At 44.8% G+C, this 45,779-nt stretch carries 49 protein-coding genes (1 of these 49 cut by a window edge); 14 read left to right on the top strand and 35 right to left on the bottom strand.

Annotation, left to right across the window (positions count from 1 at the left end; translation table 11 throughout):
* Together NR125_RS20460 and NR125_RS20455 are read left to right on the top strand one after the other, a co-directional pair.
* On the top strand, nucleotides 1-220 hold a 220-nt coding region (locus tag NR125_RS20460; protein WP_256816028.1), incomplete at its 5' end, for a hypothetical protein.
* 469 nt (nucleotides 221-689) lie between these two features.
* Entirely contained in the window at nucleotides 690-1,568 is an 879-nt protein-coding gene (locus NR125_RS20455; protein WP_019379358.1) for an aminoglycoside 6-adenylyltransferase, read from the top strand.
* Between the two features lie 26 nt (nucleotides 1,569-1,594).
* Here NR125_RS20455 and NR125_RS20450 read toward each other — a convergent pair whose 3' ends face one another.
* Complete coding sequence (locus tag NR125_RS20450; RefSeq protein WP_019379359.1) at nucleotides 1,595-2,902, bottom strand: uracil/xanthine transporter; 1,308 nt, start codon at nucleotides 2,900-2,902, stop codon at nucleotides 1,595-1,597.
* A 284-nt stretch (nucleotides 2,903-3,186) separates the two neighbouring features.
* A complete protein-coding gene (locus tag NR125_RS20445; RefSeq protein WP_009335102.1) occupies nucleotides 3,187-4,413 on the bottom strand; it encodes a DUF819 family protein in 1,227 nt (408 codons plus the stop codon).
* 206 nt (nucleotides 4,414-4,619) lie between these two features.
* On the opposite strand from NR125_RS20445, the gene NR125_RS20440 reads away from it, so the two are divergent.
* Nucleotides 4,620-5,309, top strand: a complete 690-nt coding sequence (locus tag NR125_RS20440) for an ABC transporter ATP-binding protein (protein WP_071157981.1) — start codon at nucleotides 4,620-4,622, stop codon at nucleotides 5,307-5,309.
* Nucleotides 5,306-6,643 carry an ABC transporter permease gene (locus tag NR125_RS20435; RefSeq protein ID WP_009335104.1) on the top strand — a complete coding sequence of 446 codons (1,338 nt, stop codon included), beginning with the start codon at nucleotides 5,306-5,308 and terminating at the stop codon, nucleotides 6,641-6,643. The genes NR125_RS20440 and NR125_RS20435 overlap by 4 nt, the downstream gene beginning before the upstream one ends.
* A gap of 40 nt (nucleotides 6,644-6,683) precedes the next feature.
* Here NR125_RS20435 and NR125_RS20430 read toward each other — a convergent pair whose 3' ends face one another.
* From NR125_RS20430 to NR125_RS20405, 6 genes are all read right to left on the bottom strand, one after another.
* Nucleotides 6,684-7,136 carry an SRPBCC family protein gene (locus NR125_RS20430; protein WP_009335105.1) on the bottom strand — a complete coding sequence of 151 codons (453 nt, stop codon included), beginning with the start codon at nucleotides 7,134-7,136 and terminating at the stop codon, nucleotides 6,684-6,686.
* Nucleotides 7,105-7,476, bottom strand: coding sequence for a MerR family transcriptional regulator (locus NR125_RS20425; protein WP_256816023.1), 372 nt, complete (start codon nucleotides 7,474-7,476; stop codon nucleotides 7,105-7,107). The genes NR125_RS20430 and NR125_RS20425 overlap by 32 nt, the downstream gene beginning before the upstream one ends.
* A gap of 244 nt (nucleotides 7,477-7,720) precedes the next feature.
* Nucleotides 7,721-8,650 carry an iron-hydroxamate ABC transporter substrate-binding protein gene (locus NR125_RS20420; protein WP_256816022.1) on the bottom strand — a complete coding sequence of 310 codons (930 nt, stop codon included), beginning with the start codon at nucleotides 8,648-8,650 and terminating at the stop codon, nucleotides 7,721-7,723.
* A gap of 198 nt (nucleotides 8,651-8,848) precedes the next feature.
* Nucleotides 8,849-9,130 (bottom strand): alpha/beta hydrolase, encoded by a 282-nt coding sequence (locus tag NR125_RS20415; protein ID WP_009335108.1) that lies wholly within the window; start codon nucleotides 9,128-9,130, stop codon nucleotides 8,849-8,851.
* Nucleotides 9,131-9,181: 51 nt separating this feature from the next.
* Nucleotides 9,182-9,361, bottom strand: coding sequence for an alpha/beta hydrolase (locus tag NR125_RS20410; protein WP_019379368.1), 180 nt, complete (start codon nucleotides 9,359-9,361; stop codon nucleotides 9,182-9,184).
* Nucleotides 9,362-9,653: 292 nt separating this feature from the next.
* Nucleotides 9,654-10,385 (bottom strand): DUF1836 domain-containing protein, encoded by a 732-nt coding sequence (locus NR125_RS20405; RefSeq protein WP_009335111.1) that lies wholly within the window; start codon nucleotides 10,383-10,385, stop codon nucleotides 9,654-9,656.
* A gap of 175 nt (nucleotides 10,386-10,560) precedes the next feature.
* On the opposite strand from NR125_RS20405, the gene htpX reads away from it, so the two are divergent.
* Nucleotides 10,561-11,442: a protease HtpX gene (htpX, locus tag NR125_RS20400; RefSeq protein ID WP_009335112.1), complete on the top strand. Its 882-nt coding sequence runs from the start codon at nucleotides 10,561-10,563 to the stop codon at nucleotides 11,440-11,442.
* Between the two features lie 254 nt (nucleotides 11,443-11,696).
* Nucleotides 11,697-11,930, top strand: a complete 234-nt coding sequence (locus tag NR125_RS20395) for a DUF378 domain-containing protein (protein WP_009335113.1) — start codon at nucleotides 11,697-11,699, stop codon at nucleotides 11,928-11,930.
* 33 nt (nucleotides 11,931-11,963) lie between these two features.
* Here the strand turns inward: NR125_RS20395 and NR125_RS20390 are convergent, their stop codons facing one another.
* The 4 genes from NR125_RS20390 to kynA form a co-directional block, all read right to left on the bottom strand.
* Entirely contained in the window at nucleotides 11,964-12,551 is a 588-nt protein-coding gene (locus NR125_RS20390) for a class I SAM-dependent methyltransferase (protein WP_251174035.1), read from the bottom strand.
* A 73-nt stretch (nucleotides 12,552-12,624) separates the two neighbouring features.
* The gene (locus tag NR125_RS20385) at nucleotides 12,625-13,461 is read right to left on the bottom strand and encodes an STAS domain-containing protein (RefSeq protein ID WP_009335115.1); all 837 of its coding nucleotides are present in this window, start codon (nucleotides 13,459-13,461) and stop codon (nucleotides 12,625-12,627) included.
* 203 nt (nucleotides 13,462-13,664) lie between these two features.
* Complete coding sequence (locus tag NR125_RS20380) at nucleotides 13,665-15,008, bottom strand: sodium-dependent transporter (RefSeq protein ID WP_256816021.1); 1,344 nt, start codon at nucleotides 15,006-15,008, stop codon at nucleotides 13,665-13,667.
* A gap of 80 nt (nucleotides 15,009-15,088) precedes the next feature.
* Complete coding sequence (gene kynA, locus NR125_RS20375; RefSeq protein ID WP_019379372.1) at nucleotides 15,089-15,940, bottom strand: tryptophan 2,3-dioxygenase; 852 nt, start codon at nucleotides 15,938-15,940, stop codon at nucleotides 15,089-15,091.
* 81 nt (nucleotides 15,941-16,021) lie between these two features.
* On the opposite strand from kynA, the gene NR125_RS20370 reads away from it, so the two are divergent.
* Nucleotides 16,022-16,201 (top strand): hypothetical protein, encoded by a 180-nt coding sequence (locus NR125_RS20370; RefSeq protein ID WP_198286725.1) that lies wholly within the window; start codon nucleotides 16,022-16,024, stop codon nucleotides 16,199-16,201.
* A 26-nt stretch (nucleotides 16,202-16,227) separates the two neighbouring features.
* Here NR125_RS20370 and kynB read toward each other — a convergent pair whose 3' ends face one another.
* A complete protein-coding gene (gene kynB, locus NR125_RS20365) occupies nucleotides 16,228-16,857 on the bottom strand; it encodes an arylformamidase (protein ID WP_009335118.1) in 630 nt (209 codons plus the stop codon).
* On the bottom strand, nucleotides 16,854-18,122 hold the full coding sequence (kynU, locus tag NR125_RS20360) for a kynureninase (protein ID WP_256816020.1): 1,269 nt from the start codon (nucleotides 18,120-18,122) through the stop codon (nucleotides 16,854-16,856). Before kynU ends, kynB begins: the two co-directional genes overlap by 4 nt.
* A 117-nt stretch (nucleotides 18,123-18,239) precedes the next feature.
* Between kynU and NR125_RS20355 the strand changes: the two genes are divergently transcribed.
* A complete protein-coding gene (locus NR125_RS20355) occupies nucleotides 18,240-18,857 on the top strand; it encodes a TetR/AcrR family transcriptional regulator (RefSeq protein WP_071157999.1) in 618 nt (205 codons plus the stop codon).
* A gap of 145 nt (nucleotides 18,858-19,002) precedes the next feature.
* On the opposite strand, the gene NR125_RS20350 is transcribed toward NR125_RS20355, so the two are convergent.
* The 6 genes from NR125_RS20350 to NR125_RS20325 all read right to left on the bottom strand — a co-directional run bounded on the left by NR125_RS20350 (nucleotide 19,003) and on the right by NR125_RS20325 (nucleotide 25,954).
* On the bottom strand, nucleotides 19,003-19,701 hold the full coding sequence (locus tag NR125_RS20350) for an ABC transporter ATP-binding protein (RefSeq protein WP_009335121.1): 699 nt from the start codon (nucleotides 19,699-19,701) through the stop codon (nucleotides 19,003-19,005).
* A 14-nt stretch (nucleotides 19,702-19,715) separates the two neighbouring features.
* Complete coding sequence (locus NR125_RS20345; protein ID WP_256816017.1) at nucleotides 19,716-21,176, bottom strand: ABC transporter permease; 1,461 nt, start codon at nucleotides 21,174-21,176, stop codon at nucleotides 19,716-19,718.
* 13 nt (nucleotides 21,177-21,189) lie between these two features.
* Nucleotides 21,190-22,068, bottom strand: coding sequence for a peptidylprolyl isomerase (locus NR125_RS20340; protein ID WP_009335123.1), 879 nt, complete (start codon nucleotides 22,066-22,068; stop codon nucleotides 21,190-21,192).
* Nucleotides 22,069-22,082: 14 nt separating this feature from the next.
* Nucleotides 22,083-23,282 carry a S1C family serine protease gene (locus NR125_RS20335; RefSeq protein WP_256816013.1) on the bottom strand — a complete coding sequence of 400 codons (1,200 nt, stop codon included), beginning with the start codon at nucleotides 23,280-23,282 and terminating at the stop codon, nucleotides 22,083-22,085.
* A gap of 300 nt (nucleotides 23,283-23,582) precedes the next feature.
* Nucleotides 23,583-25,136 (bottom strand): vanadium-dependent haloperoxidase, encoded by a 1,554-nt coding sequence (locus NR125_RS20330; protein ID WP_256816011.1) that lies wholly within the window; start codon nucleotides 25,134-25,136, stop codon nucleotides 23,583-23,585.
* 422 nt (nucleotides 25,137-25,558) lie between these two features.
* Nucleotides 25,559-25,954 (bottom strand): MmcQ/YjbR family DNA-binding protein, encoded by a 396-nt coding sequence (locus tag NR125_RS20325; RefSeq protein WP_256816010.1) that lies wholly within the window; start codon nucleotides 25,952-25,954, stop codon nucleotides 25,559-25,561.
* Between the two features lie 191 nt (nucleotides 25,955-26,145).
* Here NR125_RS20325 and NR125_RS20320 point away from each other — a divergent pair, with 191 nt between their 5' ends.
* The gene (locus NR125_RS20320) at nucleotides 26,146-27,519 is read left to right on the top strand and encodes a PepSY-associated TM helix domain-containing protein (RefSeq protein WP_256816009.1); all 1,374 of its coding nucleotides are present in this window, start codon (nucleotides 26,146-26,148) and stop codon (nucleotides 27,517-27,519) included.
* Nucleotides 27,512-28,006, top strand: a complete 495-nt coding sequence (locus NR125_RS20315; RefSeq protein WP_256816008.1) for a FixH family protein — start codon at nucleotides 27,512-27,514, stop codon at nucleotides 28,004-28,006. The genes NR125_RS20320 and NR125_RS20315 overlap by 8 nt, the downstream gene beginning before the upstream one ends.
* A 35-nt stretch (nucleotides 28,007-28,041) precedes the next feature.
* Here NR125_RS20315 and NR125_RS20310 read toward each other — a convergent pair whose 3' ends face one another.
* From NR125_RS20310 to NR125_RS20300, 3 genes are all read right to left on the bottom strand, one after another.
* Entirely contained in the window at nucleotides 28,042-28,281 is a 240-nt protein-coding gene (locus tag NR125_RS20310; RefSeq protein WP_256816006.1) for a DUF3951 domain-containing protein, read from the bottom strand.
* A 232-nt stretch (nucleotides 28,282-28,513) separates the two neighbouring features.
* Complete coding sequence (locus tag NR125_RS20305; RefSeq protein WP_256816005.1) at nucleotides 28,514-29,635, bottom strand: NADH-dependent flavin oxidoreductase; 1,122 nt, start codon at nucleotides 29,633-29,635, stop codon at nucleotides 28,514-28,516.
* 222 nt (nucleotides 29,636-29,857) lie between these two features.
* Nucleotides 29,858-30,307 (bottom strand): GreA/GreB family elongation factor, encoded by a 450-nt coding sequence (locus NR125_RS20300; RefSeq protein ID WP_009335131.1) that lies wholly within the window; start codon nucleotides 30,305-30,307, stop codon nucleotides 29,858-29,860.
* A 698-nt stretch (nucleotides 30,308-31,005) separates the two neighbouring features.
* Here NR125_RS20300 and NR125_RS20295 point away from each other — a divergent pair.
* On the top strand, nucleotides 31,006-31,155 hold the full coding sequence (locus NR125_RS20295) for a hypothetical protein (protein WP_157380255.1): 150 nt from the start codon (nucleotides 31,006-31,008) through the stop codon (nucleotides 31,153-31,155).
* 106 nt (nucleotides 31,156-31,261) lie between these two features.
* On the opposite strand, the gene NR125_RS20290 is transcribed toward NR125_RS20295, so the two are convergent.
* Together NR125_RS20290 and norA are read right to left on the bottom strand one after the other, a co-directional pair.
* Entirely contained in the window at nucleotides 31,262-31,705 is a 444-nt protein-coding gene (locus tag NR125_RS20290) for an SRPBCC family protein (protein ID WP_019379388.1), read from the bottom strand.
* Between the two features lie 89 nt (nucleotides 31,706-31,794).
* Complete coding sequence (gene norA / locus NR125_RS20285) at nucleotides 31,795-32,982, bottom strand: multidrug efflux MFS transporter NorA (protein WP_251263892.1); 1,188 nt, start codon at nucleotides 32,980-32,982, stop codon at nucleotides 31,795-31,797.
* 99 nt (nucleotides 32,983-33,081) lie between these two features.
* On the opposite strand from norA, the gene NR125_RS20280 reads away from it, so the two are divergent.
* A complete protein-coding gene (locus NR125_RS20280; RefSeq protein ID WP_251263893.1) occupies nucleotides 33,082-33,909 on the top strand; it encodes a MerR family transcriptional regulator in 828 nt (275 codons plus the stop codon).
* A gap of 247 nt (nucleotides 33,910-34,156) precedes the next feature.
* Here the strand turns inward: NR125_RS20280 and NR125_RS20275 are convergent, their stop codons facing one another.
* Nucleotides 34,157-34,357, bottom strand: a complete 201-nt coding sequence (locus NR125_RS20275) for a cold-shock protein (RefSeq protein ID WP_009335135.1) — start codon at nucleotides 34,355-34,357, stop codon at nucleotides 34,157-34,159.
* Nucleotides 34,358-34,930: 573 nt separating this feature from the next.
* Between NR125_RS20275 and NR125_RS20270 the strand changes: the two genes are divergently transcribed.
* Nucleotides 34,931-35,464 carry an MEDS domain-containing protein gene (locus tag NR125_RS20270; protein ID WP_251156657.1) on the top strand — a complete coding sequence of 178 codons (534 nt, stop codon included), beginning with the start codon at nucleotides 34,931-34,933 and terminating at the stop codon, nucleotides 35,462-35,464.
* A gap of 91 nt (nucleotides 35,465-35,555) precedes the next feature.
* On the opposite strand, the gene NR125_RS20265 is transcribed toward NR125_RS20270, so the two are convergent.
* From NR125_RS20265 to NR125_RS20255, 3 genes are read right to left on the bottom strand one after another with little or no spacing between them, the layout of a single operon-like run.
* Nucleotides 35,556-35,924, bottom strand: a complete 369-nt coding sequence (locus NR125_RS20265; RefSeq protein WP_236888057.1) for a GtrA family protein — start codon at nucleotides 35,922-35,924, stop codon at nucleotides 35,556-35,558.
* Nucleotides 35,925-35,946: 22 nt separating this feature from the next.
* Nucleotides 35,947-36,984, bottom strand: a complete 1,038-nt coding sequence (locus tag NR125_RS20260; protein WP_009335139.1) for a glycosyltransferase family 2 protein — start codon at nucleotides 36,982-36,984, stop codon at nucleotides 35,947-35,949.
* Between the two features lie 16 nt (nucleotides 36,985-37,000).
* A complete protein-coding gene (locus NR125_RS20255; protein WP_372675475.1) occupies nucleotides 37,001-38,632 on the bottom strand; it encodes a DUF6044 family protein in 1,632 nt (543 codons plus the stop codon).
* Between the two features lie 171 nt (nucleotides 38,633-38,803).
* Here NR125_RS20255 and galU point away from each other — a divergent pair, with 171 nt between their 5' ends.
* Entirely contained in the window at nucleotides 38,804-39,664 is an 861-nt protein-coding gene (galU, locus tag NR125_RS20250; protein WP_306219871.1) for a UTP--glucose-1-phosphate uridylyltransferase GalU, read from the top strand.
* Here the strand turns inward: galU and galE are convergent.
* The 6 genes from galE to NR125_RS20220 form a co-directional block, all read right to left on the bottom strand.
* Nucleotides 39,659-40,651: a UDP-glucose 4-epimerase GalE gene (gene galE, locus NR125_RS20245; RefSeq protein ID WP_251156656.1), complete on the bottom strand. Its 993-nt coding sequence runs from the start codon at nucleotides 40,649-40,651 to the stop codon at nucleotides 39,659-39,661. The two genes, galU and galE, sit on opposite strands and share 6 nt — an antisense overlap.
* A gap of 589 nt (nucleotides 40,652-41,240) precedes the next feature.
* On the bottom strand, nucleotides 41,241-43,103 hold the full coding sequence (locus NR125_RS20240) for an FtsX-like permease family protein (RefSeq protein WP_256815995.1): 1,863 nt from the start codon (nucleotides 43,101-43,103) through the stop codon (nucleotides 41,241-41,243).
* Entirely contained in the window at nucleotides 43,078-43,842 is a 765-nt protein-coding gene (locus NR125_RS20235; RefSeq protein WP_009335144.1) for an ABC transporter ATP-binding protein, read from the bottom strand. The genes NR125_RS20240 and NR125_RS20235 overlap by 26 nt, the downstream gene beginning before the upstream one ends.
* An 87-nt stretch (nucleotides 43,843-43,929) precedes the next feature.
* Nucleotides 43,930-44,931 (bottom strand): sensor histidine kinase, encoded by a 1,002-nt coding sequence (locus tag NR125_RS20230; RefSeq protein ID WP_009335145.1) that lies wholly within the window; start codon nucleotides 44,929-44,931, stop codon nucleotides 43,930-43,932.
* A 14-nt stretch (nucleotides 44,932-44,945) separates the two neighbouring features.
* Complete coding sequence (locus NR125_RS20225; RefSeq protein WP_256815993.1) at nucleotides 44,946-45,635, bottom strand: response regulator transcription factor; 690 nt, start codon at nucleotides 45,633-45,635, stop codon at nucleotides 44,946-44,948.
* A 74-nt stretch (nucleotides 45,636-45,709) separates the two neighbouring features.
* Nucleotides 45,710-45,779, bottom strand: the 3' end of a protein-coding gene (locus NR125_RS20220; RefSeq protein ID WP_071158027.1) for a hypothetical protein. 398 nt of this gene lie beyond the right edge of the window; the window shows 70 of its 468 coding nt (coding positions 399-468); its start codon lies beyond the right edge, outside the window — the gene reads right to left on this strand; its stop codon occupies nucleotides 45,710-45,712.

The following is a 45,779-nucleotide window of genomic DNA, read 5'->3' as shown; positions in this document are numbered from 1 at the left end:
TTCATGGAGACCATTCTTCTGCCTCTGGCTCCTTTTTCGGCTTCATGAGAGCTTCATGGAGACCATTTTTCTGCCTCTCGTGCCTTTTTCGGCTTCATCGGCGATTCATGGCGACCATTTTTTTGGCTTTGGTGCTTTTTCGGCTTCATCGGCGATCCATGGCGACCATTCTTCTGCTTTTGGTGCCTTTTCGGCTTCACGAAGGCTTCAAATTATTTAATCTCAAGGTATAACGACAAAAAGGGAAATCCATCCATGAGGAATGATCGTTAGTCCATGCTATTAACGACCAAACAAGAGATACACCATGAAATATGGAAGTTAATTCTAATCATTATCGACCAAACAAGAGGTGCCACATGAAATATGGGAGTTAATTCTAATCATTAACGACCAAACAAGAGATGCCACATGAAATATGGGAGTTAATTCTAATCATTAACGACCAAACAAGAGATGCCACATGAAATATGGGAGTTAATTCTAATCATTAACGACCAAATAAGAGATGCAACATGAAATATGGGAGTTATTCCGATTCATTATCGGCCAAATGAGGGATTCAGCAGAAATACTGAAGCCCTTCCCTCCCACTCAGTTGCCCTTTTTCGGGTTTATGATGAAAACAGGAGGAATTCCCCCATAAAGAAAGTATCTTAATAGTATAACCAAACAATCCAGGAGGCCACATGAAATCAAGAACCGAAACCGAGATGATGAATCTGATTTTATCAACAGCCCGGGAAGATGAGCGGGTGCGCGCGGTTATTCTGAATGGCTCGCGCGCGAATCCGAATGTGAGGAAGGATATTTTCCAGGATTACGATATTGTGTACATAGTTAGGGAAATGGAGTCCTTTACCTGTGATCATAGCTGGGTGGATGTATTTGGCGAGCGGGTTATGATGCAGATGCCGGAGGAGAAGGTGCTGCCGCCTGCCGATGGGCACGGACGCTTCCCCTATTTGATGCAGTTTATGGACGGGAACAGGATTGATCTGACTTTGATTCCGGCTGACGAGATGGATGAGCTGCTGGAGCCCGACAGTCTGAGTGTGCTGCTTCTTGATAAGGATGGACTGATTGGGTACCTGCCGCCAGCCAGTGACCGGGATTATCTGATCAAGAAACCGGATGCCCAGGAATTTGCAGATCTCTGCAATGAATTTTGGTGGATCACGATGAATATCAGCAAAGGGCTTTGGCGCAGGGAGCTTACTTATGCGATGTTTATGCATGAGCAGATCAACCGCAATGTGCTAATTACCATGCTCGAATGGAAGGTTGGCATCACAGACGATTTTACAAAGAGCGCAGGCAAAGCCGGCAAGTATCTGCCCGATTTTCTTCCTGACGAGGTATGGGAGCAGTTCGAATCCACCTATTCAGACGCCGATTTTCATCACATATGGGAAGCCCTTTTTACAATGTGCTCCCTTTTCAGAGAAACGGCCGTCGAGGTCGCAGAAAAGCTGGGCTTCGAATACCCGTTTGAAGATGATAAGCGTGTAACTGCTTTTTTAAAGCATGTCCGCATCCTGCCTGCCAATGCATCATCCATCTATTAAAAAAATCCCCTTCACAGGGGATTTTTCTAGTTATTCTTCAATTCCAGCTGTTCGAACGCAGACCAGTTCACCATTTTTTCAAGAAGAATGGAGATCAGGACGCCCATCAAAAGCCCGTTGGATAGGAATGGCTGAATCAAAACCGGCAATTCTGCGAATACCGCGGCCGGTGTATTCATCAAACTGATTCCGATCAGGACGGGTGCGGCTAAACGGAATATTGTGTCTGAGTTGAACACTTTTCCGCTTAAGCTGTTGAAAGCTGTCCCGAATAACTGCAGATATGCTACAAACAGCACGGCGTTCCCGACTGTTACCGGCATGCCCGCCAGCCATGACCCGAGATGCGGAATCAGGCCAATGACCGTCAGGAGCGCGCCGCCGATGAAGAATGGTGTTCTCATCAATATTCTCGTGCTTTGCAGAAATCCGATCGATGAGGTGAATGGCGTATACGGCACGAGACCAAACCCGCTTCCCATCACTGTGAAAACTGCGGTGATAAAAATCGATCCGCGGTATTCGCGTTTCCCGGATTCTTTTTTAAATAAACGGTCACTGGAGCTGATGGAAGCGACTGTGTTGCTCAGGTTCATCAGACTGGCAAAAAAGGCGACGGCCACAATTCCGATTTCGAGGTTAGGCTGTCCCAGCGGAAACAGTGTAAAGCTCACATCTCCGGACGCTGTCCCCTGCATCGCTTGACCGGCAAACAGGAGATCATAGCCTATCCATCCTGCCAGCAATCCTATTAAGATGGAAAAATTGCTGATGACGGCGTTCCCTTTTAATTTTAATAAACTCACAAAAATGACGAGTGCAAAGGAATAAAGGGTGATGGGAACATCAATGGTGCCCTGTTCACTGACCTTCATCATGCCTTTGAAAAAGATGAAAATCAGCTGGAAGGTTAATAGGAACAGGTAAACGGACATCACCATCGGGCTGAATATCGATTTTAGCAGAGAGATGCCGTTGAAGGCTGCTAGAATTAGAGTGACAGCCGAAGCGAGCAGTACGCCTGTCGCAATTCCGCCCCCGATTTCCGTATAGCTCATGCCAAGGGACGATGCCGACAGTCCAAGGTTTAAGATGACTCCCCACAATAAGCCGGAATGGCCTTCCATGAGCGGATACCGATGCCCTTTCCAGCCTTGAAAAATGGTTGCCAGCCCCGTAAAGATAAGCGAGGCTCTCAGCATCATCGCAATCGTTTCTCCCGGCAGCCCGAAGACTGTTCCAATCGAAATTGGGACCATCACTGTATTAGCAAAAATAAAAAATAGCCATTGAACAGAAGAAAATATCGTTACGGTACCAAACCGTTTATCCAAGGTATCAACACCGCTTTCTATTATTTCGTTTCTCTAAAAATAAACCAGCTATTAATATAGTACAAATCGCGAAAAATTTCTTTGGATTTTTCTTGCAGAAGGATGGAATTTGGAAGAAAGCGGAGCTGGAGCCTGGAATATCGGCGGCTGAGCGACATATTGAAAAGCTGACCGATAAAGTGAAATTTTAACCGTTATCCATTAATTGACCGAATACTAGAGATGTTAACGGCCATGCAAAATAGAAAAAACCCGCAAAATCCATTGCGGGCGCTTCTCCATTTTTACATAAACCCCGAAAACCACAGTCCGAGCGCGGTTCCAACGTAGTTGCCGATGATATAGCCCAGCGTTCCGACGACGAGTATGGGTCCGATCAGATCCTTCCAGCCTTTGGCGATGGCCATGGCGGCAGCGGTAGTCGGGCCGCCGACATTGGCATTGCTGGCCAAAAGGATTTCTTCGAGGTCATATTTTAGCAGTTTGCCTGCTGTTAAAGATACAGTCAGGTTCACTACGACGATAATGAACACAAACACCAGCAGCAGCGGGGCATTTTCGATAATCAGCGGAATCGATGCCGGGATGCCGATCACGACAAAGAACAGGTAAATCAGGAATGTGCCGATTTCCTGGCTTCCGTTAATAGACTCGAAGTACCTCGGAAACATGGCCAATACCAGGAACGTCAGAGTGGTCAGCATCAAATACTTGTCTCCAAACAGCCCGTTTACGAGATTGATAAAGAAAGAAACGTCATCCCCGGAAGGAATGGCGGAGTCCAGGAATTCAGCGACTTTAAATGAAACAATCACCAGCAAAAAAGCTGTTCCGACGGATAACGCGATATCCTTTAAGGAGATGTCCTTTCGCTTCCAAAAGCTTTCCGCAAGTGTCTTCCCCTCTTCTCCTATACTGCCGCTTTCCACCTGGTCTACATGCGGCGTTTTAAACCGGCGCCGGAAAAAGCCAATGGCCGGTACCATCATCAGAACGACAAAGTAAATGGCCATCATTAAATTATCGGCGACTACTGCGGCTGATACCATTTCTCCAGGCGTCTCGAACTTTGCTGCCATGGCCGCGAAGTTTACCCCGCCTCCAATATAGGACGCGCTGAGCATCGCGCCTAGTTTATCAAGGACAGGTATATGATCTTTCAGCAAGAAGAAGCTGATGATCACCCCTGCCACTGTCCCGATGGAGCTGATCAGAAAGATAATCAGCAGGCGGCCGCTTTCCTGCCAGATTCTTTTAATCTTCACATGAAAAAGAAGCAATGGGATCGCAAGCGGAATGATAAAAGTCCAGACTGCATCGTATACAGGCGATGCTGTCGGAATAATGCCGGTATTGGATAGAATGATGGCGCCAATCAGGGCAACAATCGCCCCTGAAATTTTTGCTGCCCAGCTGTAACGCTGCTCCAGATAGATGCTTGCCGAGGCCCATACCACAATAATTCCCCATAGTGTTACATAATCATCAGCTTTAATAAGTGTCTGCTCCAATAACATTTCCTCCTTTTTTACAGTGTCACTACTACTCATAGTAGCTCTATCTCTTTTAAAATTCAAAATATTCAAACCGGACGGAATTGATTCAACAAAATTCGGGTGGTGCCTGTCACCAAAAATTATTTTATATTTTTTTGAAGCCGAAAGTGCCCTTTCGTACGTCTAGATTGCAGACACTTTTTTAGAAGGAAGGTTATTGCGTGATAGAAGTTAGAGAATTAAGCCATGCGTTTGAGATTGGCAAAAAAGAAAAGAAGACGGTAATTCCGGTATTGGAGGATGTTTCTTTTTCAGTGGAAAAAGGCGAGATTGTCACGATTGTGGGCAGGAGCGGATCCGGGAAGTCGACGCTCTTGAATATCATCAGCGGTTTTATTAAGCCAAAGCATGGGGAGGTCTGGATACAGGGTGAAAAGGTCAGTGACTATAACGAAGGCAAATTCGCTGATTTCCGCCTGGCGAATCTCGGATTCATATTCCAGAGCTTTCAGCTGATTCCAAGCATGACGGCTTACCAAAATGTCGAGCTCCCTCTCATTCTCAAAGGGATGGCTGAAAAGGAAAGACAGCAGAAGACGGAAGAGACGTTAAAGCGGGTAGGCCTTATCGAATATAAAGATCATTATCCAAGTGAGCTTTCCGGCGGACAGCAGCAGCGCGTCAGCATCGCCCGGGCGCTTGTCGTGAATCCTCCCCTCATTCTGGCAGATGAACCGACAGGCAGCCTGGACAGTGAAACAGAAAACGAGCTGCTGCAGTTCATTCAAGAGCTGAACCGGGATCTGGGCATCACGTTTCTGATTATTACGCACGACGAAAAAGTGGCAGCCATCGGCCATAAGACAATTGAAATCACAGATGGAAGGGTTATGGAGGGTGTATTGGCATGAATTTAAAAGATCAATTCAGATTTGTAAGGCAAAATATGAAAAAGAATAAAACAAGGCTGTTTATGACGATTTTAGCCACAGCGATTGGATGTACCTTTCTGATTGTGCTGGCATCGGTCGGATTCGGGCTTCATAAATCGATCATCCAGGATGTAATGGAAGACAGCCTTGTTACGGAAGTCCAGGTTCACGGCAAGGAAGCGGGCGAAGGAAATTTTCAGGGCATCAAAGATGAAGATATCAAACATTTTCAAGAAATCACCGGGGTAAAAGCAGTTACCCGCAGGCAATCTCTGCAGCAAAGCCCGATCTTTAAAACAGGGGATTATACCTCTCAATCAGAAGCTGTTTCGGCCTATTTCCCGGAAGAAGTGAAAGCAGGATTCGAGCTTTCTGAAGGAAGACTCCCGGAAAAAGGGAATGAAGTGGTGGTTGGCTCCTCCTTTGCGGATGGTCTGTCTCTGGAGCCGAAAGAAGGAGAGAATGCCTTTAATGAGGATGGAACGATAAAAGAAGAATACGCCTACAAGGGTGAGTTAGTCGGAAAGACGATTGAAATGGAAGTTATCAAAATGGAGGATGGCAAGGAAATCAAAAAGTCCATTCCCCTGACCATAACCGGGGTCACGAAAAAGCCTTCTAAAGAATGGATGCAGATCCGCACGGTCTTCATTTCCGAAGATATTTTTAAGGAAGTGGAAGCATTCACCGGTACACCTGCCGGCAGTCCGGAGCAAGTGGAGGGAGCTTCCGAGGATACTGGCCGAATATACGATACTGTCAGCCTTTACGCTAAAGATGTCGAGGCTGTCACAGGCATCAATGACCAATTGAAAGACGGCAATTATATGGTTTATTCCATCGTGAACGAGATGAAGCAGATTAATATGGTTTTTACGATTTTAAAAATCGGTCTTCTCTTCATCGGTACCATTGCTTTGATCATTGCCTCCATCGGCATTTATAATACGATGACGATGGCCGTTACGGAGCGCGCCCCCGATATCGGGATCATGAAAGCGATCGGCGCCCATCCGAAAACGATTAAGCGGATCTTTGTCCTTGAAAGCAGCTATATCGGCCTGCTTGGCGCCCTGTTTGGGACGATTGTTGCTTATGGAATCAGCTATGCGGTCAACCTGGCCCTTCCGCTCGTGCTGGAAAGAGTATTTGAGGAAGCCCCGCCTGAGGGCCTCATGCTTTCCTACATTCCGTGGTCCCTGACATTGATCAGTGTGGCGATTTGTCTGACAGTTACCATCTTCTCAGGCTGGCGTCCGGCCAAGCGCGCGACACAAGTGGATGTGCTGAAGGCAATGAGACGGGAAGTTTAATAGATAAAACATCGCTGGTATGAGCCGGCGGTGTTTTTTATTATAACTTGAATGCTTCTTCGCGAACCTTCTGCAAAAATTCTTCAACCACTTTCAGGTTGTTTTTATCGCCGCCAAGCTTCAGCATGGCCCTTCCTACGAAGTTAACCCCTTTATTTTCCCCTTCATAAATAAACCTGGTATGGGAGTCATCGATTTTGACCAGCGTAAATGCGAGGGTGATTTCAAAGGCCTTTCCCAATACAAAATGGATCTGCTTATGCTTTTTATCCTCTGCATTCTCATATGCCAGCGTTTCGACAATATAAGTTTCCTGGCGCTTGCCTTCTCTGTAGGTTTGCCTGTGCTTTGCCCCTGCTTCATGTTCCCTTTTTTCGATCAGGGTGTGCTCTTCGACCTTGGGCATGATTTTCTTTATGTGCTGGTCGGAAAACAACCTCCACACCTTTTCAATATTCCTTTCAATCATGATTTCTTCTTTCCATTGAATCACGATTCTTCCTCCTTCCCCGATTCAAAAAGGCATCGATTTCATCTATTTGGCCTTGAAGCTCTTCCATTTGTTTCTCGATCAGTTTTCTTTTTTGCAGCAGCAATGCTTCCAGATTGGCGAATGATTCATCCTCCATCACGGAAATCATTTCCTGAATGGTGAAGCCTAGTCTTCTTAGTTTTATTAACAGAATAGCCAAAAAATAGCTGCCGTCATCGTAATACCGGTAATTGTTTTTTGAGTCAATAAAAGCAGGCTCCAGCAGCTTCACTTCTGCGTAATATCGCAATGTTTCCTTCGTTAACCCGGTCATTTCCGAAAACTCGCTGATCTTGTACATCGCTTCCTCCCATTTATCTTAAACTGTGGGGTGCACCACACGGTCAATGCTTTTTTAAATAATATTTTGTATTATGTATATCACAATGCACATCCGATAGAAAGAGATAGAAGAAGCCTCAGGCGGCATGAACCGCTGAGGCTTTATTCCGTTATAGATTTCAACCAGGGAGCGAATCGCTTCCTCTTCCTATTCTCATTTTGCATACTCGCCAATATAGGATTAATCGATTGGAATGCCGCTATTATTTTCCTTTAGTTAATTCATTCACTATAAATTCCAGCTGATTTTCAAGGGAAATGGCATCGTTAAACCAAAATGATTCGGAATCAAATTCTATCACCTTGTTGTTTTGTACAGCAGGTATTTCCTTCCATACGCTTGTATCCATAAAGGATCCCTTCTTTGTTTCATCTCCTGTTCCAACAAACATAATGTCACCGGCGTATTCTGGGATTAACTCAGTCGATATGGATTTATAGCCGGGTCCAAACACATCCTTTTCTACCTTATCAGGTGCCTGAATTCCGAGTGCCTGATAAATGATTTCCGTTCCCCGTCCCCAATTCTTTCCGTAAATATATGTTTCTTTTCCCATTGTTTCGAGCACTGTTACAGTTACATCCTCACCAATGGCAGCTCTTACCTTTTCCTTTTCTTCTTTAGCTTTTTCAGTCCATTCTTCTACCCATTTTTCTGCTTCATTTTCTTTCCCTACAATTTTCCCAATTTCAATATGCTGCTGTAAATAATCGTACTCTGTATTTGTCAGGGCAACAGTTGGAGCAATTTCCGAGTATTTCTTTAGATTCTTATCAGACGAAAAAGCAATAATTAAATCTGGCTCCAATTCTATTAACTTTTCGATGGACCCTTCCGCAACAACTTCTGTATTTTCTAGTTTATCCCCGAAAAATTTGTTTCCTTTTACCCATTCATTCACGGCAACAGGGGTAATTCCAAGCTTCAATACATTCCCCACATAGATATGTGCCAATACCGCCACCCTTTTAGGCTTGGCAGGAACCTGGACATCTCCATCTTCTCCATGGTATGTCCTTGTGCCAGAGTCAGCGCTTGCCCCTGATGTTTTGCCTGAGCTTTCTCCGCAGGCAGATAAAATACACGCTAACAACAGTGTGATGACAATTAATATAAACTTCGTTTTTTTCACTGGTTTTCATCTCCATCATATTTTTCTTTCAACAGCAAGTGTAAATGATTATCATTATCAATAAGAATAAAACAGTTCAGCTCGTTTTTCAATTCATTTTTATCATATATTTTATTTCTGATAGAATTTGAACCGCATCTATTCTCCATTTAAATATAAAAAACCTCAAAAGCAACAACCGTTAAGGTACTTGTACTTTTATGGTTTTAACACAAATCTCAAGGACCTGCTTAAAGCGGCAGGCACTACAGAGATATGGTTTTCCCCCTCGGCGATATCCAGCATAATATCAAGCCGTGAATCCTTCAAGAGGGTTAAGCGCTCTGCCAATTCCTTTACATCCTCCACCATGAATCGTTTTTCCTGAGCTCCGGCTGAAAAATAGATTTTAAGATTGCCATCTCTCAAACGGTCTATGATTTCCAGTTCCAGCTCGAGAATACATTCCTGATTCCACCAAATCGAGGGGCTGCTGATCATATAGCTATGAAAAGCTTCCGGCTTTGTAAAAAGCGCATACAGACCAAACAGTCACCCTAAGGAATGGCCAAAGAAGATGTGCCTCGCAGGATCAGCCTCAAACATTTCATTCACCTTCGGCTTCAGTTCCTGTTCAATAAATTGCAGGAATTTCCCGCTCCCCCGCTCCTTGGCCATGGCTTCCGGAGAATCTTCTGTGATTTCAAAAGTGAACTCCGGCGGGGAATCCAATATCCCTTATTCTCCTTAAACCGGAAGCGGTCCTTTTCGATCGTTAAATCTCCCGCTCCGTTCACAACGGCGAGCAATATATGCTGATTGGTAAACTGATCCTCCAGCTGCCACTGCATTTCTTCTTTTATATTTCTATTTTTCTCAGCCTGAATATGAGGTCTTCTAACGCAAAGCAATCAGTATTTATTTCTAACACTCCTGTTCTTTCTATCAATAATGATCATCAATATCACTTTATAAAACAAGAGCACAAAAAAACATCGCCCTCTAGTTGCGATGTTTTCTTGGCTTACCCATTTAAAAATAAGGTAGCTGTTACATATTTCTTTGTCAGCGACTTGTAGTAGGCCGATAAAACTGTCAGTGAAGCCGTTACAAGAATATTGGAAACGATGTCTTTCTGGTTTTCAGTAAAATCCTGGAAACTCTCCATTGTTTTCAATGCTTCTTTTTTGATGCACTGTTCTGTCTGATCGTATATGCTTTTTTCGGCACCATTGTGCTGATGGACCTTTTCAAAAATGGCCGCGTAAGCAGAATAAAAAGGGATCGGCCCAATCAGGTCGTCTGTGCGGTCATCCAGATCATTAAAAAGGAGGGCAAGAATTTTTCGGATCGAATCGAAATCAAGCGTCGCTTTCAGATCCTCCACGATAAAAAGCATGGCAGCCTGGTCGGCCGAATATTTCTTGCCGAGCTGCGGACTGCCTATCAGGTCCTTAACATCCCGCTTCACCCAGTTTTGCACAGCAGTCGAAGATAGATGGGTAAATTCAATCTGGTTTCCCAGTGCGACAATTTCATTGATGGAAAAGCCGATTTTCTGCAAATCTGCCCGCAGCAACTTTTCAAATATAGCCGGCATTTTGGTATCCAGAAAAGCTTCCGTTGATATTCCTTTCTTTTCATGAGCAGCCGCCCATGCCTGCTGGAGAATTTGTTTGGGTGAATGCCCCCCTTCCCCCTTCAGCGACAGAAGGAAATCAGCCATGCTTTTCCTCGATAGCTGGAATAATTCCAAGATAATCAGCCCCTGCGTTCTCTTTTCGATGCTTTCATCCTAATGGTTTACATGATAACAGTCAACGTCTATTTCCTTACCGCCTAGTTTTCACTTGTCATTTTAATCGAAAAATTGTATTATATAGTCAGATGACAAGTTCATATGAACTCAAAATAGATTAAAGGGTGAGGAAATGGGTAAACGTATTTTTTACTTTTTATTGACGAACGTGCTGGTTCTATTGACCATCAGTATTATTTTCTCGCTGATTGGCGGAGGTAATTACATCAATGCCCAGGGCGGCATTGATTTCGGCGCATTGCTTGTGGTCAGTGCCGTAATTGGTTTCACTGGCTCCTTCATTTCTCTGTGGATGTCCCGCTGGATGGCCAAGAGAATGATGAATGTTCAGGTGCTGGATCCGAATAGTTCCCTTTCAGCAGCTGAACGCGACATCGTGGAAAAAGTTCATCGCCTATCAAGAGCAGCAGGCTTAACACATATGCCTGAAGTGGGAATCTACCATTCCCCTGAAGTGAACGCTTTTGCAACAGGTCCTACGAAAAAACGCTCTCTTGTGGCGGTTTCAACTGGATTGCTCCAGGAAATGGATGACGATGCCATTGAAGGTGTCATCGCCCATGAGGTCGCACACATCGCGAACGGAGACATGGTCACCATGACCCTTCTCCAGGGGGTTGTCAACACATTCGTTGTCTTCCTTGCTCGAATCGCAGCCTGGGTGGCATCCCGTTTTGTCAGAGAAGAAATGGCGCCGATTGTACACTTTATAGCTGTAATCGTGTTCCAAATCGCCTTTTCAATCCTTGGAAGCCTTGTGGTCTTCGCCTACTCCCGCCACCGTGAGTTCCATGCGGACCGCGGGGGTGCTGACCTTGCCGGCAAAGACAAAATGACACATGCCCTGCAGATGCTGAAGGCCTACTCCAGCCGCATCAAGGGTGAAGAGCAGACAGCGATCTCCACTTTGAAAATTAATAACAGAAGCAAAGCTTCACTGTTCTCGACGCATCCGGATTTGGATGAGCGTATCAGACGTTTGAGTGCGAAGTAAGCAGAAAAGCGCACACGCCTTGTCCACCCCGACACTCGAGGGGGAGGCTGCTTGTGTTAGACATATGAAAAGGGTGCCCTGGATGGGGCACCCTTTTCATATTCTTTCATCTCTAACTCTCTGAAAATTGTTTGTCCCCTCAATATCCGGGTAATCTCCTAATAGACAGCAGGAAAAGCATCGGGACTAAAGCTGTGACGGTTTGTCCCGATGCAGCACCCTGGAAAATTTATTAACACGAGGAGGCTATGAACATGAACGGTTTCCAGCGCATTGCACTTGTACTGACGATTATTGGAGCCATCAATTGGGGGCTGATTGGGTTTTTCCAATTTGATTTAGTTGCCAGCTTATTCGGAGGACAGGATGCAGTTTTATCAAGAATAATCTATGGTTTAGTGGGAATTGCCGGATTGATCAATCTGGGACTCCTCTTTAAACCGAGCCGTGAATATGAAAGAGAACCGGAATCAAGGCCTGTTCGATAAAAGAAATTCCCCCTCCAATATGGCTGGGGGGGTTCAATCAAACGTTTGATTAAACCGATAGACCAAAAAACGCTCATTTTCATCGCCCTCGAGGACCACCTCTTTTATCAGCTCAAACGGGGTGCTGTTTTCCAGATAAAAAATATAATCTTCTGAAGGGTAATATAAGATGATGTCCATTTTGCGCGGGTTCTCTTCGGCTGAGAGCAGGATGCTGTTGACGACTTTCATAAAGATCTTCACCGAAAACGGATTGAAAAAGTAAAAGTGGCTGTCCTGCGGTGTTATTTCATACTCCTGAGCCAGGATGCACTGAAAGCTGATTCTGGCTTTTTCTCCTTTGTAAGTCCGCAGGTTTTCCAGTGCCTCACGGTAAAAGTCCTCACTCATCTCCACGCCGGCAGCAGATGCCCGAAATGTATGGTGAATATAAAAAGGCAGCCTGCCTTTGCCGCAGCCGAAATCCACCAGGCGGTCGCTGCTTCTTAACCCGTATTCACTGAACAGTTTTTCCAGGCCTTGATATGGAGTTGGCTCGTAGCGGTGGTAGTGGAAAGATTTATGGAATCCTATTTGGTCACCGCTTGTATGGATGTTGATTATTTCATCAAAATTTTTCATGCTGGATTCCTCCGCTAAAAAATGCCTGCCGCCATCCCAATTGGACAGCACCAGGCATTGTGATATGTTGTATTTATTTCGATTCATTCCCTAGATATTCTTTTAAAGTCTGCTGCAATGTTCCCTTTGTTTCCGCCTGATTTTCGAATGAAACGCCGGCATGGATCATTTTTCGGACAAGTTCAGCACGAAGGCCTGTAAGAACCGCCTCGCATCCCATCATTTTGATGCCGCTGAGGATCTTTTTGAAGTGTACAATGACATCAATTTCCATATCGGCAATTCCGGAGAGATCCATGATTAAGGTCTGGATTTTAATGGATGAGATATCCATCAGAACTTTCTCTTCAATCGTCTGAATCCGGTAGGAATCAATCATGCCAATCAGCGGCAGAACAGCAACAGAAGTGCTGACTGGGATAATCGGCACTGACAAATGCTCAACCAGTTTGCGCTGTGATTTAAGCATCTCATCTTTATAATCAGAGTAGCTGATGAAGAAGTTATTTAAAAATTGGTCAACATGGTCATTTACATTCTTTTCCAGATTATAAAAGTCCTCTCCTACTCTATTCCTCCCTTTAATTTTGTCGTATTGGAATAAGAAGTGCCACAAAGTACGCCGGATCGCCTGTACCCATTCCAGCTTAAATGAAAGTGTCAGGGAATGCTCGGCCCAGGCAACACCTTCCTGCCTGGCAAAGGCAATCAGCTCTTCTTCTTCATTTTCGACAACATATAAAGCCAGCCTCTCGGCATTTTTTAAAAGATCGATATTGCCTCTTTGCAGAATTTCATTGATTTTAGAGGCAACATTTACAGCCTCGGACAGTAATTTCGCCTGAAAATTCTCACGATTCACAACAATAAATTCTGCTATATCCTTAGTTTCTTTGTAAGTTGCTTCCATTTTAAGCATACGCCCCTTTGTTTTATATACTATACACTTTCGTTTTAATCATGGAAAATCCTTCTTGAACTTAATATGGAAGATAATAGCACCCTTTTATCAGACCCCAAAATTTTAATACCCTTTCTAATTTGCCCATAAACCTTTAATTTGATTTTTTTTTAAAATTACTGAAAAAAAGCGCCAGGACTTGGCGCTTCTTTTTAAAAAATTCCGGATGTGCTGATAAACACAACAACAATAGTAGCAGGGACCAATACTTTCATAAGGATGTTCCACGCTGTGTACATGGCTGGAGAAATATCGCTGCCGAGCAGAAATTCCTCTTTTACTAGCTGTTTGTCCATTCTTAAAGAAATAAAGAGGGCAATCAGCAGGCAGCCGAGAGGAAGAAGGATGTTGCTGACAAGGTAGTCGGTTGCATCAAATATATTTTTCCCGAAAATGGTGAAGTCCCCAAGCAGGCTGAACGACAGCGCAGCAGGAATCCCGGCGGCGAACATGACAATGCCGGAGATCCAGGAGATTTTTTTCCGGGAATGCTTTCCGTTCTCGATGAATGCAGAGACGATGATTTCCAGCATGCTGAACGATGATGTCAAAGTGGCAAATAAGAAAAGCAGCAGAAAGATTGCCAGAAACATTTCCCCTAATGGGATCTGTGAAAAGACGGCCGGCAGGACCATGAAAAGAAGCCCCGGGCCTTCCGCCGGTTCAAAACCGAATGCAAACACAACCGGGAAAATCGCCAATCCTGCCAAAACAGAGATAATAATGTTCATGATGACAACAGAGCCCGCTGAATTTGGGATGCTTACTTTTTTATCCAGATACGAACTGTAAGTGACCATGCATGAGAAGCCGACTGCCAGTGCAAAGAACGACTGTCCCAATGCATAAAGAGCCGATTCCCCAGTGATTTTGCTGAAGTCCGGGTTCAGGAAGAACTTGACTCCTTCCATCGCACCATCCAGTGTCAGTGCGCGTACCACAAGCACGATAAAAAAGATGAATAATAGCGGCATCATATATTTGCTTGCAGCTTCAATCCCATTTTGGATTCCGAATGTGATGACCACAATGTTAATAAGCAGAAAAGCTACCAGCCCCATTAGAGTCCAGCTTGGCGTGGATGTAATCATGCCAAACAGTTCCGGATAGGCTGCGCCCGGCGTAATGATTTGGCCGCCAATCGACAGGACTGTATAAATCAGCACCCAGCCCCCAACAACCGAATAAAAACTCAGCAGCAGGAAGCAGCCGACAACGCCAAGCTTGCCGGTAATGGTCCACGGACTGTTTGGAGCCAATTTATAATAGGCAGACACTGCTTCTTTCTGTGCCCCGCGTCCGATAATAAACTCTGAAATGAGCATCGGAAGACCAATCAAAATCGTAAACGCGATAAACATCAGCAAAAAGGCGCCTCCTCCGCTCGTTCCGGCTACATACGGGAACTTCCAGATCGCTCCCAGGCCAATCGCGGCACCGGCCGAGGACATGATAAAGCCGAATTTAGAAGACCATTGCTCTCGATTTGTACTCATAGTACCCCCCTGTTCTCTATTTTTATGCAAGGCCCGATTCAGGAAGACTTTCGGGCCCCGATTCCCCTTTAAATCCTAGATTATAACTCTGTGCGGATATCCCAAAGTTCAGGGAAGAAGCGCTGATCCAATACTTTTTTCAAATAACCGACACCGGATGAACCGCCTGTTCCCATCTTGAAGCCGATGATTCTTTCCACCGTTTTCATATGGCGGAAGCGCCACTGCTGAAGCCAATCTTCGATATCCACAAGTTTTTCCGCAAGCTCGTATAACTCCCAGTACTTTTCAGGATTTTTATACACCGTCATCCAGGCTGCGCGGACCGAATCATTTTCTTTATATGTTCTGGTTACGTCTCTGTTCAGAATGTCTTCATCAACTGGCAGGCCTGCTTTATGAAGCGCGCGGATGGCTACATCGTATAGGCCCGGCTTTTCGAACGCTTCCGTTAACTTTGCATGCAGATCCGGGTCTTTTTGATAGATTTTCAGAACATGCTCGGTTTTATAGCCTAACGCAAATTCTACCATACGATACTGGTAGGATTGGAAGCCAGATGCCTGGCCAAGTGAATCGCGGAACTCCATATACTCGGATGGCGTCAATGTGGACAGCACATCCCATGCCTGAATAATCTGCGATTGTGTCTTCGAAACGCGCGCCAATCGCTTCTGTGCTGTGGATAAATCATTGTTTTCAATCGATTCAATGGCTGCACCCATTTCATGAAGAATCAGCTTCATCCACAGCTCGCTCACCTGGTGGATGACGATAAACAGCATCTCATCATGATGTCCGGAAAGCCTGTTTTGCGCGGATAGGATTTTGTCGAGCTGCAGGTATTCACCGTATGTCATGTTGTTGGTGAAATCTGTATGGATGCTCTTTTCAGAGGTTGTCGCGTTTACGTCCTGGTGTGTTTCTTTCATGTTATGTCCTCCTTGAGATTTGTTCTTGTAGTTCCCGATTCGGGCCGTGCCTGTTATTTCAGCGACTGACCGATATATCTGATGCAGATTGCAGCCGGACTTCATTTGGCCGGTAAAACCCGCATTTTGGCCGGTATTTTATCGAAATTGGCCGGTAATTGTACGTTTTTGGCCGGTATTTCCTTCAAATTGGCCGGTAAAGGCTATTTCTGCTGGCTGCTGCACTTCCAGCAAGGCAGAAATTTAGCGTTTGGCCGATAAATTCGAGGTTTTGGCCGTTCCCCCGCTTAAATTGGCCGAATAACCGCCCGCACCGGGCTACCATCTCCGTCTTTTATTGGGAGCGGCAAGGCAATTAGCTCGTAATTTCCTTCTTCTATCTCATCCAGCATGATATTTTCCAGAATATGAATGCCATTTCGATATAAAGCATGGTGTGTTTCCATCTCTTTGCTGTCGAGCGCATCGACGGATGGCACATCCACTCCGAGCAGGCGCACCCCTTTACTGCCGAGGTAGTCAGCCATATCCACGGTCAGTTCAGGGATCTGATTCGGAAACACTTCCGAATGATTCGGAACCGAGGTCCTAAGCAGAACACGTTCCACACCTTCGAGATCAAATCCTTTCAGAACTTCCGAATCCACCGTTTCATAGGCTGATACATCTATCACACACGCCGGCCCGATATACAGCTCGATATCCAGGTCCAAGATCTTTTCGCCTTCGTCATTAAAATGGAACGGTGCATCGACATGGGTGCCGGTATGCAGGCTGGTCGTAATCCTGCCAATATTGACAGAGCCGGTTTGTTCTTTTGTAAAAGCTGTTTCATAGCTGAATGGCGTATCTCCGGGCCAGTGGGCAATGGCATTAGTCAAAGGCTGTGAAATATCGATCCATCCCTTTTTCATCATGCTACGACTCCCCGCTTATTTTCAAATTGCTTGTATTTTTCTTGATCCATAATACCTTTAAGGATCTGAACTGTTTTCCAGACATCTTCAAACGTATTGTACAGCGCTACCGGCGCCAGACGGATTCCGTTCGGGGCACGGAAATCCGGGATAACTCCCTCTGCTTTCAGCGCCTTGCAGATCCTTGCTGCTTCCGGGTGCTCCAGATAAATATGGCCGCCGCGCTTCTTTTCATCAAGCGGGTTGCGCAGGATAAATCCGTGTCCGTCAAGCTCATGCTGAATCAGCTTAATCATATAGCCAGTCAGTTTAAGTGATTTTTCGCGGATTCTTTCCATGCCAGCTTCATTAAACATGCTGAGTGATCCAATAATTGGCGCCATGCTAAAGATATTCGGAGTTCCAATCTGATATGCGCCTGCATCTTCAGCAGCAGTCAGCACATGTTCCATATCAAACTGCTTATCCTTGCGGGAGCTGAACCAGCCGGCAAGTCCCGGCACTTGGCCAAAATGGCGCTTGTTCACAAACAATCCGCCCGTCGAGCCAGGTCCACCATTCAGATGCTTATAATTGCACCAGAACGCGAAATCCACATCCCAATCACTCAGGGAATGCGGGACAGATCCAACCGAATGGCATAGGTCAAGGCCAATCTCAATCCCGCGCTTATGTGCTTCTGCAGTCAGATACTCCATATCCAGCACCTGGCCGCTTCGGTATAAAACACCCGGCAGGACAATCAGCGCGATTTCATCTGTCATCTCCGCGACAATGTCTTCTTCCTTCAGCGTATGGCCATCCGCGCTTTTTACCTGGACAAGATGCTCATCAGGATCATAGCCCTTCAGCTTTACCTGGCTTTGCAGCGCATAAATATCGCTCGGAAAATTCAATTCATCCGCCAGTATCTTCGTTCTTTTTCCTTGCGGCTTATAAAAAGTCGAGACAAGCTGATGCAGATTAACGGTTGTGGAACCGCTTACAATAACTTCCTCCGGATGTGCTCCCACGATTGGCGCCAATTCTTTTCCTAGTTTTTCAGATAAATAGAACCAGGGATTGTCCCCTTCTGTCCAGCCATCAATAGCATGGTGCTTCCAGGAATCCAGCAGGTCAAGGAGTGACTTTTCCGCACGCTTTGAAAGCAGTCCAAGTGAATTGCCATCCAGATAAATTCCGTCTTCTTTTATATAAAACTCTTCCCGGTAGGACAGCTCATTCCCAGCATCCAGTCCGATTGCATACTCTCTTGTAAAATCCATAGATTTCCAACCTTTCAGAATATTAATTATTTACGAAAATTATATGGTTTGATTGACACTATGTCAATGATATAATGTCAGTATAGTTGCCAGAAACTGAACGAAGGAATGAAATAAATGAAGAATCCGATCGATCAATTGCCGGCAAGGCAGCAGCAGGCCCTGAAAACACGCCATAAGCTTCTCCAGGCCGGAAAAGAAGTTTTTCTCGAAAATGGCTTCCAAAAAGCAACCATCTCCCAAGTGATCAAAAAAGCAAATACAGGCTACGGCACGGCGTACGTCTATTTTAAGAATAAAGATGAGCTTTTCATTACCTTAATGGAAGATCTCATGAACCAATTTTACGAAGTGGCAGAGATGCCCTTTAAGCCGCAGGCCAAAGAAGAGGCCTATGAAAATATTAAGAAGCAGGTCAGGCTGTTCCTGCGGCTGGCTTTGGATGAGCGGGACATGATGAAGGTCGTAAAAGAGGCAATCGGCGTCTCACCTGAGATAGAGGAAAAATGGTACGGAATCCGCGAACGCTTCATCGAGCGGATTTCAGTCGATATCCGCTACGCACAGGCGCAAAAGCTTGCCAAAAAGCAACTCGATCCGGCCCTTACCGCGAGAGGCTGGTTTTATTCAAATGAGATGTTCATGTGGGAGCTGGTGATGAATGAGGAAAAGTATCAGATGGATGACGTGATTGTGAATCTGACCAGAATGTATACAGGCGGGCTGTATGAATAAAGACTCATGTCCCACTTGTCATGATTTGTGTGCCCCTCTTCCATTTTACAATCAAATTTTGCTCATTAATGCGCCACTTCCCATTCCACCGTCTGTTTTAAAATTTTAAAAAAGGTGCCTCCTCCCTCAGGAAAAGGCACCTTTTTCAATTCGAAACCAGCTCGGGGTCATTCGCTGTAACCGTAATACTCCCTTTTGAAAGCTTCACAACCACATCCGAATCTCTCGCAATGTCGGGATCATGCGTAACGACGATCACGCATTTTTCTTCTTCATGTGCCAGTGCCCGTAAAAGACCGACAATCTCCTGGGCCGTGTCTTCGTCCAGGTTGCCGGTCGGCTCGTCCGCGACAATCAGTTCGGCGTCACAGCACAAAGCCCGGGCAATGGACACACGCTGCTGCTGGCCGCCGCTTAAAGTAAGCACTTTTTGCCGGGCCTGGATTTCAGAAATCCCGACCCGCTTCAGCATCTCCACAGCAATCACCTTTTTATTTTTCGCAGAGGATCCGGTAATCTCCATTGCGGTCAATACATTCTGCAGAGCCGTCATATACGGAAGCAGATTATAAGATTGAAAGACAATGGAGACAAACTTATTTCGGAATCTCGTCAGCCCAATTTTCCGGATATCCTTTCCTTCGTACAGCACTTCTCCGTCCTTCGGAACATCCAGGGCACTGGCCAGAGCAAGGAATGTCGTTTTCCCGGATCCGGACGGCCCGATTATGCTGTAAAAATTCCCTTTTTCAAAACTCACATTAATATTATTCAAGATATCGTGTTTTTTATTTTCATGTTTATACCAGTAGCTGATATTTTTGAATTCCAGCAATGAACTCATTTTTCCATCTCCTTTTAATCCTGCTTGCTTAGAATGGCTTTTGGCTGAAGGCGCAATACGGTTAACGAAGGCAATAGTGCCGACAATGCCGCAATCAAGAGGCCAATTAGTGCAAGGAAGCCAAGATCTTCTCCTGTCACCTGAACATTCATTTCATCTACCGTCTCCACTGTTTCCTGATTCTGCATCATACCCGGACCGAAGCCGCCCATGCCCCTTCCTCTGAAGGATTCCGGTGCATTCGTCTGTTCTGCTGATGCCAATTCCTGATTCAGGAGCTGGTCGCCAAGCTTGCCAGCCACCACATTGCCGCTTGCTGTGGCAATGCCGAGCGATAACACAGCCACTACTAAAATTTCCGCCATAAACTGGCCTGCAAGCTTCCACCTTTTTTCCCCGATCGCCAGCAGGACGCCCATTTCATACTTCCGCTCACGGATTGACATCATGACGATCAGACCCAATATGACTGCTCCGGCAATGGATACCAGGTACACAATATTTTTCGAAAATCCGGCTACATTCTCAATCGGGCCGACCATCTGCTGATAAAGCTGGTCATCGGCATCAAGCTTGAACGTTTCGAAATCGATGCTGCTCTCTGCTTTTGCCTGATCGATAAAGTCCTGCATATCGGCAGGATCCTCTATGTAGTAGATGGCGCTATCGATTGTATTTTCATAGTCAGACCCCTTTAGTGCAGCAGCAGCAGTGTATGGAACATACAGCTTGTTATAAGGATTCAGTGCTGTAAAATCCATTGCCTGATCAGATCCGGCAAAAGCTGTCTGATAGATTCCGATCACTTCAAGCTCCATTTCAGCCGTTTCATCACGCGGGTTGATGACGGTAATCTTATCGCCAACTCCCAGCTCGTTTTCTTCTGCCAATGTCTGTTCAATCAGCGTGACATTTTTACCGATATGCTCCTCTGTGATCCCGGTTCCTTCAACCATCGATGAGGTCCCATCCATAAACTCCGCAACCGCGTCTGTAAATGCAACCCCCTGCAGGCTCACATCCCCCTGCATCATTCCGCCCGGCATGCCTCTCCCAGGCTCCTGCCCTTCACTGCTTTCCTCAGATGTGTCAGAGGCAGCCGAGTCGCTTTCAATCGGATCAAAACCGATGGCCAGCCCAGTGGTGGATGAGTAGAAATTATAGCCTTTAATCTGGTCATAAGAAGCCAGTTCCTCTGCGGCATCAAGCGGGACAGGAACTGACTGGAAACGCATCCGCTCCCCTCCGCTCTGCTGCTGGGACATCGCCTGCTCTCTCAGTTTTTCCATATCAGCCTGCAGGGTGACATCTGCCCCCAGCTTTTGGCGGGCGAGATCTCCCGACTTTTCGGCAGCTGTCTGGATCGATAATCCTGCCAGCACTAATACACAAATCACGGTAAATACGAAGATCTGCAGAATGCTTTTCCCTTTTCTGGCCTTCACGCTTAAAAACGCTCGTTTTAAAAAATTCATCTCAAGTTTCCCCTCAGCCCTCTAAATAGTTCTTAATCTCATATTCTTCAAATTTTTCTTCCAGCCAAGCCGTATATTCTGTTTGCATCTCTGTTTCAAATAATGTATTTTTAACCTCTTCTTTCACATCTTCATAGGCTGCTTCTTTGGCTTCCTGCTTTTCTGCCACTTTGATTACGTGATAGCCATATTCGGTTTTAACAGGATCGCTGATTTTTCCCGGTTCCAGCGAGAAGGCGACCTCTTCAAATTCCTCGACCATATCTCCCTTTCCGAAAAAGCCGAGGTCTCCGCCAGCATCTTTGTTGCTTTCATCGGTCGAGTATTCAGCCGCAAGCTTCGCAAAATCACCGCCATCATTCAGTTTTCCGATGACTTCCTTTGCCGTTTCCTCATCCTCTACTAAAATATGGCTCGCTGATACCTGTTCCTCCTGGGCAAAACTTTCTTTGTTTTCGTCAAAATAGGTTTTCATAGCTTCTTCTGAAATCTCAATCCTTGGTTCCAGCAGCTTCTTGGTTGCCAGGTAGGATTCGATATCCTCCTCAAAATCAGCCATTGAGAGGCCGCTTGATTCGAGCGTCTGCTTTAAAGCATCCTCCCCGCCGTATGACTCCGCATATACAGCCTTTTCCTCATCAATTTCTTCCTGTGTCACTTTCACATTTTCTTTCTTCGCTTCCTGATCAATCACTTTCTCGGTGATCAGCGAATCCAGAAGCTCCTGCCCATACTGGGCAACGAGACGCTCATGCAGCTCATCCCTGCTGATTTCTTCCCCGTTTACGGTCGCAGCAGCATCATCCTCCTTTATTGTAAAAAAGATGGCCGCCGCTGCCCCGATCGTTACTACACTGCCTAAAATCCAATAGATAACTTTCTTATTCTTCATCCTGTTCCCCTCTCCTAATTCGCTTTCTGGTTGCTTGTCAGCGTGACTTCCGCCGTTTTCAATTCGCCGCCGCGGTAAAATTCGATTTTCACCTTATCGCCAATCGAAAAACCGCTGTATAAATGCTTGCGCAAATCTCCGGAATTCGTGATTTGCTTTCCGCCAATGCTGACGAGAATATCCTCTACCTGAAGTCCGGCTTTGGCAGCGGCCGAATCCGGATCAACATTCGCCACTATTGCCCCGCTAGTCACGCCATCCGGGAGATTTCTTAAATATTGAGGCGGCACTTCTTCAAAGCTTGCCAGGCCAACACCAAGATACGGGCGGACCACTTGTCCATTTTCAATCAGCTGATCAATCAGTGTTTTCACTTCATTGCTTGGGATGGCAAATCCAAGGCCTTCCACCCCGCTATCCGCGATCTTCAGGCTGTTGACCCCGACCAGCTGGCCGGCTGTATTCATCAATGCGCCGCCGCTGTTGCCCGGGTTGATCGCTGCATCTGTCTGAATGACATTTAAGTTCCATTCCCCTGCAGACGTGCTGACTTGAATCGAGCGGTCGACCGCACTCACGATTCCCTGAGTCACTGTTCTGGATAAATCCAGGCCAAGCGGATTGCCGATCGCCAGCACCTGATCACCAGCTCTCAGCTTGGAAGAATCGCCAAACGTCATGGCTTGAGCGTCTACATCCCCTTTGATTTTCAGCACCGCAATATCTGTCAGCGCATCGGTTCCAATCAATTCTGCCGTTGCCTTCTCACCATCATGCAATGTCACCTGAATCTCACTCGCATTTTCAATCACATGGTTATTGGTCACAATGTATGCCGCATCATCTGTCTTTTTAAAAATTACACCCGACCCCGTACCGCTTTCTGAAGCTTCACTCGACTGGCTGAACGGATTATTGTTTTGCTGCTGCATATTCACAACGCCAACAATCGCTTTCGATGCCTGCTCAATTGTATCGGCCAGGGAATTGGATGAAGAAGATACTGGCGTCACATCGAGATTGGATGAGCTTTCAGCTTGTCCAGTTTCATCCGGAACGCTTGCCTGCGGCATATCCTCCTGGAAATACGGAACGGCTGTCAGCGTAAGCGCCGAACCCAGCACACCAGCCGCCACGGTTGACAGGAACCCTTTCCAAATCGGTTTTTTCCCCTCCCGATTTTCCGTTCTGCTTTCTTCGTTAAACTCTGTCATGATTAAACACTTCCTTCTTATCTATTTTGAAATTGAATAGTTTTCGTTTGCCTTACAAGTCATACTTTAAAGGCCCAATGTGTCAGGAAAATGTCAAAGGAACTTTTTTCGAAAAAAACATGTCCCACTCTTGATAAATAGGGATTGGGCTCTACAAGACGCTTCTGAGAGTTTCCGCTCCCATCAAATAAATGACGAGCCGGAATGGCAGACGCCAGGAGCAGGACTTTTATCCAGATCCCCATTCTTATGAACAAAAAAAACACATGGCGCTGAGGCTCGCACATGTGTAGATAAAGCTTAGATAATCGTTACTTTTTTTCCGTCAAATTTGGTTAGCGTAAAACCGTTAAAATGCTCATTAAAGGATGAGCTGTAATCCCTCAGGAGCCCAATGGACACTGCTTCACCAAGCTTTAGCCCTTCTATGCCATCAGAGCGCCAATGGACACCTGCTGTGTCTCTGCCCAGGGAAATATTCACACCAAGCTTATTAAGCTCCCCTCCTGCTGTCAGAGGTTTGCCCGGATAAGGAAGCAGCGAGAGTCCATCCAAACTTGCTTCCACCGGATCCGGAATCACAAAAGATTCGTTGAAAAATGCTTTAAGGATCGTAACCCCTGCACCGGCTATGCACGCGTGACCTGCAGGGTAGGCAGGATGGGTCGGGCATCCTTCCGGATAGGCCATAGGCAGAAGATAAGATCCATATTTGCTGAATACTTTAGAAAGGGCTTCAGATTCAAGAAGCTCTGAGTGGATCGGGTATTTAGCCGATCCATTCATATGGTTATGAACACGCCCGCCAAATTCTTCTGGACGGAGCCTGCGGTGGACGAGAAACTTTTGGAACCAGGAAGCTTCCAGTGCCATCCTCCCTGCTTTTGTGACCATGTCCAATATATGAGCAGCCCCGAAGGTAATGAAACCTCCCTGGGTAGCCGACTTAAGATAAGGGTTGTTCCGATCGAGAGCCTCAGGCCCATAACTAAGCAAAATTAAGCAGGCCGATAACGGACATTGAAATGAAAAATCATAATGTACATACTCACCTAAGTCACGCCCGTTGCGGATATAACGGGGCACCGGATCTTTTATCGATTCTCGGGGTAATGAACCATTTTGGATGTCCAGCCATTCTTCATAAGAAGTCATATGATCAGACCCAGCCAAAGCGGTGCGGTATTTCTGGGGAATGACTGCAGAACCAAATGGAATGTCCTTCCAGAGGAACTGTGAAAGATAGGGACCTGTAAGATTACCTGGAAACTCACTGCGGAACAAGGTTTCAGGAGTGACCTTTCCGTTATCTTTCGGTCCCCGAAAATCAGAAAATCCTGATAGGTCACCAGCAGCCTCGGCAATCAGGGGATCACTTTCATAAGCCCGGAAAGGAATATCCCTGGTAAGCGCCTGCCAGTATAACTCTGCCATTTCTCCCGCCTCCAAGGCGCTGCTGAAAGCTGGAGGCTTGGACAGATTCAATTGATGGCAATCAGGACCTATTAAATCATACACATAGGAAGCCTGGGGATTTGAAAGCTTCACCTTCCCTCCCATTGGGATCGATTCAAAATCTTCTGGATTTCCGGACTTTAAAGCTTCCATATACTGTTCATACGCCTCGGATACAACTTCTCCAAGAGAATTATGGGGAAGCCCCTTAGAGTAGCTGCCTATTTTCCCGGGAAGCTGTTCGTCTCCATTGCATGAATGTTCTTTTGGCGGCACAAGCAGGTGAGAAGCAGCAGACATAAGCCGGATGCAAAAGGCTGCCTTCATTCGCTTCCACCCTGTTTTAGGTGCTATTAAGCAGCCCTTTTCCTTATGATAGTAAATTTTCTTTTCTTCCATAGTAGCTCCTCTGTAACTTCTATTTGTTATTTCATGATGATCATTTCATTATATTCACAGGATAGTTGTAAGCTTGGGCATCAAACTAGTAACTCCTAACCATTTTATTCGTCCTCCTCCTAACTAGCCGGAAATAAAGAGTTTGGGAATGCTATGCTGGATGAAGGAGAGAATGGGAATCTCTTTCCATAAAAAAATGCGCAGAGAAACTTTCTCTGCGCATGACATTTTTTCAATCCCAAATCGTACTATAAATATAACTAACTAAAAGTGAGGTGTGAAAATGTTTATTAGACTTTTTCATAAATCAGACCGCACACGCAAAATCGCCATTCTATCAAGTACCATTCTTTTATTAATAGGCGGATTTACTGCGCTTTTCCTTTAGCTGAATCATGACGGTTTGTGTCGGTTTTATGCTACTAGGGTGGACTCCCCCCTATTTTCAAGCTTTTCAGGATGGATTTAGGCGCCGTCCGCAAATAAGCTTCTTTTATCAAGCCTTCAACCTCAACCCACTCTAGTTCATGATCACCTAAAATCGAGGTCCAGCCATGCTGTCCAATATAGGGTGTCTTGAAAAAACGGCTGCCTTCCTGCACTAAAAATTCCTGTGTTTCTTTCGATGTTTTCATGGCAATGGACGGAATGCCCTCTTCGTTCTCTCCCAAAATAACAAAAGGCTTATCTTTTACTCTAAATGAAGTATGTCCAAATTTATCAGCCTGTTCGGCGGTTTCAGGAAAACCAATGGCAATCTCCCTTACCTTTGTCAGAATCTCTATGCTTTTTTGTGATTTTAATTGTTTATGGATCATCTTAACACTCCCTTGCCTGTTCTTTCATGATAATATTCAACACTATATTTAGAAACCCTTGTCTAAAAAAGAGAGTTTCTGGCTGTTATGACAGCTTTTTGCCAAAAAACTTTTTTCAAAACTTCATTCATTTCTCACATTCCCCTTTTAAGATATGAAAAGAAGATTAACGAAGAGGAGTTTTTGATGACATGGAAACGGTTAAAGAAACGGCTGATATACAGAAACCGCCACAGACTAACACCTCTCTATACAGAACGGTTTGGAGATGGCACTTTTATGCGGGCATAATTTTTGCGCCATTTCTTTTTATTCTGGCGGTAACCGGAGCAATCTATTTGTTTAAGCCGCAAATCGAGGGTGTCCTCTATCAGGATTATTATGAAGTCACCCCTCAGGATGAAAAAATTTCAGCTTCACAGCAGATTGAAGAAGTGAAGAAGCAATATCCGGATGCAGCAGTGACGGTGTACCGTCCCGGGGAAAGCGCCGATCGTTCAAGTGAAGTCGGCATTGTGAATAACGATGAATCGCTTACTGTTTTTATCAATCCTTATACAGGTGAGTCCCTCGGGGCCTTAAACAGCGAAGACCGGATTATGGATAAGATAGAAGAGTTTCACGGGGAACTGATGGCCGGCACGCTGGGAGACAGGATCGTGGAGCTGGCGGCCTGCTGGGCAGTTGTGCTCATTGTAACAGGACTGTATTTATGGTTTCCGAAGAAAAGGCCTGGCATGGGCGGCGTCCTTTTTCCCCGGCTGAATAAAGGGAAAAAGACTTTCAGAAGAGATTTGCATGCAGTGCCTGCCTTCTGGGTCACTGCTGGGATGCTCTTTTTAATCATGACAGGATTGCCTTGGTCCGGATTCTGGGGCACAAACTTTCAATCGATGGCAACCAATACCGGGGAAGGATATCCCCCTAGTGTCTGGGTTGGAAGCGGACCCCAGTCAACCATCCAGACGAAAGACATTGCCGATGTTCCATGGGCTGCCGAAAATCTGGACGTGCCTGTGTCAGACCTTCAGGGATTTATTCCGCTTTCGATTGATGATGTGGTTTCTGCTGCAGAACGTGAAGGCGTCCATCCCAGCTATTCCATTTATATTCCACAGGATAAATCGGGAGTGTACACAATTTCAGCCTTCCCGCCAAAAGCGCAGGATGAAATTACGATGCATATCGATCAGTATACAGGTGCGGTTTTAACAGATTACCGCTATGACCATTACGGGTGGATCGGGAAACTAGTCGCATGGGGAATTACGCTTCATAAAGGGACACAATTTGGCTTGATTAACCAATTAATCAGTTTATTCATCTGCCTTGGCATCATCCTTGTGGCGGTAAGCGGCTATTATTTGTGGCTCAAACGCAAGCCGAAAAAAGACATGGGCGCACCAAAAACAGCTGGGTTTAACAACACAAAGGGATTCTTCCTTCTGTTAATTGCCATGGGAGTCCTCTTCCCATTAGTCGGCTTAACGATCATCGCTGTTTTGATAATTGACTTTTTCTTAATCCGGAGAATACCAGCGTTGAAGAGGTTTTTGAATGCGTAAGTTTATGATAGGGGAGTCTAATGCCGTGAAAAAATATGTCTTTATGATCCTGCTGCTGTCTTTTCTGAGTGCATGTTCACTTAATGAGAATGCAGCAGAGCTTTACAAACAGGAAACTCCGCTGAAACTGGAAATACAAACACCGGACACTTTTACAGCCGGAGAACAGGAAACAGTTAAAGCCACTCTCACACAGGACGGCAAACCGGCTGATCATACTGATTTTGTTCATTTCGAAATTTGGAAGCAGGACGGCACTGTCCACTATGGGATGGAGGAAGCAGACAATGAGGGCGGGGGCGTCTACAGCATCAGCAAGGATTTTGACAAGGATGGCCTTTACTTTGTAAAAGTGCACGCCCAGCAAGGCGGCAGCCTGATCATGCCGCAAAAGCAGTTTATTGTGGGAGAGCTGTCGAAAAGCGACGTGGAATTCCTGCAAAAAGGAACAGGCAAGCAGGAAGCGGGGCAGGGTCATCATCATTAATTTAGAACAAAAAGGATAGAGTTTGTCAGGAGAGGTTACCTGCTATCTATCCTTTTTCTTCTCTCCTGCTTCTTTTTATTTCCCTGAATTTCATCTTCAGCCAGGATTTCTTGTTCTTCGTGAAACTCCACTTCAGATTGACCTGTAATTTCATTAAATGGGGTATAGAAAGGCTGAACACTTTTCTTTTTTACAAACACTTTATAAAACCCTATAATCACTAGTATGACTATGGCTGCTGGGAAACCGGCTGCCATAAAATCAATCAGGTTCATTTGCCCTCCCCTTTTCATATGGATATCTGGTATATGTTTATAGATTTCGTTTGCAGCTAACCTGCCCTGTTAACTTCAATAAAGAAGGCGTTTATTCCTGCTTGAGCTCGAAGCACTAATGACTGCTGCTCTCCAACAATTTATGGCCACCACTGATAAATAAAGAAAAGGGACTTCAGCAGTCCCTTTTCAAATATTTTCTTAATATAAGCGCTCAATCCTGAAGACATCCTCAATCTACAACCGGAAACCACCCCGGAGTGTTTACAATTGCCTGCCAGAGCGGATCAGGGATGACCAGCTTTTCCTGATCCTTCTTGGATAAAGTGGTGGCAATTTCAGACTCTTTTCCTTCCTGCACCTTCTGCACCCAATCCGGCTCCATAATCAGTTCCCGGCCAAGGGCGACCATGGCCACTCCCGTTTCCAGTGCTTTTACAGCTTCCTCAGGAGTATGGATGGACCCTACTCCGATAAGCGGCAGGCGGTTATTCATTTTTTCTAACAGATGCTGAATTCTTGGCTTAGCATCATCAGCCCCGCGTCTCGGTTTGGACCAGAAGTCCATCAGGGAGACATGAAGATAGTCCAGCCCTTTATCTGACAGTACATCGACCAATTGAAGAGTATCTTCCATGGTGATTCCCGGCTCAGTAGGCTCTTCCGGAGAAAAACGGTACCCCACAATAAATGGCTCTTTCGCATGTTCTTTTACCTCTTTTTGGACTGCGTCCACCACAGCAAGAGGGAACGTCATGCGCTTTTCAAGGCTTCCTCCGAATCGGTCCTCACGGCGATTTGAATGCGGAGAAAAGAATTGCTGAATTAAATAGCCATTGGCTCCATGGATTTCAACGCCATCATAGCCTGCCTGGATGGCCCGGCGGGTTGTTTCGCCGAAAGCGGCAATGATGTCCTCCACTTCCTTTTCCGTCAGTGCTCTTGGAGTGTTCCCGCTTCCTTCAGAAGCAACCGCACTGGCACTGACTGTTTCGCCATTTGGAACGAGCTCTGGAGGGCATTCCCTTCCGCCATGAAAGATCTGGAGTATTGCTTTGGCACCCTGCTCTTTAATGCTGGCTGCCAGCCTCGAAAGACTTGGAATCATCCCATCGTGATCGCCGCCGAATTCACCATGGAATCCTTTTCCGTTTGCTGTCACATTTGTACAAGCCGTAATCACCATTCCTACCCCTTTGGAGCGGTGTACGTAATAATCAATCTCGGCATCTGACACGGTTCCATCCGCATGGGATGAGAAATTGGTCATTGGAGCCAGAACCACTCTGTTTTTTAACTCCACATTATTCTTTAACTTAAGAGATTCTAATAGCGGTTTATAGCTTGGATTCACAAAAAAACACTCCTTTTTATAACCTTTCAAACCTAGTTTGTTATTTATTTCTTCTGTTTACGCATAGTAAACTGCGCAAATTGAGAATTACCCTGCAAGAAGGCAGCGAAAGATTACTGTAATGTTATATGTTACAGTTTAGGAAGTCAATTATTTGAATCGGAAGCTCTCTCCGCCTGGGACAAAGGGACAAATTTGTCCCTCCGCTCCAAATAATATCCGTTAACCTGTCTCCTTGTCCCAGTATGATATTTTTTCGATAACTACATCCAGCTGGCCGCTTGGGATAATCAGGGATGTTTGTTCACCCATATTTTTTAACAGAAGCTGCCTGCCAACCGGGGATAAGAATGAAATGCAGCCATTATCAGGGTCAGACTGATCGGGCAGACAGATATGATAATCCTCCCGGTCATCCTCCCCGTCGAATAACACAGTTACCTTTGTTCCAATCAATACTTTTCGCAAAGGGGGTTCTGCTGGAGCTTGATTACAAAGTGTAATGTATTTCTCCACTTCACTTACATAATTACTAAGGAAGTCCTTTTTCCTCTCCTTGAGCGGAGTGGAAGATAAATAAAGGCTATTCAGATCCTGATAGTTATCATCAATAAACGTCAGCTGCTTAATAAAGTACTCTTTTTCAGTGAGGGCGGGGATACTATGGTTCATAGTAGATAACCCCCCTGCTGGGATCAAACACCTTGCAAAACTTCAATTCTACTGTCATTTCCATGCACCATCCTTCTTTTGAATATATAAAAAGCAGACCTTTCCCCGTTTATAAAGAAAGGTCTACTATATATTTACAACATAGCATATATGTACCTGAAAAGCCAGCTAACTTGTGGGTCATTGGCAGACTTTCGGAGGATTTTATTGTCGAATTGAACATTTGTACATCCGCCAAAAAAACCACTCCTTCTCCCCAAATAATTCTCCTTTTGTATCATTTTTCCTTTTTATCTAAGCCGCCTTAGGCAAAAAAAAGCGCTCCTGCTTTTGCAGGAACGCTTTTTTGCACATCCCAGAATTTATGTGTCGGGTTCGGACTCCTTTACTCGGATTTGTCCTTCTTGTGTCCGAAGGTCCACTAACTTCAGACTCATCCATTTGGTTTTCCATCTATCTTGTCCGAAGGTCCGCCAACTTCGGACTCTTCCCCTAGGATTTCTACCTAATCCGTCCGAAGGAAAACCCGCTTCGGACTCCTCCAACCGGATTCCCTCCGGTCTTGTCCGAACAGTAAAAAGAGGGACAGATTTCCGGTCCCTCTTATCAAATATCGCTCCAGCTACACTTCTCCTCATCCCACTTGAATAGTTTCACAATTATTAAGCAATCTAAACTGTGTATGGGAGGTGAAGATATTGTCACATCAGAACGGCAAGTCAGAGAAGCAAGCAGCGAAACCCTCAGTTGAAAATCGTCAAGGTTCAGGTTCAGAATACGAAAGAGAGCGTGCTGGGAAAGTAGAAGGGTACGGTCAGCCATACCCGGATAATGGTGCTAAAAGTTAATGATAGGCTAAGAGTGAATTAGACGTTAATTCACTCTTTTTGCTTTAAGCATGCAAGCCTCCCAATCATTACGCCTGGTACAGCCGATAACAGAATCGAAATCTTATTAATGGATTAAAGCTGCTCTCAAATCACTAATGCCATGTTCCAAATAGCCCTTAAGGCAAGTCAGCATGTAGATCCAGCCTTCTTTTTGCCCCAGCATTTTGCTTACGGCTTCAGGGTCATTTTCGTCAAGACCGGATTCGTTCACCTCAATGATGGTACTCAAATGATTCGTCTCATTCAGTGTAATGGCAACAACTGTTTCTTCATTCGTTTCTACGCCCCATGAAAACACGATTTTCTTATTTTCCTCAAAATCTAATACATTTAAAATGCCTTCTGCGCCATATTCATCATATTTCACAGTAATCGACTTGCCTTGTGCCCATCTTTCGGAACTCGATGAGAACCAGAAATGACCGATTTTAACTGGGTCAACGATGGCATCAAACACCTCGCTGGCTGGCTTATTTATTTTTAATTTCGCAGTTATTTGAGTATCCACAATAAATCAACTCACTTTCAGGTAATTAATATTCTTTTATTATATCCTGAACTCTTTTATTTTTGTGGAATGAGTATGTTAATTAGCTGCTATACTGCTTTCACCACTTTGGATGCCTTCTCTGCAGGCTTTTTCCAGAGCAGGGTCAGCCCAATCCCCAATGCCATTATGACCGTCGCAAAATAGTATGGGTAGTTAATATCGATATCAAACAGCATCCCTCCTATAATAGGTCCGCTGATATTCGCCAGACTTGTAAACATCGAGTTCATGCCGCCCACGAAGCCTTGTTCATTGCCGGCGATATTGGAAAGATAGGAAGTGACAGCCGGACGGAATAAGTCGAATCCTACAAACACAATGAATGTTACAAGTAAAATCGCGAAGTAGGAATGAACTACAGTCATTAAAAACACAAGCAGTCCGGATAGTATCAGGCTGTAGCGGATCAGTTTGATTTCTCCCCAAATACGGGTCAGGCGGTCAAACAGCAGAATTTGCGATACAGCTCCGAAAATGGCTCCGCCTGTAATCACAATGGCGATATCTGATGGTTTGAAAGCAAACTTGTGATCCACAAATAAGCTAAAGAATGACTCAAACGCAGCCAGCCCAAATGAGGCAATGAAAATCAGAATAAAGGCCAGGAAATATTTTGGCTCCATTACGCGTTTGAAGCCGCTTCTGCCCTCTGGAGCCCCTTCTTGATTTTCTTCTTCAATGCGTTCAGGCTCAGATAATAAAATCATCGAAAGCACAGCTGCCAGTGCACCCATTGCTCCTGCAAAGAAGAATGGCACACGCGTTCCAAATTCCGCTAAAAATCCGCCAATGCCGGGACCGATAATAAATCCCGTACTAATGGCCGCTGACATATACCCGAGTGCCTTTGGACGGGTATCCGTCGTCGTGATATCCGCGATAAAGGCTGTCACGGCCGGCATAATAAAGGCCGCACTAATTCCGCCCAAGATCCGGGAAACGAATAGCACCTCGATCTCTTGGCCGATCCCGAATAAAAACTCCGATAAACCGAAAATAAATAGGCCGGTGACAATCATGATTTTCCTGCCCCATTTATCGGCTGCTCTCCCTGCAAACGGGGAAACAATAAGCTGAGCCAATGCAAATGCGGCTGTTAAATACCCGATTGTTGTGCCCGTTATGCCCAATTCATTCATCAATGTAGGCAGAACAGGAATGACCAGGCCAATTCCCAGAAAGGCTATGAATAAATTCGTCAATAATAAACCTAAAGTGATTTTTTGTGTCTTCATCTATATCATGCTCCTTACAAAACAGTCAAACTTGATTTATTTATACGTTTTATACTAGTGTATATAGTAACTATATAGTCAAGGGCGGTGATGTAAATAATGAGTAAAAAAGATGGCAAATATTTAACGACTGGCGAATTCGCAAAGCTTTGCAAGGTTAACAAGCAGACAATCTTTTATTACGATCAAATCGGGATTTTGTCCCCGGTAAAGAAAAATGAAAAAGGCTATCGCTATTATTCCATTCATCAATTAGAGTTATTTTTTGTGATTGATTTATTAAAGGATCTTGGCATGTCGCTTAACGATATTCAGCAGTATATGCAAAACAAATCGCCCGAAAGCTTTTTATCCATCATGTACCGGAAAAAAGAAGAGATTATAAAAAAACGGCAGGAGATCGAAATGAAGGAGAAAATGATCGAGGCCAAAATCGGATTAATGGAAGAAGCCTCCAAGCTTAATTTTAATCGAATTGCGCTTCAGCCATTGCCGGAAGCAACCCTCTATCTAAGCAGGAACATCCAAAATATATCTGATGAAGAATTTGGGGAGGTCATCTCGGATTTCATTAATGAATTGCAGATCTCACAGCTTGATTCAGGGTATCCGATTGGAACTATAACGAAGCGGGAACAGGTGCTGAAAGGGGAATTCTCCAATTACAGTTACTTGTATATCGAGCAGCCAAATCCAAAGGAAGGACATCCGTATTTTCGGGCTGTAAAAGGTGATTTTCTCATCGGCTATCATGTTGGGAGCGAAAAAACCATCAGCCACACATATAAGCGGTTTTTCTCAGAGATGGAGCGGCTGCATTTAACCTTAGGGGAGCATGTTTTTGAAGAGTACATTTATGATACCGTTGTACAGAATAATAAGGAGCAGTTTGTCACTAAAATTATGATGCAGGTTATCAGGGGATAGGATTTCCGTCCATCTTTATCAAAGGTGTTAGGAAAATTCACAATAATATGATACACTTTGTTTACCATTTGATTTACTGTGTACATGTGCCCTGCTCATTCGTGAGCGGGGTTCCTTATTAGAAAAGCGTAACGCCTTGTCCACCAGCTGGAGCTAGACAGTTATCAACGTTCAAAATTAATACTTCCTTATTTTCACACACAAAAAAACAGGCCCATAAAGAGCCTGCCCTGAGTTTTGGTTTTAATTAAGCTTTACGCACGTTAGCTGCTTGAGCTCCACGCTGACCTTGCTCAACATCGAAAGTCACTTCTTGACCTTCTTCTAAAGATTTATAACCTTCGCCTTGGATAGCTGAGAAATGAACGAATACGTCTTCTCCACCTTCGCGTTCGATGAATCCGAAGCCTTTTTCACTGTTAAACCATTTTACTTTACCATTTTCCATTTTTGTTGCCTCCTTGTGCGTATAAACACACATTGTGTTACTATCCTTGCTCTCAGTGATCATCAAGACGTAAAGTTTTACTCAAACTATCCTTTACACCGAACAAAAATAATTCTTATTTAGTTTAACACTTTTCTGAATTATATGCAAGAAAACACAAAAAGGAAAACATGATTTCTCCATGCGGGCATGCAAAAACTTCGAAATTAACCATAAAAAAGACTGCTATTTCATAGCAGTCATGGATAGTGCCTTAAGAAGTAATAGAATATCCTGATGAATGCTGTTGCGTACTTGATCATCGCTACAGTTCTCAAAATCAGCCTGTAAACGTCCAAGTTCTCTAATGAATAGTAAGTTTTCTTCCTTACTAAGCATAGTGTATTCGCTCCTTTTTACATAGGGAAAAACACTATGTCGTTTCAGGGTAACACTATTGCATTTGATTTACAATCAATCAACAGGGCTCTTAATAAGCAGAGTTTCTCCTTTCGCTGGTGAACCCTTTCAATATCAAAGTATGATAAACTAAATTTGCAGGCATAAAATGACAAAATTCAATGGGGTGCAAATTTGGAAAGTTTACATTTAAAAGAAGTCCATGAAATTCAAGACCTTACTAAGGGACATGTATTATATTTTTTCAAGAATCCGGACCACTATATTTCAAATGTCATTGAATTTGTTCTTTCGGGCTTAGAACGAAATGAATACTGCATCATTATAGAAAATGACCGGATGACTCCATTGATTAAGAAAAGTCTCACAGAGAAATTGAATAATAACTGTCTGAAAAAAGTAATGTTCGTCAATAATTATGACTTCTATTATGCCAAGGGGGACTTTAGAGTTAATTCTATTTTCGATTATCTTCCGAACTTAATTGAAGGTTATTCAGAACAGGATTTAGCTGTCAGAAGCTGGGCTCATGTCGAATGGCGTGAAGAACCGGAAGTCTGTAAAAAATTATCGGTATCTGAAAAAGAAGCGGATCTAATCGTTGCCAAAACAAAACTTCTATCCGTTTGTGCCTACGATTCAGAAAGGGTTAGTAATGAATTAAAAGAAAGTCTCCTAACTTGCCACAATTTTCTTGTAAATGAATGATAAAATTAGTCTCACCTTTAATAAGTGAGACTAATTTAGCTCCCCTGTGAACCTTCTCCTAAGAACCTGCTCTACTGGCAGTTCACTTTCTCTATTTAGTAAAAACGAGGTATTTTTGTCCGATATAGTTAGTTAATGTGTAAATGCCAGCTCCTAAAAGAACCGCAAGCTCTTCAGGTGAAACATCATGCCTGAGAATCGTAACAGTCTGCATAAATTCTGCAGCCATGCCGCTTATGGAATAAGAAAGAATATAGCATAGAAACAAAATAAGAATGAAGCGCACCGCACTGCTTTGAAGGCTGTCCCTGCTCCTGAAGGTGAACGTTCTGTTAAGGAAATAACTGACCGCTGCCCCCATACTGTTCCCCAGAAATGTTGCAGTCCAATACGTCAGCCCCGCTAAATCCAGCAGCATAAATATCATGGATAGCCCGACAATTGTATTGACTGTTCCCACAAGCAAAAATCGAATAAAGGTATTAGTTCGTTTCAGATAATGTTCCAAAATGAATGTCCGCGTGCTCATCATCATGGTCTCCGTCCGTAATCAAATGGCGGGAAATCGGCAGATTAAACGCATCTACTTCAATAGAGAATTTAGGTCTGCGTTTCGTTTCTTTATAGATCTTCCCTATATATTCCCCCACCAGGCCAATGGCTGTCAGCTGAAGTCCCCCCAGCATCCAAATCGAGGTGATTAACGAGGTCCAGCCGGTTTCGGTTTCACCATAATAACGCAATCCAAGAAAGTAGAGGCCAAAAAGAAAGCTTATACAAAAAGAGCCGATGCCCAATGCCAATACCATTCGAATCGGTGTAACGGAAAAAGAAGTAATGCCTTCAAAGGAAAAGGCCAGCATCTTTTTCAGCGGATACTTTGTTTCCCCGGCAAGACGCTCTTTGCGGTCATAATAAACATTGGCCGTTTTAAAGCCCAGCAAAGGCACAATTCCGCGCAAAAAAAGATTGGTTTCCTCATAGCGCTGCAGTTCTTCCAACGCACGCTTGCTCATCAGGCGGAAATCAGCATGATTATAGATAAGATCAACACCCATTTTCTTCATTATTTTATAAAATCCCTGTGCCGTGTTTCTTTTAAAAAACGTATCACGGTCCCTCTTTTTTCTTACTCCATAGACAATGTCATATCCTTCGCGGAATTTCAGGATAAACTCCCGGATCACGGCAATATCATCCTGAAGATCGGCATCGATGGACACCGTGCAATCCGAAGCCTTCCCTGCAGCTGTTAAGCCCGCAAGCAGAGCATTCTGATGTCCCGCATTTCTGGCAAGCTTCAGCCCTCGCACTCTGGGGTTATTCAGGCTCTGCTTATAAATGATCTGCCAGGTCCGGTCCCTGCTGCCATCATCTACAAACAAAATTTTGCTTTTATCAGAAACAAGTTCATCATCCAGCAATTCTTCAAGCAGCCCATTCAGCTGATTAATTGTATCCGGCAGTACCTCCTCTTCGTTATAGCAAGGAACTACGATGGTGAGTACTGGGTTGGTCATTCTTAATTCCTCCTGCTTATATGGCTTTATAAAGGTAGATTTTCCACACAGAGCTTTTTGATTCAAAAACCTTCTCCAGCCGAAGCAGATTCTCTTCCGCATTATCGATCGGTACAGATGAAAAAAGATAGGAACCGCCCATGGCCTTAAAGGCTTCTGTATTTAACTCAAGATTCTTCAGCCTTTTTTTCGTTCGCTTTTTAAACATATAATGCTTGCCAAGCTCGTCCGTGAAGAGATAGCATCTTCCGCCCCATTCATCAAAATAAATTCGGAGTGTTTTATTTTTTTCCAGCTCTTTCTCAATGATTTTCCTAAACTGATATTTGTATGTTAAGGGGTAGAAATTATTATACGAATCCAGCGTGTAAAAGCCATTATACTGGGCAATGGCCGGATGAAGCCCAATGCTTGCCACCCGGTAATCCTCCTGCGGAAGCCCAATGTATTCTTTAATAGCCGAGAATTGTTCTTCTGCGTAAAATTGCTTGACCGTTGGCTTATCCTGAAAAAGAATTTCCTCGTTGAAAAAGGAAACGGTCATGATCTGTGCAAGCACAAAAACCGGAACAAGGCGCCTCCAGAACGGTCCATGAGACCAAATGATTTTCAGGGTCAGCGCGAAAAGCAAATAGATAACCAGCGGCCTCAAAAAGTGATACCTGGCAAAGTTGAAGGTATCAAGAACATGAAAACGCTCTGTCAGAGGCAGCCAGCCTTTATAAAACCAGAAGGCATACCATGCTGATAGGGCAAAGTTAAGAAGAAACAGGAACAAAAACACCTTGTCCTTCTTCCCCTTTTTCTGCCTTAGCGTCATAAAAAGAGCTACAAACATCAGCGGAAGAATGACCAGAGTATGCATCGAGGCAGCATGGTGGTGCCCCAAAGCAAAGTTCTTGAATGTCAGCCTGACGCAATGCCAGAAAGTGAGCCTCGCATGGAAGTACTCATCCCGGCTGTTTGGCTCATCGTCAAAAAGAAAGGAATAAACCAGCCTGTATTCCACGATGAAAAAAATTCCGGTCATATACACAATCGATAAAAGAAATGGCCAATTCCATGCTTTTTTCCTGATGACGTCCGTCAGCCAGAAGATCCCCATCGCGCTCAAAAAAAAGAAAAACCCAAGGACAATGCTCGCATAAAAAGGCAATAGGGTTAATACAAGGACATTTTTCCACGACCTTTCCCCCTGCCTGATATTTAAGAAGGCCCACAGAGCAAGCGGCATCCCAAGCGTGCTCAGCATACCGGAGGGCCAGAATGGCGTGAAGGCAAAAGCAAGGGCTGTCCCAATCGTAATGGGCGCCCACTTTTCTTCTTTAAGAAAGTGCTTTTTCAAAAGCACATACATACCGATAAAAGCAAACACCCTTGTGATCGTCTGGCTGAGTGCATAAGCAATCATCGGCGGAAAAAGGGCATACAGCCAAACAATTAATGTGAATTCCGAGCCAAACGCATTGCGGGACAAATTTCCGTTCATAACTTGTGGAATGACAGCGTCAATCGGTCCTCTCAGCTGTCCGCTTTCAGCAAGGACTTTATACCATGCCAGATTGCTGTCAAGATTATCATGAACGCGGATATGCGCGTCTTCACCTAATATGTATAGGGGGGATACAAACAGGACCAGGGCAATCATGGCCAGAATAAGGAGATTTTTCTCGGCTTTATTTTTTTTCAAAAGCAATCTCTACACCTCTGGGTTCAAGATTATTTACAATTTTAGGGTTCACGAACAGGGGCAAAATATTCAGGAAGGGATAATACAACCCTCCACCTACATAAAAATAGAGTGGAAAGGGGGATTTTTATGATTAAAAAAGCGGTCATTCCCGCTGCAGGCCTCGGAACCCGTTTCCTGCCTGCCACAAAGGCACAGCCAAAGGAAATGCTCCCTATTGTCGATAAGCCCGCCATTCAATATATTGTGGAGGAAGCTATTGCTTCAGGAATTGAGGATATTATCATCATAACGGGGAGAAACAAACGGGCCATTGAAGACCATTTTGATAAATCGGTTGAAATGGAGCTGCTCCTACAGAAAAGCGGAAAGCTTGAAATGCTTGAGCAAGTGCGCCAAATAACCAATCTGGCTGATATCCATTATGTCAGGCAAAAGGAGCCGCTCGGATTGGGGCATGCCATTTTATGCGCGAGAAAGTTCATTGGCAGGGAGCCGTTTGCCGTCCTCCTTGGCGATGATATTATTGATGGGGAACCTCCTGCCATGCTGCAAATGATTGAGCAGTATAACCAAACGGGGGCAAGCATCCTCGGATGCAGTGAGGTCCCCCTGTCTGAAGTCAATAAGTATGGAATTGTCGGCTATTCAGAACAGAGGGGCCCATTATATAAAGTGGATAGCCTCGTTGAAAAACCTCCTGCTGAAAAAGCACCTTCTGCGCATGCAATTATTGGCCGGTATATCTTAACACCCGCAATCTTTGACATGCTTCAAAACGGAAGCCCGGACAGCAAAGGCGAGCTGCAGCTGACAGATGCCCTCGATGCTTTGCTTCGCCGGGAAAGAATTTATTCGTATCTAATCCAGGGAAAGCGTTATGATATTGGAGATAAATTCGGCTTTCTTAAAGCTTCGATTGATTATGCCCTGCAAAGACCTGAACTGAAGGAAAAGCTTTCACTATACTTAAGGCAAGCTCGCTTATGATTTGGGATATCCGTCAGGGTGGGACCTGTGCCAGCTCCAGGCATCCTCGACGATCTGGCGGATACTTGTTTTTTTCGGCTGCCAGTTCAGCAGTGACCTTGCTTTTTCTGATGAAGCAACCAGTTCTGCCGGGTCTCCAGACCGGCGGGGAGCAATCGTCACTTTAAAGCATCTGTTTGTTACCTCTGCAGCGGTTTCAATCACTTCTTTTACAGAGATCCCTTTGCTGCCTCCAAGATTAAAGACATTGCTTTCCCCTCCAGCTTCCAGGTAGCGGAGTGCCAGCAGATGGGCTTCAGCCAAATCCTCTACATGAATATAGTCCCTTATGCAGGTACCATCCTTTGTTGGATAGTCATCTCCAAAAATGGAGACAGATTCTCTTTTTCCAAGTGCCGCCTGCAGGATAATCGGGATCAGGTGGGTCTCGTTCTGATGGTCTTCGCCAATTTCCCCTGAAGCTTTTGCCCCTGCAGCATTAAAATAACGGAGCGACACGAACCTTGCCCCTGATGCCTGCGCCCACCAATGGAGCATTCGTTCAATGGCAAGCTTCGTCTCGCCATACGGGCTTGCCGGTTTGAGGGGCGCGTCTTCCTGTATAGGCTGGCTTTTGGCCTCACCATATACGGCTGCAGTTGACGAAAACACGAGCTGTTTCACCTTATGCGTGTCCAAAGCCTTTAGAAGGTTAAGAGAACCAAGTACATTATTATCATAGTAATGTAACGGATTTTTCATCGATTCCCCTACCAGGGATGAGGCCGCAAAATGAAAGACTGCCTCTATTCGCTCGCCTGAAAGGACACTATTCAGAAAATCCTGCGATCTGATATCCCCCTCATAGAAAGCTGCCTTTGGATGGACCGCCTGCCTGTGGCCCGCAGCCAAATGATCAACTACCACTGTTTCATACCCTTTTCGAATGAGAAGATCTACTATATGTGAACCAATATAACCTGCTCCTCCTGTAACCAAGATTGCCATTCCATCACTCCTGCATAGATTTACTTTCCCTTTTCTATATGCAGGTGTGAGGTTGAGTATGATAAAACTGCGGAGTCCCTCCTTCCCCGAATGAGTATCAGGTTCGGCTCTTCTGTTCGGATTCTCCTTCTCCTATCCGAAGTTGCATCAGGTTCGGACTGCTCCGACCGGCTTTCCTCTTCTCCTGTCCGAAGTTGCTCTAGGTTCGGACTACTCTGAACGGGTTTCCTCTTCTCCTGTCCGAAGTTGCATCAGGTTCGGACTGCTCTGAACGGATTTCTCCTTCTCCTGTCCGAAGTTGCATCAGGTTCGGACTGCTCTGAACGGGTTTCCTCTCCTCCTGTCCGAAGTTGCTCTAGGTTCGGACTGCTCTGAACGGATTTCTCCTTTTCTTGTCCGAAGTTACATCAGGTTCGAACTACACTGACCGGGTTTTCTCTTCTCCTGTCCGAAGTTGCATCAGGTTCGGACTACACTGATCGGGTTTCTTCTTTTCCTGTCCGAATCAGCACCAGGTTTATTCAACTCCCCTCTCCCCTGTCATTAAAAAAGGGCCAGATTCATCTGGCCCCCACAATTCTAATTAAATTTAAATCGATGCCTTTATCTGCTTCGTATAGAAAAAGCGCACTATAAAGAAGTAAACAACCTGGATGGTCAGGAAAACACTTAGAACAGCAACTGATTCCTTAAACAGGTTAAAGTAGAACAGGTTCGATAACGCTGTCAGGGCTACAGCACCATGGATAAGAGCGACGAGGATCGGCGCGAAAAACAGAATCATGGTCTGTCTGTTTAAAACCTTTTTCAGCTCTTTCTCGGTTAACCCCATCTTGGAAATCGATCTGAATTTTTGTTTATCTTCATCCAGGTCCATGTAGAGCCTGAAGTACAGGAAGCTGCCGGCTGATACAAAAAAGACAATCCCGATAAACAGACCGACAAATAAAATGGGCCCGTAGCCTTTCATAATCTCATATATTTCATAGTCTACTGATGTAATTTCATATCTTGGCAGTTCCTTGTACAGCTTTTCAGAGGCAGCCATTACCCTTTCCTCTCCATCAGTTGCCTGCCAGGCGTAATAGCTTTCCTGAAACTCTGGTTCAGGAAGCTTTTGATAGTCTTCATCTGACACGATAAAATAGGAATCTGTTGCCGGCAGTGCTTTCGAATGAATGACTTCCTTTGGCTTTAAAACAGTGCCGGACTTCAGTGTAATCGTTTCATTCAGGAGTTCCTTCGTTTGCCCGAAGTTGGTCCCTTCAAACTCAACTGTCATTACTTGCCCGTCTTTTAAGTCAATCGGATCTTCGTCAATGAGCGCGGCAAAGCGGTTAAAATCGGATTGACCCGCAATCAGAATGGAATCCCCGCCAACTTCAAAGTAGCGTAAAATAGTATGCTCCGAATCCGCTTCAATCTTTTCTTCCTTTAACGTTTGATTGATAAACTCAACATTCTTCACTTCATTTTCTTCAGAAGTTTTATAGGAAAACGTTGTGGAATTGACATTTTTTATGTTTGATGTCAGCACGGTTTGAAAACCGAATAAAGAACCAATTGCACTGAACGCAACTGTTGAAACCATCGCAACCATGAAGAAGGTTCGCGCATTATCCTTCATGCGAAAGGCCAGATCTGAAAACAGCAGCATATTGGTCTTAAACCAAAAAACACGTTCATTCTTCTTTAATCTTCTAATAATATAAACACTTAATTGCGTAAATAACAGGTAGGTGCCAATGCAGACAACGATGATCACCGGCACCATTGCCGCTACAACGACTAACCCTTTTGCGATTAGTGCAACAGCATACCCCGCACCTAATAATAGGACAGCCAGCATCGTTAAGAAAAGATTTGCTTTTGGCTCACCCTTTGACATTTTATTTCCCTTTATTAATTCAATCAGCTTTTTGCTGCGCAGAACATACGTCACAAATAAGGAGATAAAGAAAAATAAAATAATAAAAGAAATGAAGGTGATCAGGATGGCCTTCACTGGAAAATAAAAAGACAGTGCCCGCTCAATAATCAGCACATTTTCAGCCAGCAGCAAAATCGCCTTTGCAAATACAACACCGAGGAGGATTCCGCTTAGGGTTGCCAGAAAGCCAATCAGCATATTTTCCAAAAACACCATGAGACGAATCTGTTTCATGGACATGCCCTGCATCATTAATAACCCAAACTCTTTTTTCCGGGACTGCAGAAAAGAACTCATAGAATATAAAACAAAAAAGAACGAAAACACATAGATAATGCCTGCTGCTGCATTCATTCCCTTCGTTACAGTTGAGTTCATGCCATCCCCGCTTAATGCTGGATGATTCGCAAAAATCGAGAAGGTAAAGAAGACCATGACTGTAAATAAACTGCTGAGGAAGTAGGCTGCATATAAGCGTTTGTTCCGTATGACGTTATTAAACGCGAACTGACGAAAGGTCATGTGCATCCCCTCCAAGCAAAGAAAGTGTATCGATGATCTTCTGGAAAAAGGCCTGGCGGTTATCACCGCGGTGAATCTCCGAATAGAATTTTCCGTCGCGGATAAAAATGACCCTGTTGCAATAGCTCGCGGCCTGCGCATCATGTGTGACGAGCATCATGGTTGTCTTCTCAGTCTTATTAATCGACTCAAGCATTTCCATTACATCTTTGGAAGACTTGGAATCCAAATTCCCTGTAGGTTCATCCGCCAGCAGCAGCTTCGGCGTATGAATCATCGCTCTAGCCACAGCGGCTCTTTGCGCCTGTCCGCCTGATATTTCATACGTCCGCTTTTTCATAATGCCTGTAATTCCCAGTTTTTCAGCGATTTCGTATGCCTTGTCTTTCATTTCCTTCACTTTTTTCCCGTCCAATGTTAGCGGCAGGACTATATTTTCTTCAACCGTCAAGGTATGAAGAAGGTTGAAGTCCTGGAAGACAAATCCTAATTCACGGCGGCGGAATTGGGCCAATGCCTCTTTTTTTAAGACATGGGGATTTCTTTCATTGATCAGGATTTCCCCTGTTGTCGGTTCATCAATGGTGGCAATCATGTTCAGCAGTGTCGTTTTTCCGCTTCCCGAAGGACCCATGATTCCGACGAACTCACCTTCATCAATGGTTAAGTTAATATCTGTTAACGCACGATAGGCGATCTTTCCTTCATAAATCTTGCTTACTTGCTTCACTTTTAGCATCACAAGTTCTCCTTTCACATTCAGTTGACTTGTGATCAGTATATCTACTATACCCATTTCAAAAAATCGATTTCTCTTTCACTTACCTTACAAGGCTGTAAGGTTCTGTGTTTTTCCAAAGATCAGCCGGAAAAGAGACCCTTCCCCCATCTTGGATTCCAGCTCAATGCGATGGCCAAGGTGATCGGCTGCCTCCTTCGTCAAGTATAGCCCCATACCTGTGGATTCTCTGAATTTCCTTCCATTTTCACCCGTATAAAAAGGTTCAAACACACGGCGCTTGTCTGCTTCCGGAATCCCGGCGCCAAAGTCCTTCACTTCTAAAACAGCTTCTCCGTTTTTTTCAAAAATGGAAATATCAATTCGATTGCTCTTCCCTCTGGAATACTTGACCGCATTATTGATCAGCTGAGAAAGCATAAAGAAAAGCCATTTCTCATCTGTCTCCACGATCATGTCCTGCTTCTCCTGCAGGAGATTTGGATACACCCCGTTCCGGATATAAAGCCGTTTGTTTTCTCCATTCACTTCATGAATGATTTGGGATAAGTGTACAGGTTTGATATGAAAATCCTGTTCGATCGTCCGGAGTCTCGCCATATAGAGGATGGTGTTCAAGCCCGTTTTCATCCGGTCCGTCTCTTCTCGAATACTGGAGGAATCAGGTTCATCCAAGTTTTGCGCAATCAGTTCAATGACAGAAAGCGGGGTTTTCATCTGGTGGACCCATTGATCCATAAACTTAAGATGCTCCTCCTGCCTGGATTCCAGCTCTTTAATTCTCGTCTGGTAATGTCTGTACTGTTCCTTCAGCAGATGATCCAGCGCCTGTGAAATCGGTGAGTTCTCTGTTGTTTGAAAGGAATCGTCAAGGGAAGCAAGTTCCTCCGTCAGCCTCTTATAAAACTTGCGGCGGCTAAAATAGTGGTATGTCAGATAGGCCGTGAGAAAGAATAACCCGAGAAAGATGCCATAGAGGGCTGGCAATAGATGACGATAGCCATCCAGCCAGTAAATGGCCAGAATTATAAAAAATTGAACGACCTGTACAGCGATTAGTAACGCATGCTCTTTAAGGAATAATTTCATGTTTCTCCAGCCTTTCACCAGGTTACGATCAAACGGTAGCCTGCGCCTCTCACTGTTTCGACCGCTCCTGAAAGCCCGATTGCCTCAAATTTTTTTCTTACCCTCGCCATATTCACATTCAGCGTATTTTCATCCACATAGACCTGTTCATCCCACAGCTTTTCCAGCAAGTCTTCACGACCGGCCACACGCGGGTACCGCTCCAGTAAATTCTCAATAATATCAGCTTCTTTTTTGGACAGCGGAACGGTTTTATCACGGAAACACAATTCCAGCCTTTCCTGAAACAGCTTCAATCCCTCTGCCTCTAGAACTCGTTCCTGGGCCTGCGTGGCATATTCCCCGTAAGCCCGCCGAAGCTGGCTGCGGATTTTCGCCATCACAATTTCCGGATGGAACGGCTTGGTGATGAAGTCATCGCCGCCATTCTCAAGCGCCATCACCTGGTCCATCTCCCCTACCCGTGCGGAAATGAAGATAACCGGACAAATCGACTCCTTCCGGATTTGCCTGCACCAGTAATAGCCGTCAAAGCTCGGGAGATTAATATCCAGGAGCACAAGATCCGGTTTATGCTTATGAAATTCCCCCATCACATTATCGAACTGTTTCGCAGCCGCAGCTTCATAGCCATATTTCACTAAGTGTGACTGCAGGTGCTCCGCGATTTTCGGATCATCCTCAATAATGAATACTTTCTGCATCCTCTCACTCCTTTGTCTTAGAAAATTATGCCATAAGGAGAATAGGAAAAAAAGAGCTGCCTCAGCAGCCCTTTTTAGACACAAGCTTTCTTTTCTAATGCACTAATCCATTTGTAATACCCTATTAGTATCGTTAATAAAATC

The sequence above is a fragment of the Cytobacillus sp. Bac17 genome, from assembly GCF_024519925.1.
GTDB lineage: Bacteria > Bacillota > Bacilli > Bacillales > Cytobacillaceae > Cytobacillus > Cytobacillus pseudoceanisediminis.
Note: the sequence above shows the minus strand (reverse complement) of the source record. Positions and strands in the feature narration are given on the sequence as shown.

Coding starts and splice junctions, on each gene's coding strand:
- NR125_RS20455 (WP_019379358.1), top strand. CDS start 690: ATGAAATCAAGAACCGAAACCGAGATGATGAATCTGATTTTATCAACA.
- NR125_RS20435 (WP_009335104.1), top strand. CDS start 5,306: ATGAATTTAAAAGATCAATTCAGATTTGTAAGGCAAAATATGAAAAAG.
- NR125_RS20425 (WP_256816023.1), bottom strand. CDS start 7,476: ATGTACAAGATCAGCGAGTTTTCGGAAATGACCGGGTTAACGAAGGAA.
- NR125_RS20415 (WP_009335108.1), bottom strand. CDS start 9,130: ATGATCAGCAGCCCCTCGATTTGGTGGAATCAGGAATGTATTCTCGAG.
- htpX (WP_009335112.1), top strand. CDS start 10,561: ATGGGTAAACGTATTTTTTACTTTTTATTGACGAACGTGCTGGTTCTA.
- NR125_RS20395 (WP_009335113.1), top strand. CDS start 11,697: ATGAACGGTTTCCAGCGCATTGCACTTGTACTGACGATTATTGGAGCC.
- NR125_RS20390 (WP_251174035.1), bottom strand. CDS start 12,551: ATGAAAAATTTTGATGAAATAATCAACATCCATACAAGCGGTGACCAA.
- NR125_RS20385 (WP_009335115.1), bottom strand. CDS start 13,461: ATGGAAGCAACTTACAAAGAAACTAAGGATATAGCAGAATTTATTGTT.
- NR125_RS20380 (WP_256816021.1), bottom strand. CDS start 15,008: ATGAGTACAAATCGAGAGCAATGGTCTTCTAAATTCGGCTTTATCATG.
- kynA (WP_019379372.1), bottom strand. CDS start 15,940: ATGAAAGAAACACACCAGGACGTAAACGCGACAACCTCTGAAAAGAGC.
- NR125_RS20370 (WP_198286725.1), top strand. CDS start 16,022: ATGCAGATTGCAGCCGGACTTCATTTGGCCGGTAAAACCCGCATTTTG.
- kynB (WP_009335118.1), bottom strand. CDS start 16,857: ATGATGAAAAAGGGATGGATCGATATTTCACAGCCTTTGACTAATGCC.
- kynU (WP_256816020.1), bottom strand. CDS start 18,122: ATGGATTTTACAAGAGAGTATGCAATCGGACTGGATGCTGGGAATGAG.
- NR125_RS20355 (WP_071157999.1), top strand. CDS start 18,240: ATGAAGAATCCGATCGATCAATTGCCGGCAAGGCAGCAGCAGGCCCTG.
- NR125_RS20350 (WP_009335121.1), bottom strand. CDS start 19,701: ATGAGTTCATTGCTGGAATTCAAAAATATCAGCTACTGGTATAAACAT.
- NR125_RS20345 (WP_256816017.1), bottom strand. CDS start 21,176: ATGAATTTTTTAAAACGAGCGTTTTTAAGCGTGAAGGCCAGAAAAGGG.
- NR125_RS20340 (WP_009335123.1), bottom strand. CDS start 22,068: ATGAAGAATAAGAAAGTTATCTATTGGATTTTAGGCAGTGTAGTAACG.
- NR125_RS20335 (WP_256816013.1), bottom strand. CDS start 23,282: ATGACAGAGTTTAACGAAGAAAGCAGAACGGAAAATCGGGAGGGGAAA.
- NR125_RS20330 (WP_256816011.1), bottom strand. CDS start 25,136: ATGGAAGAAAAGAAAATTTACTATCATAAGGAAAAGGGCTGCTTAATA.
- NR125_RS20325 (WP_256816010.1), bottom strand. CDS start 25,954: ATGATCCATAAACAATTAAAATCACAAAAAAGCATAGAGATTCTGACA.
- NR125_RS20320 (WP_256816009.1), top strand. CDS start 26,146: ATGGAAACGGTTAAAGAAACGGCTGATATACAGAAACCGCCACAGACT.
- NR125_RS20315 (WP_256816008.1), top strand. CDS start 27,512: ATGCGTAAGTTTATGATAGGGGAGTCTAATGCCGTGAAAAAATATGTC.
- NR125_RS20310 (WP_256816006.1), bottom strand. CDS start 28,281: ATGAACCTGATTGATTTTATGGCAGCCGGTTTCCCAGCAGCCATAGTC.
- NR125_RS20300 (WP_009335131.1), bottom strand. CDS start 30,307: ATGAACCATAGTATCCCCGCCCTCACTGAAAAAGAGTACTTTATTAAG.
- norA (WP_251263892.1), bottom strand. CDS start 32,982: ATGAAGACACAAAAAATCACTTTAGGTTTATTATTGACGAATTTATTC.
- NR125_RS20280 (WP_251263893.1), top strand. CDS start 33,082: ATGAGTAAAAAAGATGGCAAATATTTAACGACTGGCGAATTCGCAAAG.
- NR125_RS20275 (WP_009335135.1), bottom strand. CDS start 34,357: ATGGAAAATGGTAAAGTAAAATGGTTTAACAGTGAAAAAGGCTTCGGA.
- NR125_RS20260 (WP_009335139.1), bottom strand. CDS start 36,984: ATGACCAACCCAGTACTCACCATCGTAGTTCCTTGCTATAACGAAGAG.
- NR125_RS20255 (WP_372675475.1), bottom strand. CDS start 38,632: ATGATTGCCCTGGTCCTGTTTGTATCCCCCCTATACATATTAGGTGAA.
- galU (WP_306219871.1), top strand. CDS start 38,804: ATGATTAAAAAAGCGGTCATTCCCGCTGCAGGCCTCGGAACCCGTTTC.
- galE (WP_251156656.1), bottom strand. CDS start 40,651: ATGGCAATCTTGGTTACAGGAGGAGCAGGTTATATTGGTTCACATATA.
- NR125_RS20240 (WP_256815995.1), bottom strand. CDS start 43,103: ATGACCTTTCGTCAGTTCGCGTTTAATAACGTCATACGGAACAAACGC.
- NR125_RS20235 (WP_009335144.1), bottom strand. CDS start 43,842: ATGCTAAAAGTGAAGCAAGTAAGCAAGATTTATGAAGGAAAGATCGCC.
- NR125_RS20230 (WP_009335145.1), bottom strand. CDS start 44,931: ATGAAATTATTCCTTAAAGAGCATGCGTTACTAATCGCTGTACAGGTC.
- NR125_RS20225 (WP_256815993.1), bottom strand. CDS start 45,635: ATGCAGAAAGTATTCATTATTGAGGATGATCCGAAAATCGCGGAGCAC.